The 55,056-nt window shown below is 70.2% G+C and carries 52 protein-coding genes and 3 tRNA genes (2 of these 55 cut by a window edge); 22 read left to right on the top strand and 33 right to left on the bottom strand.

Annotated elements, in window-relative coordinates; genetic code table 11:
- The 4 genes from JIN95_RS15700 to JIN95_RS15685 all read left to right on the top strand — a co-directional run.
- Positions 1-48, top strand: the end of a protein-coding gene (locus tag JIN95_RS15700) for a hypothetical protein (RefSeq protein ID WP_095635576.1). 255 nt of this gene lie to the left of the window's left edge; only the last 48 of its 303 coding nucleotides appear in the window; its start codon lies off the left edge, out of view; it ends in the stop codon at positions 46-48.
- A gap of 93 nt (positions 49-141) precedes the next feature.
- Positions 142-1,362, top strand: a complete 1,221-nt coding sequence (locus JIN95_RS15695; protein WP_200532066.1) for a hypothetical protein — start codon at positions 142-144, stop codon at positions 1,360-1,362.
- Positions 1,363-1,469: 107 nt separating this feature from the next.
- Complete coding sequence (locus JIN95_RS15690; protein WP_200532065.1) at positions 1,470-3,419, top strand: ABC transporter substrate-binding protein; 1,950 nt, start codon at positions 1,470-1,472, stop codon at positions 3,417-3,419.
- Positions 3,416-4,276, top strand: a complete 861-nt coding sequence (locus tag JIN95_RS15685; RefSeq protein ID WP_095635579.1) for a phosphatase PAP2 family protein — start codon at positions 3,416-3,418, stop codon at positions 4,274-4,276. Before JIN95_RS15690 ends, JIN95_RS15685 begins: the two co-directional genes overlap by 4 nt.
- Before the next feature lie 27 nt (positions 4,277-4,303).
- Here the strand turns inward: JIN95_RS15685 and JIN95_RS15680 are convergent, their stop codons facing one another.
- Positions 4,304-4,960 carry a DsbA family protein gene (locus tag JIN95_RS15680; RefSeq protein ID WP_200532064.1) on the bottom strand — a complete coding sequence of 219 codons (657 nt, stop codon included), beginning with the start codon at positions 4,958-4,960 and terminating at the stop codon, positions 4,304-4,306.
- Between the two features lie 85 nt (positions 4,961-5,045).
- On the opposite strand from JIN95_RS15680, the gene thiD reads away from it, so the two are divergent.
- Positions 5,046-5,903, top strand: a complete 858-nt coding sequence (gene thiD, locus JIN95_RS15675) for a bifunctional hydroxymethylpyrimidine kinase/phosphomethylpyrimidine kinase (protein ID WP_200532063.1) — start codon at positions 5,046-5,048, stop codon at positions 5,901-5,903.
- A 16-nt stretch (positions 5,904-5,919) separates the two neighbouring features.
- Here thiD and JIN95_RS15670 read toward each other — a convergent pair whose 3' ends face one another.
- The 9 genes from JIN95_RS15670 to JIN95_RS15630 form a co-directional block, all read right to left on the bottom strand.
- Positions 5,920-6,717 (bottom strand): ZIP family metal transporter, encoded by a 798-nt coding sequence (locus JIN95_RS15670; protein WP_200532062.1) that lies wholly within the window; start codon positions 6,715-6,717, stop codon positions 5,920-5,922.
- 45 nt (positions 6,718-6,762) lie between these two features.
- Positions 6,763-6,921, bottom strand: coding sequence for a hypothetical protein (locus JIN95_RS15665; protein ID WP_158224017.1), 159 nt, complete (start codon positions 6,919-6,921; stop codon positions 6,763-6,765).
- 8 nt (positions 6,922-6,929) lie between these two features.
- A complete protein-coding gene (locus JIN95_RS15660) occupies positions 6,930-7,478 on the bottom strand; it encodes a hypothetical protein (protein ID WP_200532061.1) in 549 nt (182 codons plus the stop codon).
- Positions 7,478-8,509 carry a signal peptidase I gene (locus JIN95_RS15655; protein WP_200532060.1) on the bottom strand — a complete coding sequence of 344 codons (1,032 nt, stop codon included), beginning with the start codon at positions 8,507-8,509 and terminating at the stop codon, positions 7,478-7,480. The genes JIN95_RS15660 and JIN95_RS15655 overlap by 1 nt, the downstream gene beginning before the upstream one ends.
- Positions 8,509-9,543: a hypothetical protein gene (locus JIN95_RS15650; RefSeq protein ID WP_200532059.1), complete on the bottom strand. Its 1,035-nt coding sequence runs from the start codon at positions 9,541-9,543 to the stop codon at positions 8,509-8,511. Before JIN95_RS15650 ends, JIN95_RS15655 begins: the two co-directional genes overlap by 1 nt.
- A complete protein-coding gene (locus tag JIN95_RS15645) occupies positions 9,540-10,379 on the bottom strand; it encodes a hypothetical protein (RefSeq protein WP_234699225.1) in 840 nt (279 codons plus the stop codon). The genes JIN95_RS15650 and JIN95_RS15645 overlap by 4 nt, the downstream gene beginning before the upstream one ends.
- A 177-nt stretch (positions 10,380-10,556) precedes the next feature.
- Positions 10,557-12,272: a vWA domain-containing protein gene (locus JIN95_RS15640; protein ID WP_200532058.1), complete on the bottom strand. Its 1,716-nt coding sequence runs from the start codon at positions 12,270-12,272 to the stop codon at positions 10,557-10,559.
- Between the two features lie 118 nt (positions 12,273-12,390).
- On the bottom strand, positions 12,391-13,725 hold the full coding sequence (locus JIN95_RS15635; protein WP_200532057.1) for a SipW-dependent-type signal peptide-containing protein: 1,335 nt from the start codon (positions 13,723-13,725) through the stop codon (positions 12,391-12,393).
- A gap of 133 nt (positions 13,726-13,858) precedes the next feature.
- A complete protein-coding gene (locus JIN95_RS15630) occupies positions 13,859-15,388 on the bottom strand; it encodes a VWA domain-containing protein (protein ID WP_200532056.1) in 1,530 nt (509 codons plus the stop codon).
- A gap of 456 nt (positions 15,389-15,844) precedes the next feature.
- Between JIN95_RS15630 and JIN95_RS15625 the strand changes: the two genes are divergently transcribed.
- A complete protein-coding gene (locus tag JIN95_RS15625; protein ID WP_200532055.1) occupies positions 15,845-16,408 on the top strand; it encodes a hypothetical protein in 564 nt (187 codons plus the stop codon).
- A gap of 415 nt (positions 16,409-16,823) precedes the next feature.
- Here the strand turns inward: JIN95_RS15625 and JIN95_RS15620 are convergent, their stop codons facing one another.
- Positions 16,824-17,762, bottom strand: coding sequence for a hypothetical protein (locus JIN95_RS15620; protein ID WP_200532054.1), 939 nt, complete (start codon positions 17,760-17,762; stop codon positions 16,824-16,826).
- 319 nt (positions 17,763-18,081) lie between these two features.
- Between JIN95_RS15620 and JIN95_RS15615 the strand changes: the two genes are divergently transcribed.
- The 4 genes from JIN95_RS15615 to azf all read left to right on the top strand — a co-directional run bounded on the left by JIN95_RS15615 (position 18,082) and on the right by azf (position 22,962).
- Positions 18,082-18,636, top strand: coding sequence for a hypothetical protein (locus JIN95_RS15615; RefSeq protein WP_095635591.1), 555 nt, complete (start codon positions 18,082-18,084; stop codon positions 18,634-18,636).
- Positions 18,637-18,701: 65 nt separating this feature from the next.
- Complete coding sequence (mutS, locus tag JIN95_RS15610; protein WP_200532053.1) at positions 18,702-21,563, top strand: DNA mismatch repair protein MutS; 2,862 nt, start codon at positions 18,702-18,704, stop codon at positions 21,561-21,563.
- A 61-nt stretch (positions 21,564-21,624) separates the two neighbouring features.
- Complete coding sequence (sepF, locus tag JIN95_RS15605; protein WP_004048756.1) at positions 21,625-21,975, top strand: cell division protein SepF; 351 nt, start codon at positions 21,625-21,627, stop codon at positions 21,973-21,975.
- Positions 21,976-22,074: 99 nt separating this feature from the next.
- Positions 22,075-22,962, top strand: a complete 888-nt coding sequence (azf, locus tag JIN95_RS15600) for an NAD-dependent glucose-6-phosphate dehydrogenase Azf (protein WP_095635593.1) — start codon at positions 22,075-22,077, stop codon at positions 22,960-22,962.
- A 591-nt stretch (positions 22,963-23,553) separates the two neighbouring features.
- On the opposite strand, the gene JIN95_RS15595 is transcribed toward azf, so the two are convergent.
- From JIN95_RS15595 to JIN95_RS15555, 9 genes are all read right to left on the bottom strand, one after another.
- Positions 23,554-24,207: a 30S ribosomal protein S7 gene (locus JIN95_RS15595; RefSeq protein WP_095635594.1), complete on the bottom strand. Its 654-nt coding sequence runs from the start codon at positions 24,205-24,207 to the stop codon at positions 23,554-23,556.
- Complete coding sequence (locus JIN95_RS15590) at positions 24,204-24,632, bottom strand: 30S ribosomal protein S12 (RefSeq protein WP_004048726.1); 429 nt, start codon at positions 24,630-24,632, stop codon at positions 24,204-24,206. The genes JIN95_RS15595 and JIN95_RS15590 overlap by 4 nt, the downstream gene beginning before the upstream one ends.
- A 225-nt stretch (positions 24,633-24,857) precedes the next feature.
- Positions 24,858-25,670 (bottom strand): hypothetical protein, encoded by an 813-nt coding sequence (locus tag JIN95_RS15585; protein ID WP_200532052.1) that lies wholly within the window; start codon positions 25,668-25,670, stop codon positions 24,858-24,860.
- A 45-nt stretch (positions 25,671-25,715) separates the two neighbouring features.
- A complete protein-coding gene (locus JIN95_RS15580; protein WP_095635596.1) occupies positions 25,716-26,135 on the bottom strand; it encodes a NusA-like transcription termination signal-binding factor in 420 nt (139 codons plus the stop codon).
- On the bottom strand, positions 26,135-27,349 hold the full coding sequence (gene rpoA2, locus JIN95_RS15575) for a DNA-directed RNA polymerase subunit A'' (protein ID WP_095635597.1): 1,215 nt from the start codon (positions 27,347-27,349) through the stop codon (positions 26,135-26,137). Before rpoA2 ends, JIN95_RS15580 begins: the two co-directional genes overlap by 1 nt.
- Positions 27,342-30,263, bottom strand: coding sequence for a DNA-directed RNA polymerase subunit A' (locus JIN95_RS15570; RefSeq protein ID WP_095635598.1), 2,922 nt, complete (start codon positions 30,261-30,263; stop codon positions 27,342-27,344). The genes rpoA2 and JIN95_RS15570 overlap by 8 nt, the downstream gene beginning before the upstream one ends.
- Before the next feature lie 6 nt (positions 30,264-30,269).
- Positions 30,270-32,099: a DNA-directed RNA polymerase subunit B gene (gene rpoB / locus JIN95_RS15565; RefSeq protein WP_095635599.1), complete on the bottom strand. Its 1,830-nt coding sequence runs from the start codon at positions 32,097-32,099 to the stop codon at positions 30,270-30,272.
- A 1-nt stretch (position 32,100) separates the two neighbouring features.
- On the bottom strand, positions 32,101-33,666 hold the full coding sequence (locus JIN95_RS15560; RefSeq protein ID WP_099255832.1) for a DNA-directed RNA polymerase subunit B'': 1,566 nt from the start codon (positions 33,664-33,666) through the stop codon (positions 32,101-32,103).
- A complete protein-coding gene (locus tag JIN95_RS15555) occupies positions 33,663-33,890 on the bottom strand; it encodes a DNA-directed RNA polymerase subunit H (RefSeq protein WP_095635601.1) in 228 nt (75 codons plus the stop codon). Before JIN95_RS15555 ends, JIN95_RS15560 begins: the two co-directional genes overlap by 4 nt.
- A 303-nt stretch (positions 33,891-34,193) precedes the next feature.
- Here JIN95_RS15555 and JIN95_RS15550 point away from each other — a divergent pair.
- A tRNA-Asp gene (locus tag JIN95_RS15550) sits at positions 34,194-34,266 on the top strand.
- A 29-nt stretch (positions 34,267-34,295) separates the two neighbouring features.
- Positions 34,296-34,368, top strand: a tRNA-Asp gene (locus JIN95_RS15545).
- Positions 34,369-34,613: 245 nt separating this feature from the next.
- On the opposite strand, the gene JIN95_RS15540 is transcribed toward JIN95_RS15545, so the two are convergent.
- The 4 genes from JIN95_RS15540 to JIN95_RS15525 form a co-directional block, all read right to left on the bottom strand.
- Positions 34,614-35,618 (bottom strand): histone deacetylase, encoded by a 1,005-nt coding sequence (locus tag JIN95_RS15540; RefSeq protein ID WP_095635602.1) that lies wholly within the window; start codon positions 35,616-35,618, stop codon positions 34,614-34,616.
- On the bottom strand, positions 35,619-36,050 hold the full coding sequence (locus JIN95_RS15535; protein WP_095635603.1) for a histone: 432 nt from the start codon (positions 36,048-36,050) through the stop codon (positions 35,619-35,621).
- Between the two features lie 161 nt (positions 36,051-36,211).
- Positions 36,212-37,723: a single-stranded DNA binding protein gene (locus tag JIN95_RS15530; RefSeq protein WP_200532051.1), complete on the bottom strand. Its 1,512-nt coding sequence runs from the start codon at positions 37,721-37,723 to the stop codon at positions 36,212-36,214.
- A 185-nt stretch (positions 37,724-37,908) separates the two neighbouring features.
- Positions 37,909-38,469, bottom strand: a complete 561-nt coding sequence (locus JIN95_RS15525) for a hypothetical protein (protein WP_200532050.1) — start codon at positions 38,467-38,469, stop codon at positions 37,909-37,911.
- Positions 38,470-38,601: 132 nt separating this feature from the next.
- Here JIN95_RS15525 and JIN95_RS15520 point away from each other — a divergent pair.
- Positions 38,602-38,674, top strand: a tRNA-Arg gene (locus JIN95_RS15520).
- A gap of 162 nt (positions 38,675-38,836) precedes the next feature.
- Here the strand turns inward: JIN95_RS15520 and JIN95_RS15515 are convergent.
- Positions 38,837-40,678, bottom strand: a complete 1,842-nt coding sequence (locus JIN95_RS15515) for a cation:proton antiporter (protein ID WP_095635606.1) — start codon at positions 40,676-40,678, stop codon at positions 38,837-38,839.
- 449 nt (positions 40,679-41,127) lie between these two features.
- On the opposite strand from JIN95_RS15515, the gene JIN95_RS15510 reads away from it, so the two are divergent.
- From JIN95_RS15510 to JIN95_RS15500, 3 genes are all read left to right on the top strand, one after another.
- Positions 41,128-41,394, top strand: a complete 267-nt coding sequence (locus JIN95_RS15510; RefSeq protein ID WP_200532049.1) for a hypothetical protein — start codon at positions 41,128-41,130, stop codon at positions 41,392-41,394.
- A 94-nt stretch (positions 41,395-41,488) separates the two neighbouring features.
- On the top strand, positions 41,489-41,779 hold the full coding sequence (locus tag JIN95_RS15505) for a hypothetical protein (RefSeq protein ID WP_095635608.1): 291 nt from the start codon (positions 41,489-41,491) through the stop codon (positions 41,777-41,779).
- A gap of 149 nt (positions 41,780-41,928) precedes the next feature.
- Positions 41,929-42,636, top strand: a complete 708-nt coding sequence (locus tag JIN95_RS15500; RefSeq protein WP_200532048.1) for a DUF309 domain-containing protein — start codon at positions 41,929-41,931, stop codon at positions 42,634-42,636.
- Between the two features lie 171 nt (positions 42,637-42,807).
- On the opposite strand, the gene JIN95_RS15495 is transcribed toward JIN95_RS15500, so the two are convergent.
- Positions 42,808-44,793: an aconitate hydratase gene (locus tag JIN95_RS15495; RefSeq protein WP_200532047.1), complete on the bottom strand. Its 1,986-nt coding sequence runs from the start codon at positions 44,791-44,793 to the stop codon at positions 42,808-42,810.
- Between the two features lie 266 nt (positions 44,794-45,059).
- Here JIN95_RS15495 and JIN95_RS15490 point away from each other — a divergent pair, with 266 nt between their 5' ends.
- The gene (locus JIN95_RS15490; protein ID WP_200532046.1) at positions 45,060-45,533 is read left to right on the top strand and encodes a deoxyuridine 5'-triphosphate nucleotidohydrolase; all 474 of its coding nucleotides are present in this window, start codon (positions 45,060-45,062) and stop codon (positions 45,531-45,533) included.
- A gap of 68 nt (positions 45,534-45,601) precedes the next feature.
- On the opposite strand, the gene JIN95_RS15485 is transcribed toward JIN95_RS15490, so the two are convergent.
- The 4 genes from JIN95_RS15485 to JIN95_RS15470 all read right to left on the bottom strand — a co-directional run bounded on the left by JIN95_RS15485 (position 45,602) and on the right by JIN95_RS15470 (position 49,447).
- Complete coding sequence (locus JIN95_RS15485) at positions 45,602-45,976, bottom strand: tautomerase (protein ID WP_200532045.1); 375 nt, start codon at positions 45,974-45,976, stop codon at positions 45,602-45,604.
- Positions 45,977-46,311: 335 nt separating this feature from the next.
- On the bottom strand, positions 46,312-47,688 hold the full coding sequence (locus JIN95_RS15480; protein ID WP_200532044.1) for an LLM class flavin-dependent oxidoreductase: 1,377 nt from the start codon (positions 47,686-47,688) through the stop codon (positions 46,312-46,314).
- Positions 47,689-47,825: 137 nt separating this feature from the next.
- Positions 47,826-48,233, bottom strand: a complete 408-nt coding sequence (locus JIN95_RS15475; RefSeq protein ID WP_200532043.1) for a CBS domain-containing protein — start codon at positions 48,231-48,233, stop codon at positions 47,826-47,828.
- 257 nt (positions 48,234-48,490) lie between these two features.
- A complete protein-coding gene (locus JIN95_RS15470; protein WP_200532042.1) occupies positions 48,491-49,447 on the bottom strand; it encodes a DUF5787 family protein in 957 nt (318 codons plus the stop codon).
- 192 nt (positions 49,448-49,639) lie between these two features.
- Here JIN95_RS15470 and JIN95_RS15465 point away from each other — a divergent pair, with 192 nt between their 5' ends.
- The 3 genes from JIN95_RS15465 (at position 49,640) to JIN95_RS15455 (ending at position 51,537) form a co-directional block, all read left to right on the top strand.
- Positions 49,640-50,023, top strand: a complete 384-nt coding sequence (locus JIN95_RS15465; protein WP_095635616.1) for a hypothetical protein — start codon at positions 49,640-49,642, stop codon at positions 50,021-50,023.
- On the top strand, positions 50,020-50,610 hold the full coding sequence (locus tag JIN95_RS15460; RefSeq protein WP_095635617.1) for an NUDIX hydrolase: 591 nt from the start codon (positions 50,020-50,022) through the stop codon (positions 50,608-50,610). Before JIN95_RS15465 ends, JIN95_RS15460 begins: the two co-directional genes overlap by 4 nt.
- Before the next feature lie 93 nt (positions 50,611-50,703).
- Entirely contained in the window at positions 50,704-51,537 is an 834-nt protein-coding gene (locus tag JIN95_RS15455; protein ID WP_200532041.1) for an NAD+ synthase, read from the top strand.
- Between the two features lie 49 nt (positions 51,538-51,586).
- Here the strand turns inward: JIN95_RS15455 and JIN95_RS15450 are convergent, their stop codons facing one another.
- Together JIN95_RS15450 and JIN95_RS15445 are read right to left on the bottom strand one after the other, a co-directional pair.
- Positions 51,587-51,736: a hypothetical protein gene (locus JIN95_RS15450; RefSeq protein WP_200532040.1), complete on the bottom strand. Its 150-nt coding sequence runs from the start codon at positions 51,734-51,736 to the stop codon at positions 51,587-51,589.
- A 298-nt stretch (positions 51,737-52,034) separates the two neighbouring features.
- The gene (locus tag JIN95_RS15445) at positions 52,035-53,132 is read right to left on the bottom strand and encodes an anthranilate phosphoribosyltransferase (protein WP_200532039.1); all 1,098 of its coding nucleotides are present in this window, start codon (positions 53,130-53,132) and stop codon (positions 52,035-52,037) included.
- Between the two features lie 339 nt (positions 53,133-53,471).
- On the opposite strand from JIN95_RS15445, the gene JIN95_RS15440 reads away from it, so the two are divergent.
- Positions 53,472-53,630, top strand: a complete 159-nt coding sequence (locus tag JIN95_RS15440; RefSeq protein WP_198951483.1) for a hypothetical protein — start codon at positions 53,472-53,474, stop codon at positions 53,628-53,630.
- 72 nt (positions 53,631-53,702) lie between these two features.
- Positions 53,703-54,761: an Lrp/AsnC family transcriptional regulator gene (locus tag JIN95_RS15435; protein WP_200532038.1), complete on the top strand. Its 1,059-nt coding sequence runs from the start codon at positions 53,703-53,705 to the stop codon at positions 54,759-54,761.
- A 29-nt stretch (positions 54,762-54,790) separates the two neighbouring features.
- Here the strand turns inward: JIN95_RS15435 and JIN95_RS15430 are convergent, their stop codons facing one another.
- Positions 54,791-55,056 carry the 3' portion of a bacteriorhodopsin gene (locus tag JIN95_RS15430; protein WP_200532037.1) on the bottom strand. Its footprint extends 517 nt past the window's final position, so only the last 266 of its 783 coding nucleotides appear in the window; the start codon falls outside the window, past its right edge; its stop codon occupies positions 54,791-54,793.

Below are 55,056 nucleotides of genomic sequence, written 5' to 3'. Positions count from 1 at the left end.
GAGGGGTGCGCGGAGGACGTGCGGGAGGGGTTCGTCGAGACCTGGTGAGCGGGGAGCCGGGGACCGGATGAACCCCAGAAGACGCGACGGACCCCGGGATCCACCCAAAGGCGTTTCTCTCCCGGCGTCTTCAGCCCACCCATGAAACGGACGGCGGTCGTCGTCGCGCTCCTCGTCGCGGTCGGCGTCGGGCTCGCGGCCTCCGGCTTCTTCGCCGGGGCGGGCGACGAGGCGCCGCCGCCGACCGTCGAGGAGCCGGCGCCCTCGGGGGTCGAGGAGGCGTCGCTCGTCGAGGTCGCGGGCGAGTACCGGCTCTGGCCGTACACGAGCCGGAGCACCGATCCGGCGGGCCGGACGCTCGCGATCAACGTCCTCTTCCACGCCGACGCGGAGACGACGCGCGCGGCGATCGAGGGGCGGTCCGGGGCGGACTGGGAGGAGACCGAGGAGGCGGAGGCGGCGGCGACGACCGCCAGCGACGCCGAGCAGGTGGGGGCGATCGTCGAGCGCGACTGGGCGGACGCGCACAGCTCCGACCGCTACAGCTACGTGGAGGGGCCGGACGGCGGCGTCTGGCTGGAGGAGACGTTCGAGCTCCACGACGGCGCGTACCTCGGCGTGCGCGACCACCTCCGCGCGTACGAGTCGCCGGACGGCGCCTACACCGCGGTGCAGGCCCACGAGGAGTACTACGACTGGTTCCGGCTCCGCCACACGGTGCCGGGCATCGACGCCCCCGCCGTCAGGCTGGAAGACGAGTTCATCCGCGGCGGGGTCGACGCCGAGGTCAGCCGCGAGTACCGCGGCATCGAGGGCGGGTGGAGCGACGGCTGGGTCTCGGTGATCGAGCTGGCGGCGCTGGCGACGCTGTCCGGCGCGCTGCTCCGGCGCCGGACCCGGGCCGCGGCGGTCGAGCTCGCGGGTCGGGCCCGGCGGGAGGCGGGGCGACACGCGGACGCCGCGCTGCTCGGCGCCGCGCTCGCGGCCGTCATCGTCGGCGTCCGGGTCGCTGGCGTCGCGCTGGAGACCGCGTATCCGGGGGTTGGTCCGAAGCTCATCGCCGCCCCGCTGTACCTCGCCATCGCGGTCGGGATCCCGGGGCTGGTCGTCGCGCGGGCCCCCGATTCGGAGCCGAGCGCGGCGCTGCTCGGGGTCGTTGTCGGGCTGGGCGCGGGGTTCGTGATCGACTTCGCCGCGCTCGGCGTGGCGGTGCCGCCCGACCTCCTCGTCCACCGGGTCGCCCTCCTCGCCGCGATCGGCGTCGTCGCGCTGGGACGGGCCGCCGGCGACCGCCCGGTGCTCGCGGCGGGGCTGGCCGCGTGGGCGGTCGGGCTGGCGCTCCCGCTCGCAGACGTGATCTGAGCGGCTCGCGGGGGTGAGTCGACCGAATTAACGGAGATACGGGAGTTCGATCCGACGGCGACACCACAGAAGAGATATACGCGAGGGGCGAAAGAGTCGACGAACGCATGACGCGGCAGATCAGCCGGCGGGAGACGCTCGCGGGGGTCGGAGTCGCGGCCCTGAGCGCCGGCTGTCTCGGCCGCACGCGGAACATCGCGGGCCGCGACCGGTCCTCGCAGCTGACCCTGGAGATCAACGCCCCGCCCGCCGACAGGGACCCCAACGCGATCCGGATCGCGAGACACCTCGCTGAGAACCTGAACGCGGTCGGGATCGACGCCCGGATCAACACCCTCGGGCACACCGACCTCCGGCGGAAGGTGCTCATCAACCACAACTTCGACGTGTACGTCGGGCAGTTCCGGGAGGCGGAGCCGTTCGACCCGGACGCGATGTACGCGTTCACCCACTCGCGGTTCGTCGCCGAGGCGGGGTGGCAGAACCCGTTCGGGTTCACCGACATCAACGGCGTCGACGACCTGCTCGCGAGCCAGCGCCGCGCCGAGGGCGACGAGCGACGCGAGGCGGCCGCGGACCTCCAGCGGGCCCTCGCCGAGCTGCAGCCGTTCACCGTCGTGGCGTTCCCCGACCCGCTCACGGCGGTCCGCGAGGACCGCTTCGAGAACTGGACGAACCGCCAGCCGCTGTCGGTCGGCGGGCTGCTGGGCTTGGAGCGCGTCGGCGCGGCGGGCGGCGACGCGGACGGGAGCGAGACCGGGAACGAAACCGCCGACGGCGACGCCAACGAGACGATCGACGGCAACGAGACCGACGAGGACCTGATCGACGACAACCCGCTCACGGACGATGAGACGGACGACGGCGACACCCTCCGGCTCGTGACGACCGACGAGCGCATCACGCAGAACTGGAACCCGATCGCCGCCGAGTACCGGCGCTACGGCACGTTCACCTCCCTGCTGTACGACCGGCTCGCGCTGGTCGACGGCGGGGAGGCGATCCCCTGGCTCGCCGCCGACTGGGAGCGGACCGGCGACGCGGGGATCGAGGTCTCGCTGCGGGACGCCGACTGGCACGACGGGGAGCCCGTGACCGCCGAAGACGTCGCGTTCACCTACGAGTTCCTCCGGGACACCGCGATGGGGGGCACCGAGTCGCCGGTGCCGACGCCGACGTTCCGCGGTCGGGTCTCCGCCGTCGAGGCGGCGACCGCCGTCGACGACCGGACGGTCCGGCTGACGCTCGACGGCGTCAACGACGCGGTCGGCGTGCGCGCGCTCCAGGTCCCGATCCTGCCGAAGCACGTCTGGGAGGAGCGGACCGACGTGGCGACGATCGCCGGCATCGAGTTCGACGCGGAGACGACCGAGGCCGTGGTGACGAACAACGAGGACCCGGTCGGGAGCGGCCCGGTGCGCTTCGCCGAGGCGACCCCGGAGGAGTCGGTCGCCTTCGAGCGCAACCCGGACCACTTCCTCGTGCGCGACGCGGGCGGCGGATCGACCGACGGCGCGGACGCCGACGAGACGGACCCGCTGGCGGGGATCCCCGAGCGGTTCCGCGGGAAGCCGGCGTTCGGCCGGCTGGAGATCGAGGTGATGGGCTCGGACATCGCCGCGGTGCAGGCGGTCGGCGACGGGCTCGCGGACGCGACCGTCTCGAACCTCGGCCCCGACTCAGTCCCGCGGATCGGGCGGGAGGCCGACGCGCGGCTCGTGACGGGGGAGTCCGGCGGGTTCTACCACGTCGGGTACAACGCCCGGCGGGCGCCGCTGTCGAACCCGCGGTTCCGTGGGGTCCTCGCGTCGCTGATCGACAAGCGGACCCTCGTCGACGTCGCGTTCGACGGGTACGCCGAGCCCGCCGCCTCGCCGCTCGCCGCCACCCCGGAGTGGGTGCCGTCGGACCTCCGGTGGGGGGACCGGGAAGCGGACCCCACCCACCCGTTCGTCGGCGAGTCCGGATCGCTGGACGCCGAGACGGCCCGCGAGCGGCTCCGCGAGGCCGGGTACCGATTCGACGACGAGGGGCGGCTGCTCGCGCCGAGCACATGAGCCAGCTCCTGTCGGTCGCGGGGTCGCTCGCGCTGTGGGTGGGTTCCGCCCTCCTCGTCGCGGGCGTCGCCATCATCGGCCCGCGGCGGCTGTACGCGCTCTGGAACGACCTGCGCGAGCGACTGTGGGAGATCCGGCGGCCCCTCGCGGCGCTGGTGGTGGTGCTGCTGGCGAGCGCGATCGGTCGGAGCTCGCTCCAGACGGTCTCCGAGCTGTTCGGGCTCCAGCTGACGTGGGCCATCTACGCGCTGGAGGGGAACTTCGTCGCGTGGGTGCAGGCGACGTTCGCCTCGCCGCGGCTGACGATGTACTTCTCCGCGATATACGTGTACGGGTACGTGTTCCTCCTCTCGTTCCCGTTCTTCGCGTACCTCGCCCTGCCGCGGACGACGACGGTGAAACGGCTGATCGTCGCGTACGCGCTCAACTACGCGATCGGCCTCGTGATCTACACGATCGTGTTCGCGCACGGCCCGCGCAACGTCATGCCCGAAATGGTCACGTCGCTGCTTTTCACCCACAACCCGGCGTTCATGGCGCTGACCGGGGAGGTGAACGAGCCCGCGAACGTCTTCCCCTCGCTGCACACGTCGCTGTCGGTGACCGTCGGGACGTTCGCGGTCCTGACCCGCCGCGAGTACCCGCTGTGGACGCCGATCGCCGCGTGGCTCGCGATCAGCGTGGTGATCGCGACGATGTACCTCGGGATCCACTGGCTCACGGACGTGATCGGCGGGACCGCGCTCGCGCTCGGCGCGGTGTACCTGTCGTATCGGCTCGTCGACGAGGAGGGGGAGGGCGACGGGTCCGGTGTCGTCGGCGACGGGGGCGACGGCGACCGAGACGCCGAGAAATGAGGCGCGTCGCGGTCGAAACCGGCGGTATTACCCTTCGACGAGCCGCTGGATCTGTTCCGGCGGCACCGCGCCGCGCGCGGCGTGGCCGTCGTACGCGAACGTCGGGACGCCGGTGACCCCGCGCTCGCTCGCCGCGGTGAACAGGTCGGTGACGCGGTCGCGGAGGTCGTCGTCGTCGAGCGCCTCGTCGACGACCGCGGGGTCGATCCCGTCCACGTCCTCCGCGATGTCGGCGAGCACGTCGCGGTCGCCGATGTCGCGGCCGTCCTGCCACAGCGCCGCGAAGACGGCCTCGTCGAACGCGAGCCACGCGTCGGGCGCGGTCTCTCGCACGTGCACCGAGACGATCTGCGCCGGGAGCGAGTCCACGTCGGTCCGGAGCTCCTGTGCCATGTCGGCGTCGTACTCCTCCTGGAGCCGCCGGACGTTCTCGCGCGCCTGCTCGTAGTAGGCCTCGTCTTTCCCGTCGTCCGCGTCGTGGTCGATCTCGCCGTCCGGACCGCGCTTGCCCGCCCGGAGGTCGAAGGGGTGCCAGTCGATCTCGAGCGGCTCATCGCGCGTCTCCTGATACCGCGCGAGCGACTGCCGGCCGAGGTAGCAGAACGGACAGACGTAGTCGGAGTAGATCGTGATCGACTCGGACTGGTCGGCGTCCGGTTCGTCCGCGGCGTCGGTGTTCGACATACCGCCGATTCGGCCGCGAGGGGCAAAGGCCGTTCGGCGGCGGCGATCGCCACGGTTTAAGATAACCGAGTGGTACCATTTAGATATGGCATCCGCGCGAGACCCCGTGTCACCGCCCGTCGCGCTCGCGATCGCCGGCAGCGACGCCGGCGGCGGGGCGGGGATACAGGCCGACCTGAAGGCGATGACCGCGCACGGCGTCTTCGGCACCTCGGTCGCAACGGCGACGACCGCCCAGAACACCCGGGGCGTCCGCGACGTGCACGCGGTGCCCCCGGCGCACGTCGCGAGCCAGTGCGACGCCGTCTTCGACGACTTCGACGTGGGGGCGGTCAAGACCGGCATGCTCGCCACGGCCGAGACGGTCGAGACGGTGACGGGGCTGCTCGCGGCGGTCGACGCCCCGGTCGTCGTCGACCCGGTGATGGTCGCGGCCAGCGGCGACCGCCTGCTGTCGCCCGAGGCGGAGGCGGCGTACGACGGCCTGATCGAGGCGGCGACGCTCGTCACGCCCAACGCCGACGAGGCAGCGGTGCTGGTCGACGGCCCCGTCGAGACGCCGGCCGACGCCGAGCGCGCGGGCCGGGAGCTGGTCGCCGCGGGCGCCGACGCCGCGCTCGTGAAAGGGGGGCACATCGGCGACGGCGAGACAGTGACCGACACGCTGGTGGTCGAGAGCGAAGGGGGAGGCGACGGCGGATCGGACGGCTCCGGTTCGGCGACCGCCCTCCGTTTCGAGAACCCCCGCGTCGCGACCGACGCGACCCACGGCTCCGGCTGCGCGCTGTCAAGCGCGATCGCCGCGCGGCTGGCGCGCGGCGAGCCCCTCCGCGAGGCGGTCGCCGCCGCGGTCGACGGGATGGGGCCCGCGATCCGGCGCGGCTACGACGTGGGCGAGGGACCCGGCGCGGTGAACCCGACCGCGCTCGACGGGGGCGCGTAACGACTCCGGTTCCGATCTACACGAAGTTGAGCGGGACCATCAGCAGCGCGCCGAGCGCGATCCCGCCGGCGAGCACGGGCTTCCCGCCGCGAGGGAGGTCCCGTCCGGTGTCGAGCGCCTCGGGGACGAACTCGGAGAGCACGAGGTAGATCATCGCGCCCGCCGCGAAGCCGAAGCCGTACGGGAGGAACTCGCGGGCGTAGCGGACGAACGCGAACGCGGCGACCGCGCCGATCGGCTGCGGGAGGCTGGAGAACACCGCCCACCACACCATCTTCCACTTCGAGACGCCCATCGCCCGCAGGGGGATGGAGATCGCGGTCCCCTCGGGGATGTTGTGGATTGAGATCGCGACCGTCATGAACACCGCTAGGAGCGGCACCGTGAACCCGAGCAGCTGGGTCCCGCCCTCCAGTCCGAGGTCCGCGAAGGAGACGCCGACCGCGATCCCCTCCGGGAAGCTGTGGACCGTCAGCACGCCGAGGATCAGGACGAGCTTCTTGAAGTCGGCCTCCTCGTACTCCTTCGGGTCGATCTCGGCGTCCATCAGCACGTCGTGCGCGAGGACGACGAGAACCACGCCGGCGGCCATGCCGATCGCGATCTCCGCGGGCGTCCCCTCGGCGAGCCCCTCGTCGACGAGCCCGAACAGCGACGCCGCCAGCATGATCCCGGAGGCGAACCCCCACAGCGCCACGTTGCCGCGGTCGCTGATCGTCTCGAAGAAGAAGAAGGGGAGCGCGCCGACACCCGTCGCCAGCGCCGTGATCAGCCCCGCGACGAAGACGAACGCGAACGCGTCGAGCGCGACCATACGGTCTGCGGTTCGGCCGGCCGGCACTAAACAATCGCGGACGCGCTACGCGATCCCGCGGGCGGTTCCGACGAGCAGGGCGAACAGGAGCAGCACGGCCAGCGACAGCAACACCGCGAGCTTGGCTCCGAGCCGACAGGGGCGATCGGACGGCTCCGTGACGCGCTTCTCCGCCGGCCCTCGCGGCCTGATCGAGGAGGTCACGTCGCCTCTCACCCGCGGATCGCGGCGGCGGCGACGGACCGACGGACGTCGGCACCCGGCGCCTCGGAGTCGCTATCACCGAGCGACGGCGCGCCTCCGGCGGTCGCGTTTCCCGCGTGGACCGGCTCGTTCGGTCCCGGAGCGCCCGCGGCAGACGCGTTCCCAGTCGGTGTAGACGCGTTCCCGGACGGTTCCGACGCGTTCCCGGACGGTTCCGACGCGTTCTCGCTCGGGGGCGAACCGCTCTCGGGCGGGACCGACTCGTTTTGCGGCGCCGGCGACGAGACGTTCCCCGGTGGCGACGAGCCGTTCCCGGGCGGTTCGGCGTCGCTTGTCCCGTTCGCGATCGGCGCGGTCGCGGCGGCCGGGCCGTCGCTCGGCGGGGGCTCGGGTGCGACGAGGTCGTCGGTCGGAGTGAGTTCCTCGGCGGCCTCGAACGCCACCGTCACGTTGCCGCTCGACGTGAGCACGGCGACGGTGAGCCCCCCGCCGAACGCGACGCCCCACACCAACACGGCGAGGGCGACGGCGCCGACGACCCCGCGGTTCACGGCCATCAGTCCACCTCCCCGCCGCCGTCCGGCTGCGCCGGCGGCGTCCCGGGTGCCTCGGCGACCACGGCCGGCGGATGGTCGGGGGGCGACTCGGGCTCCTCGACCGGAGCCGAGGGCTCCCGACCCGTCTCGTCTGTACCGTCGCAGTCGTCCGGTTCCGGAGGCGATCCGCCGCGATCGGAGACGCCGCGGTCGAGGACGCCGCGGTCGAGGACGCCGCTGGCCGGGACCCACGCCGCGAGGGCGCCGAGCAGAAGCGTCGATGCCCCCACCGCGACCGCGACCGCGACGGCGGTGCGGAGCTGGAACGCGACGACGACGGCGTAGGGGGCGAACGCCGCGAGCACCGCGGCCGCCCCGCCGACCGCGTCGACGGAGACACCGCCGGAGTCGGCCCCGCCGGACGCGACGGCTCCGTCGGCGGGAACGCGGTCGGCGGGCGGAGCATCGGTCGCTGGGGGCTCCGCGGCGGGCGGAGCATCGGTCGCCGAGGGCGGCGAGGCCGGGGACTCCGAGCCGTCGCGGCCGCGGACGATCGACCAGACCTCCGTGACCGCGAGCAGGCCGAACGGGAGCAGCACCAGCGCCGCGAAGCCGGCCCGCGTGCCGGCGAACTGAACCACGTATCCGATGTACGGGATCGTGAGCGTCACCGCGCCGACGAGGTTCGCCGCGGGCACGAGCCCGGGATCCGGCCCCTCGTTGGCGTCGCCCTGCGTCTCGAAGGCGAGGGAATCGCCCTCGTCGACGACGCCGATCACCCGGTGGGTCACCGGCACGTCGCTCGTGCCGCGAGCGAACGTGATCACGTCGCCCTCGGCGATCGACGCCGGGTCGCGCTCGGCCACGATCACCACGTCGCCCGGCGCGATCGCGGGGGTCATGCTCGGCGTGAGCACGACGAAGCTCTCGTCCGCGCCGACGAGCTCCGGGGCCGCGAACACCGCGAACGGCGCGACGAGCGCGATCAGCAGGACGATGCCCAGTACGTTCGCCGCGCGTTTCGTCCGCCGTGATGTGAGTGGGTTTGTCATCAGTTCTCCTCCGAGCCGCAGACCGGCTCGCCGTCCGTGGTCGTCACCGCGACGACCTCGAAGGCGCCGTAGACGTCGCCGGGGGCGAGCGCGACCGAACAGCTGGTGTGGATCCTGACGCCGTCGGTGGCGTCGCTCGGATCCCCGTCGATCGCGGCGTCGACGTAGACGTTCGGGCCGAGCCAGTTCGGGTCGCCGTTCGTCGGCGAGTCGCTCCCCTCGAGGACGAACGTCTCGTTCGGCCCGACCTCGCCGGCGAAGATCACGGTCCCGCCGGTTCCCTTCCCGCCGGCGCCGCCCCCGACGGCCGCCGCGGCCACGGATGCCTCCTCGTCGCCGAGGTACCGCAGCGTGAGCGAACCGATCGTGACGCCGTTCTCGTCCTCGCAGGGGACACACTCTGGGCCCTCACAGGCCCGTCCGGCGAAGGGGTTCGACCCCGCCGCGTCGGCCTCGGAGACGTGGCGACACTGCTCGGCGTGCAGCCGGAACGTCAGATCGGTCGCCGCCCCGGCGACCCCGTCCGGCGCGTCGACCGGGAGGCGCCAGAACACCTCGACCGTCACCGCGCCGGTGGGATCGAGACACCCCTCCGCGAGACGACCGCCGGCGACGTGGTCGCGAGCGGCGTCGGCGAGGGGACGGTAGCCGCCCGTCACCGACTCCCCGTCGACGACGAGTTCGACTTCGAGGGCGTTCGCGAGGGCGTCGTCGACGGCCGGACAGTCCGTCGCGAGCCAGACCCGGACGGGGTTCGCGCGCACGCCCACGTCGAACGCCTCGCGGCCCGACTCCCCGCGGTCGATCCCGGAGACGCCGAGGGAGACGGTCCCGCCGGCCGGCGCTCCGTCGACCGTCAGTTCCACCTCGCCGGCGCCGAAACCGTTGCTCGCGAACGTCTCGCGGTCCGTGAGGTACGCCCCCGTTCCGAGGCCGCTCGCCGTTCCCACGGCGCCGACGCCGCCGATACCGGCGAGCAGGCGGCGTCGGCTCAGTCCGCTCGGCCGGCCCGTCTCGCTCGGGTCGCGGGTCATCGGCCGCCTCCGGTGTGGGTGTCGTCGGCGCCGGTCCCGTCGGTACCGGTTCCGTCGGCGCCGGTCCCGTCCCCGTCGACGGCCTCGAACTCGAAGGGGTTCCCCTCGGACCCGCAGTCGTCCGCGGCGAACGCCACGTCGAAGTCGACCGATCCCCCCTGTCCGGCGTTGCCGCCCGCGGCGTCGAAGGCCCACGAGAACACCAGACACCGGCGCTCGGCGGCCGTGAGACAGCCGTTGTCGAAGAGGCCGGGGTTGAGCTCGACGCCGGACGCGAGCGCAGAGCCGTCGAACGAGGCGAGCGTCCCGGACGCGATCGACTCGCCGTAGCCGGCGAAGTCGCCCTCGGCGCCGGCGCAGCCCCCGATTCCGAGCAGCCCGGTGTCGTACCGAACGTCGAGGGTGATGCGCTCCGCGAGCGCGGCGCTCGCGGCGTCTCCGTCGTCGAAGTCCGGGACGAGACGGAGCCACACCCGGACGCCGTCCGGGGCCGTGTTCGCGGGGTCGTCGAGCCGGAGCCCGACGCTCGCGGTCCCGCTGTCCCCCGGGAGCGCGTTGGCGACGTCGACGATGCGGATCCCGGCCGCCTCGACGTCGTCCTCCGAATCGGTCGGGCTCGATCCGACGACGACCCCGTTTTCGGTGCGCCGCCACCCGACGAGCAGGTTCCACGGGGTGTCCGACTGCGCGAGCGTGTAGTCGGAGTATTCGCCCCAGCTGTCGGTTCCCGTCGGTCGTCCGGAGGCGGCCCCGAGGGTCGCGAAGCCGAGGGCTCCGGCGCCCGCGAGCGCCTCCCGCCGCGTGAGTGTCGATTCTGTCGGTCCTTTGCGTGTCATGTGCGTCTTCGCGGCTCCGAACGGCCGTGTCGTCGATGTGCTTCCCACGTCGTCTCGGCCCGTATGTATGGGCGCCCTACCCGGCCGGTTCGCCGAGCGTACCCCGCGGTTCGGTGTCCCTACTCGAGCGTTCCCGGGAGGGATCGCCGGGGGAATCGCGGTCGCCCGAGCGTGCGATCAGGCCGCGATATCCGGGCCGGAGCCGTCGTTGTGCCGCTCCTGTTCGGTGTAGAACCCGAGATCGAAGCCGAGCGTGTCGCCCTGGATCTCGTTGCCCACGTCGAACGGGAGCTCCCACGAGAGCGCGATGCAGTGCATCACGCCGTCGCCGCGGAACGCCTCGCGGTCGGCGTCGTCCGCCGGGTCCGCGAACTCGTCGTAGATCGTCGAGCGGTTGCCGTCGAGCGGGATACCGTTGCCGTCGGCGAGCGCGTCGAGGACGTTGCCGAGGCTGTCCTCCATGATGACCTTCTCCGCGACCGTCTGCGCGGCGAGGTTTCCGAACACCGTCGGGATGTTGAGCGGGTCGTCGACGTCGTTGAAGAACACCGGATCGCCGCCGGATCCGCCCGCCGGGCCGGCCATCGCCTGGAGCACGCTGGCGCTCCCGTTCACGTTGATCGTGTACACGTCGGTGGCGGGCGCCGGCGACGCCGCGCGGGCGTCGGCCGCCGCGCTCGCGGGCGGCGCGTACTGCGTGCTGCCGTCGCCGTTGAACGACTCCCCGTCCGAGAGGACGATGTTCCGCTTCTCGGCGTTGGAGCGGCCGTTGTTCGCGAGCTCGGTCTGGGCGTCGTCGAGGCCCTCGCTGATGTAGGTCCCCGTCGCGATCCCGTTTGCGTTCGAGTACGGGTCGGGGTCCCCGTCGCCGTCGAAGGGCGTCGAGCCCGCCCCGCCGCTCACGACGTTCGCGAGCTTCTGCCGGAGGTCCGACAGCGCGGTGTCGACTGCTGAGAGGTTGGTCGTCAACGGTTCGAGGATACCCGTGCGCGGCACCGAGTCGTCGCTCCCCTCGCCGTCGAAGTAGGCGACGCCGACCTGAACGTCGGCGCCCTGCGTCTGGAGGTAATCGACGAACTGTCGGGTGCCGAGTTCGACAAGGTCGATCTTCGTCGTCTCGCCGTAGGTAGTTCCGTCGACGGTGATGTCGTCGTCGCTGATCACGCCGCCGTACTGGTCGTACAGCATCGATCCCGAGAAGTCGAGCGTGAGCATGATGTCGACCGGCTCCGCGCCGTCGTGGACGTTGTCGCAGTCCTCGTCGTACCAGAGCTTCGCGTCGATCGCGTCCGCGAGGTCCGGGAGGTTGTCCGCGTCCACCAGCGACTCGGGCTCGGTGAACGCGCCGCCGTCCTCGGTGAGGTTGCCGGCCTGCATCCAGATGTAGCCGGGGTTGTCACAGAGGTGCAGCGAGAAGGTTATCTCGCCGGAATCGCCGGGTTTCACGTCCGTGAACTGCACCAGCGTCTCCATCTCCTCGCCGGTGACCGGGTCGATTCCGAAGTCCGCCTCCTCGGTCGGCGGAATCGTCTCGCAGTCCAGCACCGGGATGTTCGCCCCGTTGCTGTCCTCGTCCTCCTCGTCCGGGAAGTCGCTGTACCGGAGCACTTCCTCGGTCTCCGGGTCGAGGATCGACTGCTCGCCGTCGCCGTCGTGGTCCGGGTGCGCGCTGACGAAGGTCTGGCCCTCGCCGAAGTCGTACGTCTGTTGCCAGTCGACCAGGAGGTCGAGCTGCCCCGCAGTGAGCGTGTTGCCCTCGAACGACTCGGTGTCGTTGAAGTACGCCGTGGTGCCGAGCCCCGCTCCCGCGGAGGCCACGCCGACCGCCCCGAGGCCGGCCAGGAGCGTCCGCCGCGAGAGTCCGATCGTGTCGATTGCGTCTTTTTCGGTCATGAGTGTGATTCCCCGAGGGGAGGTCCCACCGACGGGATCGAACCGTCGTCTCGGCCGCCCGCGCGGGTCCGAAGTGGGAGGCGGTCACGCCGCCCGAGGCGGCGGAGTCGTCAGCGCGTCAGTCGCTGAACTCGACCGCGTCGGCGCTGTTGTAGAAGTCCGGACCCATCGACGGATCGTCGTTGACCTTCGCGACCGGACCCTCGCCGCCGGTGCTGCCGTACGCGAGCAGCCGGAACGTCGAGTCGATCTGACTGTTCGGGATCCCGAACACGATCGTGTTCCCGACCTTCGCCGCGGAGAAGCCGGCCGGAAGCGACTGCGCGGGACCGTAGCTTCCGCCGGTGTTCTCAACGTAGCCGAACGGATCGTCCGGGAACGCCGCGTTCGGCTGCCAGATGACTTGCCAGTCGTGGGTGCCGTCCGCGTCGGCGTCGACGGCGACCGGGAGGTTCGTGCTGGAGTAGTCGCCCGCGTCGAGGAAGTCGACGCCGTCGCCGTCGTCCACGAACGCGAAGCTCAGGACGGTCTGATTCTCGCCGAACGAGACGCTGGTGTAGACGCTTCCGTCGGTGGGGGTTCCGAGCGTCTGTCCCTTCCAGTCGTTGTCGTACTGGGTGACGACGGTCTCGTCGACGCAGGGGTTGTTCGTCCCGTCGTTGTGGCGCGACTGCTCCGCGTAGAACTCGAAGTCGAAGGCGACGGAGTCGGTCTGGATCTCGTTGCCGACGCCAGTTGGAACGACCCACTCGAAACAGACGCACTGCTCGGCGACGTTCGGTTCCTCGTCGTCGAACGCCGACTCGACGCCCTCGAACGGTTCGCGACCGTCGAGGGGAGCGTCCGCGTCGCCGTCGCCGGACAGGGGCACGCCCGCCTGCAGCGCCAGCATGACCTCCGCCAGCGATCCGGAGACGATCTCCTCGCCGACGGCCATTCCGCCCTCGCCGTCGTCGGTGCAGTACGACACCGTGACCTGCATCGCGTCGGCGAGCTCGCCCGCGCCCTCGCCGGGGTCGCCGCCCGTCGCGTCGGCGTCCGTCTCGGGCTCGGTCTGGCCGTTCTCGTCGTTCGCCGTCACTTCGCCGCACATCCACATGTACGCGGGATTGTCGACGATCGAGAAGCAGAACTCGCCCTCCCCGGAGTCGCCGGGCTTGAGGTCGGAGACCTCGATGCTGAGGGGCTCACCGTCCTCCTCGCCGCCCACGACGTTGCCGTCGACGTAGGTTCCGGGGTCGGTAGACCAGCTCCCGTAGCTCCCCTGGTCCTCGGAGTAGTCGACGTGGACGAACAGGTCCAGCTCGCCCGCGGTGAGCGCGTTGTCCTCGAAGGTCTCCGTGTCGTTGAAGTACGCCGTGGTTCCGAGTCCCGCGCCCGCGGAGGCGACGCCGACCGCCCCGAGTCCGACCAGCATCTTGCGCCGCGAGAGTCCGATTGTGTCGTCGTTCATTGTGTATCATCCCCTGAGGGGAACTCCCGTCGGCGGTCGCGAACCGCCGCGTCGGCCGCCCGAAGGCGCCGAACCGGGAACCGGACGAGGTCGCGTCCGGGGGTGAGCGGGCGTCCCGCTCGGAGTCGCGCGCCTACTGCGACGCGTTGCCGGTGCTGTTGCTGGTCGGGACCGTCCCGTTGAACGTCACGTCCGGCTCGTCGTTGTGCCGCGACTGCTCGGCGTAGAAGCCGAGGTCGAAGGCGACGGAGTCGGTCTGGACCTCGTTGCCCACGTCGGTCGGCAGGCACCACTCGAAGCCGATACACTGGGTGAGGCCGCCGTCGAAGGGGTCCCGCGCCTCGGTGGCGCGGTTGCCGTCGAGCGCGATTCCGGCTTCCAGCTCCGCCATCGCGTCCGCGAGCGAGCCCTCGAAGATGATCGACTCCCCGAGCAGCGACTCGCCGATCAGGCCGAACGCCTGCTCGAGCGCGCCCTCGTCGCTCGCGAAGAAGACGTAGTCCTCGTCGGGGTCGCTGGCGATGGCGTTGAGCGTCGAGACCTCCGCGCCGCCGACGCCGAGCGCGTAGATCGTGGTCCCGTCTCCCTTCGCCGCGGCCGCGGCTCCCGACGGGGACGTCCCCGCGTTGTTGGACCCGTCGGTCAACACGACCATCGTCGGCGACTCGCCCTCGTCGCAGTTCTCGAGGTCGCCCTGAGCGGTCTCGATCCCCTCGCCGATGGCGGTGTTGCTCCCGTCGGCGGGGAGATCGTCGATCGTGTCGAGCACGGTCTGTAAGTCGTCGGTCAGGGGCTGGACGACCTGCGCGCCGCTGCTGTAGCCGGCCGCGCTGAAGAACGTCACGCCGACCCTGCTGCCGGTGGGGCCGTCCTGCAGGATGCTCTCCGCGAGCGTCTTCGCGCCCTCGATCGCCTGCGTGTTGCGCGCGCCGGACATCGAGCCGGACGCGTCGAGGACGATCTGCACGCAGAGCGGACCGCCGCTTTCCCCTCCGGGCTCGTAGACGTTGTCGCAGTCCTCGTCGTACCACATCGTCACGTCGATGGCGTCGGCGAGTTCTCCCTGACCGCTGATCGGGCCGTCGCTGTCGTCGCCGAGCGCGTTGCTCTCGCCGTCGGCTCCCGCCTCCGGCTCTGAGACGGTGTTTTCGTCGTCCGCCGTCAGCTCGCCGTTCATCCACACCCACGACGGGTTGTCACAGATGTGGAGGCTGATCGTCACCTCGCCGCAGTCGCCCGGCTTCACGTCGTCGAGGACGAACACCGGGATCTCGTCGCCGTTGACCAGGTCCACGTCGGGCGCACAGAAGTCGCGCTCCTGGACCACGTCGGGCCACTCGCCCTCGTCGATGTTCGGGACCTCGCCGACGAGGTAGACGCCATCGTCCTCCTCGACGACGTCGAAGGGCTCGCCGGGGCCCTCGTCGCTGTACCAGCCGTTGATCTCGTCGATGCGCCCGGTCCCGCCCGCGTACGTGGCGCGGTAGTCGAGCTTCAAGTCGAGCTCGCCCGCGGTGAGCGTGTTGCCCTCGAACGTCTCCGTGTCGTTGAAGTACGCCGTGGTACCGAGTCCCGCGCCCGCGGAGGCCACGCCGACCGCCCCGAGGCCGGCGAGCAGCTTGCGCCGCGAGAGTCCGATGGTGTCGGTTGTGTCCGGATTCATGGTTGCTCCCCCGACTCGCCCCCGCCCACGATCGGGCAGCCGAATCGGTTACTCCCCCCTCCGAGAGACACCCACGTAGTTACGCGCAGCCACGTCACCGTCGAACCAGGGGTTCGATCCGGTAGAACGGACGGTTCACACGGTCAAACGCCGCGTTCGACGAACGGTCCGTCGTCCCTACTCGGGGCGAAACCGGCGGCAGGGATCCCGTACTTCACACGAGATCGCCGGTACGGGGGCCGTGCCGCACCGCCGGACGGACCGACGTCGATCGGGACGGAATCGCGTCGTCGATCGCGTCGCAGGGTACCGATTTGGCGACGCGGTTCTCCGGTCCGGGACGACGCCGGACGGGGGCCTGCGCGAGCGTAGCGAGCGCATACATATACCCCGGACGGAAGATGTAGGGCCAACGACCGATCTCCGCGTGACGCGGCGCGTCGGCGGCTCACACCCATGAAACTCCGAACAGACCTCCTTCCGGCCGAACAGGTGTACACGATCCTCGCCAACGAGCGCCGCCGGCGCGCCCTCGAACAGCTCGGGAGCGTCGGCGGCGCCGTGACGGTCCACGAGCTGTCGGCGCTGGTCGCGGGCCGCGAGACCGGCGAGAGCCCGCCGCCGAAGCGCTGTCGCGAGAGCGTGTACACGTCGCTCGTGCAGACGCACCTTCCGAAGCTGGAGGAGCTCGGCGTGATCGAGTACGACCGGGAGACCCAGACGATCGAGGTGTCCCGCCACGCGCGGGACGTGGCGCTGTACACCGAGGTGGTCGCGAGCGCCGGCGTCACGTGGTCGGAGCTGTACCGCGCGCTCGGCGTCGCCTCGCTGACGGTCGTCCTCGCGGCGCTGCTCGGCGTCCCCCTCGTCTCCGCGGCCGATCCGGTCCTGCTGACGAGCCTCGCGCTCGCGCTGTTCGCCGCCGCGAGCGCCTACCAGCTGTGGATCAACCGCTTCTCCGTGCTCCGGCAGCTCCGGGCCGGACGGAACCGCGCCTTCCGTCTGCGACGACGCCGCTGAGGCGGCGCGGCCGAGGTGAACTCCGGGGTTTGCGGTTCGTCGGCGACGACCGAGGACAGATTGACGTTTATAAATGAACGACCGTGCGGCGGCGCGCGCCGGCGAGCGGCCGACAGGCCGCGAGCCGCACGCGCGAGGGAGGTCGGCGGCGGCCGCGATGCGGTGCGGTTCCGCGGCCGCCGCCGACCGAGGCTGGGGAGGGGTGAGGCTGCGGTGCGGTTGCGGTCAGGGTGGGACTCAAAGGGGCAGCCGCGAGGACGCCACAGGCGACGCAAGCACCGCAGGGAGCGAACGAAGTGAGCGACCGAGGCGCGCAGCGAGCGTGTGGCGTCCTCGCGGCTGGGGCTTTGGAGGTGTTCACTGCCGATCCGCCGACAGTCGCTTAAAAGCGAGCGGCTGGGGCTTCGGAAGCGTCCTACCGCTCGCTCGCCAGCGACGGCGGGAGGTCGATCTCGAACAGCCGCGCGTCGCACGCGGTACACCGACCGGCGACGACCTCGTAGCTCGAACAGCACGACTCGACGACCCGCTCTTCCAGCTGCACCGGTCCGTCACAGGTGGGGCAACGCTCGACGAACAGTCGGAGCGCGCCGAGCACGCCGCTCCGCGAGGCGAGCGGGAGCGACGCCCAATCGTCGAGGGTCGCCGTCAACGCGCGGTCGGCGGCGACGTCGGCGAGGAACGCCGACCGGGACTCCCAGTGGCCGATGCGCTCGTCGGCGGCGTGCGCGAACGCCGCGTCGCCGCGCCAGCGGAGCGAGAGGTCGTCCCCCTCCTCGTCGAGCCCGGTGAGCCGCGCGAGGGCGGCCACGTCCGCGGGGGCGGCGGGACGCGTGCCGTCGGGGGCGAGCCCTGCGGGCGAATCGTCGTCGCGATCCGCGTCCGCGGTTCCCCCCGCGTCGCCGAATCCCGCGTCGCCGAACCCCGCGTCGGCCGCGTCGCGCAGCGCGGCGAGGTGCGTCCGCCACGCCGACTCGAACGCCGGCGCGAACGCGAGGTCGCTCCCGTCCGCCGTCTCGACCACCACGTCGGCCGACAGGAGGTACGACTCCGCGTCGATCACCGGCGGCGGCCCGGTATCGCGGCCCTTCCCGAACAGCCGCAGGACGCGCTCCGGGAGGTGCCGCTTCGTGAGTTCGGGCGTGCCGGGCACGAGGTAGCCGCGCAGCCAGACCGCCGCGAGCGCCGCGACGAAGACCAGCGCGCCGAGTTCGACCGCGACCAGCGCGCCGACCGCGGCCGATCCGGCCGCGGCGATCGCGACGTTGACGACCGTACAGGGGAGACAGCGGTTCTCGCCGGTGTACTCCGGTCGCCGAAGCCGATCGAGACGGGTGTCGTGTGATGCCGTCATGCCCGCCGTTGGCGGTGAGAGGGCCTATGTATGCGCGGCCTACCGCCCCGTTCAGGGGCCGGGAGCGAGAGCGAAGGCGAGACTGAGATCGCGCCGATCGCGGACGGGCGAACTGCGATCGCAGATTCAAGAACATTATAATAACGCCCCAAAGAGCGAGTATAGACACGATCAGGCAGCTCATATTCGCGTTTTCAGGGCCATACATATCGTTTCCCGAGAGCACCGAGGAACCAACCCTTCAATCAAGAATGTGATAATAGATAGAGATATGTGGGTTGGTTTCGATGGGGAATGTGATTCAGCACGTGACTGAGCCATGACACCACAACTCATAGGAGGGGCGGAATCGACGACCGGCGAGGCCGACGGAGCCTCGCGGGACGAGGTGTTTACCGCGCTCAGCAACCGGCGGCGGCGGAACGTGATCACGTACCTGAAACAGCACGGCGACGACGCGCGGGTCAGGGACATCGCCGAGCAGCTGGCGGCGTGGGAGAACGATCTCGAGATCCCGGAGGTGACGTACAAACAGCGCAAGCGGGTGTACACCGCGCTCCACCAGTCGCACCTGCCGAAGCTGGCCGACGGCGGGTTCATCGACTACGAACCGGACCGCGGGATCGTGTCGTTGACCGAGGAGAGCCGTCAGCTCGAGGTGTACCTCGAAGTGGTCTCCGGAAACGAGATCCTGTGGGGAGAGTACTACGTCGGGCTCGCGGTCGTCTGCGGGCTGCTCGGCGGCGCGGCGTGGATCGGGACGGCTCCGTTCGCGTCGGTCTCCGGATACGCGTACGCGGTCCTGTTCGCGGGGCTTTTCGGCGTCTCGGGACTCGTTCACCGGGCGTCGACGCGCCGGAACCGGGTGGGGTAGCGCGTCGCCGTTGCGGCCGGCCGCACCCGCAGGGTTTTAGCCGCCCACGGCGGGAGTACGGGTATATGGCAACGGGGATCGTCGGGGAGTTCCTCGATCTCAAGGCGGAGACCGACGCGGACGTCCTCGCGATGCAGTGCGGCGACTTCTACGAATTCTTCGCGGACGACGCCGAGCTCGTCGCCGACGAGCTGGACCTCACCGTCTCACAGAAGTCCTCGCACGGGTCGTCGTACCCGATGGCGGGCGTGCCGCTCTCCGAGCTGACCCCCTACGTGAAGGCGCTCGTCGAGCGCGGCTACCGCGTCGCCGTCGCGGACCAGTACGAGACGGACGACGGCCACGCCCGCGAGATCACCCGCGTCGTCACGCCCGGGACCCTGCTGGAGACCGCGGACGACGACGCGCGGTACCTCGCGGCGGTCGTCCGCGGGGGAGAGGGCGGCGGACGGGCCGGAGGCGCGTCGGGGGGCGCTCCCGCCGCGAGCGGGGCGGGAGCCGAGGGCGACGCCGACGGCCCCTACGGGCTCGCGCTCGCCGACGTGACCACCGGGCGGTTCCTCGTCACCGAGGTCGAGACCCTCGGCGACCTGCGCGCGGAGCTGTACCGGTTCGACCCCGCGGAGGTGCTCCCGGGGCCGGCAGTCCGGAACGACGACCGACTGCTCGGGGCGGTCCGCGAGGACCTGTCGGGCTCCGTCTCCCTGTTCGACGCGGAGGCGTTCGCGCCGGGGCGCGCGACGCACGCGGTCCGCGAGCAGTTCGGTCGGGAGACGGCCGACAGCGTCGGCATCGACTCCGAGCTGGCGCTGCGCGCGGGCGGCGCCGTCCTCGGCTACGTCGAGGAGACCGGCGCGGGCGTGCTCGCGTCGATCACCCGGCTCACCGCCTACGGCGACGACGACCACGTCGCCGTCGACGCGACGACCCAGCGCAACCTCGAGCTCACCGAGACGATGCGGGGCGAGACCGACGGCTCGCTGTTCGAGACGGTCGACCACACCGTCACGGCCGCCGGCGGCCGGCTCCTCCGCGAGTGGATCACGCGCCCGCGGCGGGACCGCGAGGAGCTCCGCCGGCGGCTCGACGCGGTGGGGGCGCTGGCGTCGGCGGCGCTCGCCCGCGACCGCCTGCGGGAGACGCTCGGCGACGGGTACGACCTCGAACGGCTGGCCGCGCGAGCGACGAGCGGGAGCGCGGGCGCGCGGGAGCTGCTCTCGGTGCGGGACTCGCTCGCCCTAGTGCCCGCGCTCGCCGACGCCGTCTCCGGGACCGCGCTCGCCGACTCCCCGGTCGCCGCGGTGCTGGAGCGGATCGACCGCGGGCGCGCCGCCGCCCTCCACGACGAGCTCGCGGACGCGCTGGCGGAGGACCCGCCGAAGACGAAGACGCAGGGCGGGCTCCTCCGGAAGGGGTACGACGGCGAGCTCGACGACCTGATCGAACGCCACGAGGAGGCCGAGGAGTGGCTCGACACGCTCGCGGAACGGGAGAAGCGGCAGTACGGGCTGAGCCACGTCACCGTCGACCGCAACAAGACGGACGGCTACTACATCCAGGTCGGCAAGTCCGCGGCCGACGGGGTCCCCGAGCACTACCGCGAGATCAAGACGCTGAAGAACTCGAAGCGGTTCGTCACCGACGAGTTAGAGGAGCGAGAGCGGGAGGTGCTCCGGCTGGAGGAGGCCCGCGGCGAGCTGGAGTACGAGCTGTTCGAGGAGCTCCGCGAGCGCGTCGCCGACGACGCCGAACTCCTGCAGGACGTGGGGCGGGCGGTCGCGGAGATCGACGCGCTCGCGTCGCTGGCGACCCACGCCGCCGGCAACGACTGGACGCGGCCCGACCTGACCGACGAGCGTCGGCTCGACGTGGAGGCCGGGCGCCACCCAGTCGTCGAGCGGACGACCGACTTCGTGCCGAACGACCTCCGGCTCGACGGAGAGCGCGGCTTCCTGATCGTCACCGGCCCGAACATGAGCGGGAAGTCGACGTACATGCGGCAGGCGGCGCTGATCCAGCTGCTCGCGCAGGCGGGGTCGTTCGTCCCCGCGCGGGCGGCGACGGTCGGGCTCGTCGACGGGATCTACACGCGCGTCGGCGCGCTCGACGAGCTGGCGCAGGGGCGCTCGACGTTCATGGTGGAGATGCAGGAGCTGTCGAACATCCTCCACTCGGCGACCGCCGACTCGCTCGTCATCCTCGACGAGGTCGGCCGCGGCACCGCCACCTACGACGGGATCTCGATCGCGTGGGCCGCGACCGAGTACCTCCACAACGAGGTGCGCGCGCGCACCCTCTTTGCCACCCACTACCACGAGCTGACGACGCTGGCGGACCACCTCCCGCGCGTCGAGAACGTCCACGTCGCCGTCGACGAGCGCGACGGGGAGGTGACGTTCCTCCGGACCGTGCGCGACGGCCCGACGAACCGGTCGTACGGGGTCCACGTCGCCGACCTCGCGGGCGTGCCGGCGCCGGTGGTCTCCCGCGCCGACGCGGTGCTCGACCGGCTCCGCGAGGAGAAGGCGATCGAGGCGAGGGGCGGATCGCGGGGCGACGCGCAGGGCGGAGAGGCGGGAAGCGAGGGGACGGGCGCCGCCGGCGACACGAAACAGGTCGTCTTCGACCTCTCGTCCGGGTCGTTCTCGGAAGGCGGCGACGCCGGAGCGGCCGGAGCGGCCGAGGCGGACGCCTCCGATCCCGAGCGAGGCCGGAACGGGACGGGTCGGGCGTCCGCCGACATCGAGGGGACCGCCGAGTCTCCCGGGCGCGCAGAGACCACCGAGGCCGCGGCGGCCGACCGACTTGACCCCGAGACCCGGGCCGTGATCGAGGAGCTGGCCGACGTCGACGTCGCGGCGACCGCGCCGGTGGAGCTGTTGTCGCGGGTCCAGGAGTGGCAGGAGCGGCTCGACGAGACCCGCTGACGACCGGCTCGCGGATGCGTCTGACGTAAGAACTAATGTCTAACCTCGTCGTGTGGTGTGTATGGGCATTATGAGCAAGATCCTCGGCGGCGGCGGGAACCGCTCCGTCGACGACTACGTCGAGCTCGACCTCGACGACTTCGCCGAGGCACATGCGGACACGGGCATGCAGGTACACATCGCGGAGATCGGCGACCAGGGCGACGTGATCCCGATCAAAGACGCCGTCTACGACGGCGACTTCGTCATCGCGGACATCACCCGCCACTCCACGTCGGACCGGACGATCGAACACATCATCGACGAGCTGCGGCAGGTCGCCCAGGAGGTCGACGGCGACATCGTCCAGAAGGGCGACGACCAGATCGTCGTCACGCCCACGGGCGTCTCGATCTCCCGCGAGAAGCTGTAGGGCGCTGACGACCAGCGATCCGGGGGTCGACGCCGGAGATGCAGCGCATCGCGGCCGAACCGTGCATTATATGCCCGTCTCGCGCCCATGCACGACCGAATGGACGAGCCGGTCCTCCTGACGGGCGCCGGCGGACGGGTGGGGCAGGCCATCCTCCGCGGCATCGGCGACGACTACGAGTGGCGACTCCTCGACAGGGAGCCGCTCCCGGCGGCGAAGGTGCCCGACGGGGTCACCGACGCCGACCGGTTCGTCGCCGACATCACCGACGATCGGGCGGTCCGTGAGGCGATGGACGGGGTCGGCGCCGTGATCCACCTCGCGGGCGACCCCCGGAAGACGGCGCCGTGGGACTCGGTGATTCGGAACAACATCGACGGGACCCAGGTCGTGATGCGGGCCGCCGTCGACGCCGGCGTCGAGAAGTTCGCGTTCGCCTCGTCGAACCACGCCGTCGGCGGCTACGAGACCGAGGACCGCACGCCGGAGCTGTACCGGACCGACGACGACTACCGGCTCGACGGCAGCGAGCTCCCCCGCCCCGGGAACCTCTACGGCGTCTCGAAGGCGGCCGGGGAGTCGCTCGGGCGCTTCCACCACGACGAACACGGGATGAGCGTCGTCTGCGTCCGCATCGGGAACCTCACGAAGGACCACCCGCCGCGGGAGTACGAGCGCGGGCAGGCGATGTGGCTCTCGCACCGCGACTGCGCGCACCTGTTCGACCGGTGTCTGCAGGCCGACTACGGCTACGAGATCGTCTACGGCATCTCGAACAACGACCGGCGCTACTACTCGATCGAGCGCGCCCGCGAGGCGCTCGGCTACGACCCGGCCGACAACTCCGCCGACTACACCTTCGAGGGGGAGCCGAAAGGCGAGGCCGGAGGCGACGACGAGGACGGCGAAACCGCCGAGGGCGACCGCGACGGTCCGGCCGAACCCAACTTCCCGACGGATCCCGACACGCCCACCGACGGCGCGTGAAGCGGGCGGTTGCTGACGGCGCTTCGTGATCGATTGCGGGAGTGGGTATAGCAAATTGGCTGATCGGTTGTTTATAAGTGAGTTTGTGATGTTGCTGTCGGCTGTTTATAAGTGATCGATGTATTTGCGGTGAAGACCTGCAAAGCCCCAGTCGCTGCGGGGGGCGCACGCTCGCTGCGCGCCTCGCTCAGTCGCTGTCGCTCCTTCACTGCGGTGCTTAGCGTCGCCTAAGCGGCCCTCGCGACTACCCCTTTGAGTCCCACCCGACCGCAGACCGCAGCCTCACGCCTCCCCAGCCTCGTCGCTGGCGCCTTATAAGGCGCCAGCGACTCCCTCGCGCGTGCTCCTCGGCCGCGAAGCGGCCTCGGAGGCACGCGCCACCGCACCGTTTTTATAAGTAGTCGTCGACGCCGCTCACAGCTGTTTAAATACCGTCTCGCCCCTACCGATCTGCAATACTCACTCCCGCTATCGATCGCCGTCGCGGGTCGACCCGCACGCCTCAACGCCGACCGGCGCCGCCGCTCCGCGCGGCGGGTCGAAACGGAAAACCGCGAAAACGCGTCCCGTCGGTCCGAGTCGGAACCGGCGTTAGCGGGCCGCGGCGGCGACGCGCTCGCGCTCCTCCTTCTGCGAGATGGAGTAGGAGCGCTCGGCGTCGTAGTCCGCGGCCGTGACGAGCTCGTTGGCGAGCGCCTCGGCGGCGGAGGTCGTCGACTTGTACGTCGCGTTGGCGACGCCGTCGGAGATGAACAAAAGCGCCTGATCGACGCGGCGCTGGGGCGCGACGTCGACCGCCTTCGGGACGGAGATCCCGCCGTACTTCAGGCGGACGGTCTCCTCGCGGGGCGCAGCGTTCTCGACGGCCGTCACGAGGATCTGGACCGGGTTCTCCTCGGTCCGCTCGTGGATGATGTCGAAGGCGTCGCGGACGATCCGCGTCGCCTGCTGTTTCTTGCCCGTGTTCTCCTCGGTCTGCATCAGGCGGTTGATCAGCCGCTCGACCAGAGAGATCTCGGACTTCTTGAACTGCTTGGACGCGTGGCGACCCATCGTGTGGGCGATGGGCGTCACGGTCATGTAGCGCTTCGTCGAGGGATCCTCGTAGGCGATCTCGGTGACGTCCCAGACGCCGAACAGCTTGGCGTTCTCGTTGGCGGCCTCGCTGGACGCGGGCGCGTCCGGGTCCGGCTCGTCGGCGGCGACGTCCGCGTCGGACGGCGCCTCGGTCTCCTCACCGCTCATCTGACGGGCTTCTCCGCGTTTCCGCGAACCAGTTCGATCATGGAGACGCCGTTGACCTTCTCGACCTTGTAGTTGACGCCGGAGAGGTCGCCCATCGCGCGACCCTTCGCCCCACCGATCCCGGCGATCGTGACCTCGTCGTGCTCGTCGATGAACGAGATGGCGCCGTCACCGGGACAGAACGCGGTGACCTGCTTCCCGTTCTTGATGAGCTGAACGCGGACGCACTTTCGGATCGCCGAGTTCGGCTGCTTTGCCTCGATCCCGACCTTCTCCAGCACGATCCCGCGGGCCTGCGGGGCGCCCTCGAGGGGGTCGGACTTCTTCTTGAGCCCGCGCTCTCGCCGAGCGTACTCGGAGTCGGACCAGCGGCGCTTCTGCCGGTCCTGTTTGAGCTTACGGGCCGCGTATTTGCCGTTCGCCATCGTACGTCTACTTCCGAACGGAGCTACTTAAGCGTCGTCTTTCGACGCGGAGAAACGCCCTCAGATCGCTCGAACGGTACCTCTCGTCCGTTCTGAGAGTGTTTTGCGGGACCGAGCGATCGAAAACGACGGGCGCTCTCGTCGGCTTACCGGCTCAACGGAAGCGAGCGCCCGTCGTTTCGACTGGAAGCGAGTCGCGCTCGCGGCCGAGAGCGCGTCCCCGAGTCAGGCGCTCGTCTCCTCGCGCGCCGCCTCGACCCACTCCGGTTCCGCCACCGTCGCGCCGAGGTCGCGGTAGTCGATGTCGACGTCGACGGTCGCCTCCTGCCCGTCGTGGGGGCCCGCCCACGACTGTTCGAGCCGCGGCACCACGCCGGACTCGTACACGTGGACGGTCGCCGACGCCGTCTCGACCGTCTCGGGGACGTTCCGGTCGCCCTCGAAGGCGTCCGCGGTGAACCGCGCCGTCCGCTCGCCGCCCACCTCGCCCTCGCCGTCGCTCGTCGGGTTCCACAGGTTCAGCCCTTCGTACTCCGTCTCGCCGCCCTCCGTCTCTCCCTCGACGCGGATCCCCGTCACCACCTCCGAGCGCATTGCCGACTCGAGGTCGTCGGCGGATCGGTCGACCGCCTGTCTCCCGTACTGCGTCTCGTCGCCGACCCGCTGGCGGACCAGCGCGTCGCCGTCGGCGACGTACAACTCCGACACGTCGGTCTCCTCGGTCTCGGTCAGCTCCTGTCGCACGTACTGTCGCCCGTTCTCGAGGTCGTACGCCGACTCGTACTCCTGTGAGGGGAGCCACGGGCTCGGCTCCGCGTCGCCGTCGTGGCTCGTCTCCGCGGTCGAGAACAGCGTGGCGCCGCCCGCCTCGACGATCGCCTCGACGTGGCGCTCCGAGAGGACCGCCACGTCGAGGCCGTCCTCGTCGCGCCAGTCGGCCTCGGGAAACGGGCGATCGGGGCCGCCGCCGCCGAGACAGCCGGCGAGTCCGATAGCGGCTCCGGTTCCGGCGCCGACGAGGAAGCGTCTCCGGTCCATGTCGCGACAAGCGAGCGCGTCGGCAAAAGGGCGTGGGTTCCGACCTCAGGTCAGCTGGATGTCGTCGATGTCGAAGTGGCGCTCCGCCAGGGTCCGCGCCGTCTCGATGTTGGCGCCCTCCGCGCCGATGGCGACGCCGCGATCCGCCTCCGGCACCTCGACGTACGCCACCCGGTCGTTCTGCTCCGAGATGGTGACGGCGTTGACCGCCGCCGGCGAGAGCGCGCTCGCGACGAACGCCTCCGCCGTGTCCGCGTCCTCGACCAAGTCGACGGACTTGCCGAGCCGGCGCTCCGCCTCCTCGACGGTCTCGCCGGCCTGTCCGATCGCGGCGGCCATCTCGCCGGCCGGCACGAGGAACACGAGCCGGTCGCTCTCCACGAGGCAGTCCTTCGGCGCGACCCCGGTCAGCTCGTCGAAGCGACCGATGTAGCGCCGGGCCTCGTCGGAGAGCTCGACGTACATTAGTCGTCGCCCACGACGCGCGACCCCATCCGGAGGTCGACGTCGCCGGTGCCGAGCGAGATCGGTTTGCCGGCGATCACGTTCTCGATGACGCCGTCGAGCTCGTCGTACTCGCCGTGGATCGCGGCGTCGAGCAGGTGGTTGACCGTCACCTCGAACGCCGCGCGCGCGAGCACGGAGTCCTTCGAGCCCGAGATGCCGTGGCGACCGATCGACTCGATCTCGCCGTTGTTCGTCATGATGTCGGCCACCAGCATGAGGTGGCGGACGTTCACGTCGTCGAGCCCCTGCTCTTCGAGCGTGTTCTTCGTCTCGTCGATGATCGTCTCGCGGGCCGCCTCAACCCCGAGGTTGCGGTAGATCTCGTGGATGTTGTTACACGTCGTGCGCGAGGCGTCGACGCCCTCGATGTCGAGGGTGTCGCCGAACGCCGACCCCTCGGTGTAGAGGACGAACTCCTCCTCGCCGTCGATCTCCTCTTTGCGGATGACGACGCGTTCGATCTCCTCGATCCCCTTGAACACGATCTCGCGGAGCCGCTCGACGAGCTGGAGCAGCTCGCGGTAGCTCGGCTCGTTCGGCCCGAACTCCACGACGGTCCCCGACTGCCGGGTGTTGACGCCGAGCGAGTCCTCGATCGTCTCGGCGATGATCGCAGCGACCTCCGACGGGTCCGAGTGGGTCGGCCACCGTTCGAGGAGGGTGTCGTCGTTCAGGTCGATCCGCACCAGCATGTCCGCGACGTTCGTCGACACGTCGCCGAGCGCGAGGATGCGCGTCGCCTCGATCGACCAGACGACCTCGTGGGCCTTCTGTCGGTCCGTGGCGTACTCGCCCTCGAGGTGGACCGTCATCATCGGCGTGTCCGGCGTCTTCCGGGCGTCCACCAGCTCGATGAGCCGGGGGAGCCCCTGCGTCACGTCGATCTCCGCGACGCCGGCGTAGTGGAACGTGTTCATCGTCATCTGCGTCCCGGGCTCGCCGATCGACTGCGCGGAGACGGTGCCGACCGGGTCCAGCGGGTCCACGCGCGTCTCGATGTACCGGTTCTCGACGCCGGTCGCGATGTCGGTGGCCTGCTCGACGGTGACCTCGCCCGCCTCCTCGGCCTTCCGGTCGATCGCCTCGTACACCTCGTCTTTGAGGCGGGCGGGAAGCTCCGTGGCCTCCACGACCGCCTCGATGTCGTCGGTGACGTGGTCGTACTCAGTCATCCGACTCCACCCCCGAGGCCTTGTTCAGGCCCGGCCCTGAGTGCTCCGAGAGGTTCGTCGGCGGCGCGCGCTCGCCGAGGAAGCGGTCCTTCTCGTCGTCGGACTCGAACTCGGCGTCGACGACGCGGTCGACGATGTCGTCGACGTCGATGCCGTCACCCTCGCCGGAGGAGACCTTGACCGGCGAGGTGCCGTCCTCACCGAACTCGAACTGGACGATCCGGCCCGAGGTGTCCCGGACCGTGCCGTCGTACTGCGCCTCCAGCTCGGAGAGCGCGTTGATGAGCCGGCGCTGGAGGTAGCCGGACTTGGAGGTCCGGACCGCCGTGTCGACCAGCCCCTCGCGGCCGCCCATCGCGTGGAAGAAGAACTCCTCGGGCGTGAGCCCGCCGCGGTAGGAGTTCTCCACGAAGCCGTGCGCCTCCGCGGACAGGTCGTTCTCCCGGTAGTGAGAGAGCGTCCGGTCCTCGTAGCCCCGGTTGATCCGCTCGCCGCGGACCGCCTGCTGGCCGACGGAGCCGGCCATCTGCGTGAGGTTCAGCATCGACCCACGCGCGCCGGAGCGGGCCATCACGACCGCCGGGTTGTCGTCGCCGAAGTGCTGGTCGGCGATCTCGCCGGCCGAGTCGCGGGCCTTCCCGAGCGTCTGCATGATCTTCATCTCCAGCGTCTCGTCGACGCCGCGGCCGGGGAGCGACTCCAGCTCGCCGGCCTCGTAGGTCGAGATGAGCTCCTGGACGCGGTCGTACGCGCTCTGGATCGCGTCGTCGACCTGCTCTTCGGCCTCCGGCGGGATCGACTCGTCGTCGATCCCGATCGAGAACCCGAAGTGCATGATCGCGCGCATCGCCAGCGACGCGATCTCGTTGATGAACACGCGCGAGCGCGTCTCGCCGTACTCCTTCGTGAGGGTGTCGACAACCTCGCCGCCGAACGCGCCGACGGCGTCCTCGTCGATCGTCCCCTCGACCAGCTGGCCGTTCTCGATGAGGACGCTGTCGCCCGTCGACGAGGTGAAGTCCAGCGAGAGGTCGTCGGGGAGCAGCTCCGAGAACAGCGTGCGGCCGGTCCAGTACTCGCGGCCGTCGTCGTCGACGCCGTCCGCCTCGGGCAGCTCGTCGACGCGGGTCGCGCGCAGCAGGTCCAGCGCCTGCGTCTCCGTGAACTCGGGGTTCGAGTGCGTGAGCAAGTACGTCCCGGAGATGTGGTCCTGGATGGCGCCGATGATGTTCCCGCCGAACCGCGGCGAGAGGATCTGCTCTTGGACGCGCATGAGGACGCGCGCCTCGGCGCGGGCCTCCTCGTTCTGGAGCGCGTGCATGTTCATCTCGTCGCCGTCGAAGTCGGCGTTGTACGGCGGACAGACGACGGTGTTGAGCCGGAACGTCTTGTACGGCATCACCACGACCTCGTGGGCCATGATGGACATCCGGTGCAGCGAGGGCTGCCGGTTGAAGATCACGATGTCGCCGTCGACGAGGTGGCGGTTGACCTCCCAGTCGGCCTCGACCTTCTCGGCGAGCTCCTCGCAGTTCTTCTCGGTCACCTTCAGGCGGCGACCGTCGGGGCGGCGCACGTAGTTCGCGCCGGGGTGGGCCTCGGGCCCATTCCGGACGTACTGCCGCGCCTCCTCGACGTTGCGCTCGGTGACGTTGAGCGTCTGGGTCATCTCCTTGGCGACCCGGTCCGGGACGCCGACCTCGTTCAGCGAGAGCGTCGGGTCGGGCGAGATGACGGTCCGGGCGGAGAAGTTCACGCGTTTGCCCGACAGGGAGCCGCGGAAGCGACCCTCCTTCCCCTTCAGCCGCTGGCTGAGGGTCTTGAGGGGGCGGCCGGAGCGGTGGCGCGCCGGCGGCGTCCCGCTGATCTCGTTGTCGACGAAGGTGGTGACGTGGTACTGGAGCAGCTCCCAGAGGTCCTCGATGATCAGCTGCGGGGCGCCCGCCTCGCGGTTCTCCATGAACCGCTGGTTGATCCGGATGATGTCGACCAGCTTGTGCGTGAGGTCGTCCTCGGAGCGCTGGCCGTTGTCCAGCGTGATGGAGGGGCGCGTGGTGACCGGCGGGACCGGGAGGACCGTCAGGATCATCCACTCCGGTCGGGAGTGCTCGGAGTCGATGCCGAGCACCTCCAGGTCCTCGTCCGGGATGTCCTCGAACCAGTCGCGGATGTCCGAGGGCATCAGCTTGTTCATGTCCTCCTCGGTGAGGTCCACGTCGAGGGCCTTCTCGATGGCGCGGCGGTCCTCCTTGCGCGGGCGGAACTCGCCGGCCATGATCTCGTTGATCCGGTCTAAGGCGATGTCGGTCTTCTCGGCGAGCTCCTGCGGCGAGGTGCCCGGGTCGTCCTCCTCCTCGTCGGGCTGCATCGCGGCCGCGATGCGCTCGGAGTAGTCGCCCGAGAGCACGTCCTGAACCTCGTAGTACGTGGTCGGCTTCTCGTGTTTGATGTCCGCCTGCGGCTCGCCGCAGAACGGGCAGGTCGACGCCTTCCGGGCCTGCCGGACGGCGGCCTTGAGCACGTCGTGTTCGTCGTCGCCGAGCTCCTGCGCCCGCTCGTAGCGGTCGCGGAACTCGTCGCGCTGCGCCTCGTCTAAGGCGAGCTTCCCGCACTCGCGGCAGGTCGACCGGAGCAGCCGCCGGATGAGCTTCGTGAAGCCCACGTGGATGACGGGCGCGGCCAGCTCGATGTGACCGAAGTGGCCGTTACAGGAGCCGGAGTGGGAGCCGCAGGTACGACACTCCAGGCCGGGGTCGATGACGCCGAGCCGCGGGTCCATCAGCCCCATGTCGATCGGGTAGCCGTCGTCGTCGTACGTGTCGGCCGTGATCACCTTCGTCGCGGACATGTCCCGGTACGTCTCCGGGTCCATGAGGCCGAAGTCGATGCCGCCGAGCACTTTCGGTGTTTGCATTGACATTTAAATCGCGTCCTCCAGTTCGAGTTTCGGTCGGATTCCGAGGGCGATCATCTCGTCGAGCAGCAGCTTGAACGCGTAGCTGACCTCCAGCTCGTGGATGTCGTCCTCGTCGCCCGTGACGGGGTCGTACACCCGGCGCTGCTCGCGGTCCTCGACGGCGACGAGCCCGGTCTCCGCGGAGACGTGGACCGTCTCCGCGTCGGAGGACTCCAAGAGCCGCTCGTTGAGCACCATCGACGCGCCGTGGCCGATGATCGTGTCGCGCTCCATCTCCCCGACGCGCAGGCCGCCCTCGCGGGCGCGCCCCTCGGTCGGCTGGCGCGTGAGCACCTGCACTGGACCGCGCGAGCGGGCGTGGAGCTTGTTCGACACCATGTGGTACAGCTTGTGGTAGAAGATCGTCCCGACGAAGATCTCCGCCTCGATCTTCTCGCCGGTGACGCCGGAGTACATGACCTCCTTGCCGGAGGACTTGAAGCCGTGCTCCTCTAAGCCGCCGCGGAGCTCCTCCTCGTCTTCGCCCTGGAACGGCGTGCCGTCGACCCGCGAGCCGCGCAGCGAGCCGACCTTGCCGCCGAGCATCTCCAGCACGTGACCCACCGTCATCCGCGACGGGAGCGCGTGCGGGTTCATCACGAGGTCGGGGACGACCCCCTCCTCGGTGAACGGCATGTCCTCCTGGGGCGCGAGGTGGCCCACGACGCCCTTCTGGCCGTGTCGGGACGCGAACTTGTCGCCCAGCTCGGGGACGCGCTGGTCGCGCACCTTCACCTTCGAGAGCTTGGAGCCGTCCTCGCCCTCCATCAGCGTCACCGTGTCGACGACGCCCGACTCGCCCGAGCGCATCGTCACCGAGGTCTCACGGCGCTTCTGCGGGGAGAGCCCGCCCATGTCGTCGGGCTCCTCCAAGAAGCGCGGCGGACTGGTCTTGCCGAGCAGCACCGAGGACTCGTCCACCTTCGTCTCGGGGTTGACGAGGCCGTCCTCGTCGAGGTGGGTGTACGCGTCCTCGCCGCGCGCGCCGCGCACGTCCTGTTCGGGGATCTCGAAGCGGTCCTCCTGCCCGCCGGGGTACCGCCGCTCCTCGCCCTCGTAGGTCCGGAAGAAGTGCGAGCGGGTGAGCGCGCGGTCGACGGAGCCCTGGTTCATCACCAGCGCGTCCTCGATGTTGAACCCCTCGTAGGACATCACGGCGACGACGAAGTTCTGCGCCGCCGGCCGCTTGTCGAAGCTGATCTGGTCGGACGTCTGCGTCTTCACCATCGCCAGCTGCGGGTAATGCAGCAGGTGCTGACGCGTGTCCGGCCGGATCCGGTAGTTGGCCGAGGGGAGCCCGAGCGACTGCTTCATCATCCCCGCGCCCATGGTAATTCGCGGGCTCGCGTTGTGCTCGGGGTACGGGATCATCCCCGCGCCGATACCGAACACGAGCTGCGGGTCGATCTCGAGGTGCGTGTGGTCCTCGGTCACGTCCCCCTCGTCGACCGCGACGAGGATGTCCTCCTCCTCCTCGGCGTCGATGAACTCGACGTAGCCGCGCTCGACGAGGTCCTCGAACTCGACCTCGCCGCGTTCGAGGGCCTCGACCTCCTCGTCGCCCAGCAGGGGCTCGCCGTTCTCGACGACGATCAGCGGGCGGCGGGCGCGCCCCGCGTCCGCGTTGACGATCACTTCCTGGGTCCGGTCTTTGACCGAGACGTTCACCATCTCCGAGACGTCGCCGCGCCGGCGGGCCTCGCGGATCTGTTCGGCGAGGGCCTCGGGGTCCGGATGGGTCCCGACGAGGCTCCCGTTGACGTACACCTTCGCTTCGCGTTCTGCCTGAGCCATATTAGTCGTCCGCCGTCTGTCGTTCGACGCCCTCGATGCCGGGGATCCCCTCGACACCCATCGACGCCAGTTCTCGTTTCAGCCCCTGTTCGTCGTCTACGGTCTGTGACAGCTCCATCGCCTGCGCGAAGTTCTTCACGAGCCCGCAGTTCGGTCCCTCCGGGGTCTCGGAGGGACAGATGCGACCCCACTGGGTCGCGTGGAGGTCCCGCGCCTTGAAGTGCGGCTGCGAGCGCGACAGCGGCGAGCGCAGGCGCCGGAGGTGCGAGAGCACGCCCATGTAGTCGGTCCGGTCGACGAGCTGGGAGACGCCCGAGCGGCCGCCCACCCAGTTCCCCGTCGCGATCGGGTGTTCGAGCCGCTCGGTCAGCACGTCGGATCGGACGACCGTGTTGACGGTGAGCTCGCGGTTCCGCATGTTCGCGCGCTCGAGCTGGTACTTCACGTCGCGCGCCAGCTTGTTCAGCGCGGTCCGGAACAGGTCGCGCATCAGGTCGCCGGAGACCTTCAGGCGCTTGTTCGCGTAGTGGTCCTTGTCGTCGGCCTCGCGGCGGTCTAAGGCGAGCTCGAAGCACGCCTCGGCCATCCGGCAGAGGTAGTACGCCTTGTTGATCCGCACGTCCTCTTCCTCGACGCCCTCCTCGTGGAGGTGCGGGAGGAGGTAGCGGTCGATGACGTAGTTCGCCCGCTTGAGCTGGTAGTTCTTCCCCTGGCCGGAGGCGACGCGCTCACCGAGGGTCTCGATGGCCTCCTCGGTGGTCTGTACGTCGGCCTCCTCCAGATTCTCCAGCATGAACTTCACGATCTCGGGGTCGTCCGAGACGCGGTGGACGATCTCCTCGTCGGACTCCAGTCCGAGCGCGCGGACGAGGGTCACGAAGTCGATCGAGCCCGAGACGGACGGGAACGACACTTCGAGCAGCCCCTCGCGGTTGCGCTCGCAGAGCACCAGCGCGCGGTAGCCGCGGCGCTGAGAGAACGTCTTCGCGACCTGGATCTCGTCGCCGTACTTCGAGTCGTACTCGGCGAGGATCTTGTTCGGCGCGAGGTCCTCCGAGGTCATCAGCACGCGCTCGGAGCCGTTGACGATGAAGTAGCCGCCGGGGTCGACGGGGTCCTCGCCGATGTCGATGAGCTCCTCGTCGGAGAAGCCGGCCATGTTACACTTGTCCGAGCCGACCATGATCGGCATCCGGCCGACCTTGGTCTCGGTCGTGTCGACGACCTGCTCGGGCTCCTCCTCGCCGCCGCGCACGATGGACATCTCCATGAACACGGGCGCCGAGTAGGTGATGTTCCGGAGGCGGGCCTCCTGGGGGTACAGCAGTTCCTCGGAGCCGTCGGCCTCGCGGACGCGCGGGGTGACCATCCGCACGTCACCGAGCTCGACGTAGACGGGTTCCTGGCCCTCCTTGTCGCCGATGTCGGTCTCGATCGTCTCCTTCTCGTCGACGACCTCCTGCATCCCGCGGTCCAGGAAGTTGTTGAACGATCGGAAGTGGTGTTCGGCGAGCCGTTCGTCCGAGAAATACTCGCGTGACACCACGCGTCGGTCTTGCCTGTTCATGAGACGACTAATCGGTACACGACCGCTTCCTCGGTCGTGCGAGAGTTTCGAGTGATCTTCACCACGTCACCGACCTCGGCCTCGTCGGGGAGCGCGGGATCTGTGCGTTTGATCTTCGGTAGGTTCGTCCGTTTCACGTCGTACTCCGCCAGAACCTCGTCGACCTCTTCGGGTTCGAGGAGGACGTGATCCGGGACGAGTTCGTGTTGGCTTACGTCTACCATGGGTGGTGGTTATTGAGAGAAGCTATCACGAGATACTACAGATCGCTATATGCGCCAACGGCATAAGGCTTGCCAAGCGGCTCCGCCGCGCACGGCTCACGGCGACGGGGGCGTGCGATACCCTAACTCACGCGGGTATCACACAAAAGGGTACCGCCGCGATCGACTTGGACGCGACCGATCCGGCTGCGATCGGCCTTGGCACGACCAACCGCGCCGCCGTCGGTCCCTGTCACCGGTCACCATCGTCGGCGGGGATGACAAGCCTTATTTGCCAGACAGGGGTACGAATGACTGCGACAAGCCCGGATGGTGTAGTGGCCCATCATACGACCCTGTCACGGTCGTGACGCGGGTTCAAATCCCGCTCCGGGCGTCCCGACGCTTCGGGGTCTGTCGCTGTTTGCCCGGATGGTGTAGTGGCCCATCATACGACCCTGTCACGGTCGTGACGCGGGTTCAAATCCCGCTCCGGGCGTTCCTGTCGACGCCGACTACGAGCGAGGAGCGTCAGCGACGAGCGAGTCCGGCGTCGACGAACCCAGACAAGGGATTTGAACCAGAGAGTGGAGCGAGTGAAACGAGCGGAACGACTGAGGTTCAAATCCCGCTCCGGGCGTTTTCGTTCTTACCGATCAACGAGCGGTGAGCATCGCGAACCGCGGGCCCGGCGTCGACGAAACCCTCAAAAACCGACTCCCGGGCGTCGATCGCGGTTCCGTTCTACAGATCGAGGAGCTCCCGCAGCTCCGCGACCAGCGACTCCGTCTCGTCGTCGGGGTCATCGTCGTCGCCGACGGGAGTGCGCCCGTCGAACGTCTCGTGGACCATCGAGACGCCTTCGGCCAGCGTGTCGAGCCCGTATCCGCCCTCGAGCACGTAGGCGTTCGCGGCGCCGACCTCGTCGGTGACCGACCGGATCCGGTCGGTCATCAGCGCGTACCCCTCCGAGGAGACGCGCATCCGCGAGATGGGGTCGTGGCGGTGGGCGTCGAACCCGGCCGAGACGATCACGAGGTCGGGGTCGAACCGTTCGATCGCTGGCGCGACCGCCTCGTCGATGGCGTAGAGGTAGTCGGCGTCGCCCGCGCCGGCCGCGAGCGGGAGGTTCACCGTCGTCCCTTCGCCCTCGTCGCGGCCGGTCTCGTCGAGCGCGCCCGTGTCGGGGTAGAGCCCCTCCTCGTGGATCGACGCGTAGAGCACGTCGCCGCGCTCGTAGAACACGTCCTGGGTGCCGTTCCCGTGGTGCACGTCCCAGTCGAAGATCGCGACCCGGTCCGCGGCGCCCTCGTCGAGGACGGTCTGGGTCGCGACGGCGGCGTTGTTGAAGAAGCAGAACCCCATGGCGTCGTCGGGCACCGCGTGGTGGCCCGGCGGCCGGCCGAGCGCGAAGGGGGTGTCGCGGCCGTCGTCGCCGTCGAGCGCGGAGCGAGCCGCCCACTGGGCGAGCCCCGCCGAGGTGAGCGCGGCGTCCCACGTCCCCTCGCTCGCGACGGTGTCTGGGTCCCAGTTCCCGCCGCCGTCGTCGACGAACGCCTCCAGCTCGTCGACGTACTCCGCGTCGTGGACCGCGACGACCTCCTCGCGCGTCGCTGGGTCCGCCTCGGCGTACTCGACGCCGTGCCGCTTCGCCAGCCCGCGGCGGATCGCGCGCAGCCGGTCCGGGTTCTCCGGGTGCCGTTCGCCGGTGTCGTGTTCGAGACACCGCTCGCTGTAGCCGAAGCGCATCTACTCGAACAGCGCGAAGTACGTCTCGATGTCCTCGGCCTGTACGGTCCGTCTGTCGGCGTGGCGCGCGAGCGTCGCAGCCGCGCTCGCGACGTTGTCGGCGTAGTCCTCCAAGATGTCGGCCAGCGCGATCCGCGCGTCGACGCCCACGCGGTACCGGTCGTCGATCCGGAGCCGCGCGATCCGGTCGATGGGGGCGACCGGCAGGGTGAGATCCTCGCGGCTGATCACCTGTTCGACGCCGAAATCGGACGCCATCAGCGTCTTCCGTCCGTCCTCGGTTGCCCGTTCGGCCGCGTCGATCGCCAGCTCCGCGCCGTGCGCTTGGATCCGGCGAGCCAACTCCTCGGCGGCGTCCGCGCTCACGCGGAGGTCCCCGGCGTTCCGCCGGATGATCCCGTCGACCGGCGCGAACGGCAACTCGACACTCATACACACAGTCGCGTCCGGTCGCCGTAAAACGTTTCCGTTACCCGCTCTCCGCCGCCGAGCGACTGCGTCGGCGCTACTCCGTCGCTCCCGTCGGCGGCCGCCGTCCCCGCGTTGACCGTCGCTCCGTCGCCGGCTGTTCCGCGCGCCGCGCGCCCGCCCGATCAGAACACGTCGTCGGCGTCGATCGTCCCGTCTCGCTCGGGTCCGCGCACCGTGACCTCCTCGCCGAGGCGGAGGCTCGCGTCGGTCTCGACGCTCTTCGTGCGCTGGCCGTCGTCCAGCACGACGGGATCGCCGGTCTGGACGACCGTCCCGGTGAACTCGACGTCCTCGGTCGACCGCTCCGCCGTCGCGGCCGCGGCGCCGCCGGCGCCCCCGCTCTCGCCGCCGGTCCCGCCGGTTCCGTCGCCGTCGGCGGTCTCGCCCGCGACGGCCTCGGCGGCCGCCTTCTGCCCGTCCTCGGCGAAGGCGCCGAGTCCGGTCTCGTTCCCGCCGCGGTCGTCGCTCCCGGAGTCGGAAGCGCCGGCTCCGCGGGCGCCGTCCGCGCCCCCGCCGGCCGCGTCGCTCCCCTCCTCAAGGACGGTGACCGTCGAGCGCCAGTTCGCGGAGGCCTCGAGGTCGTCCTGCCAGCCGTCCTGGATCTCCACGTCGGTGAAGACGACGCGGTCGGCCAGTTCGATCTCGCGATCGGCCTTGTCGCCCCACAGCGCGACGCGGATCTCGCCGGTGTCGTCTTTGATCCGGACGTTCCGGACCTGCCCCTCGGAGCCGTCGTCGCGGTCGAACGTGCGCTTCGGGTCGGTCTCGATGACGCCCCCGCCGATGTCGACGGTCTCGCCGATCTCCAGGTCCGCGATGTCGGCGGTCTCCGGGACGTACTCCACGTCCTCGTCGACGCGCTCGACGGTGCCGCGGTCGCCGACGTGGAGCTCCAAGTCGCCGTCGCGCTCGCGGACGTAGCCGTCGCCGACCTCGACGACCTCGCCGGCCTCGAACTCCTCGGCGAGGTCGGCCTTGCCGTCCCACAGCGTCACGCGCACGCGACCCGTCTCGTCGCCGACGGTGAGGTTGGCGACCCGCCCCTCGGAGCCGTCGTCGCGGTCGAACGTCCGGATCGCGTCCGTGTCGAGCACCTGTCCGACGAGGTCCACGTCGGAGGCGCCGAGCGAGAGGTCCTCCACCCGGTAGGTGTCGAGCACCTGCACGTCGACCTCGGCGTCCTCGTCCGGCTCGACCTTGTCCGCGCTCACCTCGAGGCCGCTGTACCCCTCCTTCGGGCGGCCCATGACGCGGAGCACCTGGCCGACCTCGAGCTCCTCTTCGGCCGCCGCGGCCATGTCGTCCCACAGCGCGACCCGCACGGAGCCGGAGGCGTCCGCCACGTCGACGTTGCAGACGCGGCCCTCCTCGGCGTCCTCGTCGTCGCGCTCGAACGTGCGGACGTCGCCGATGGCGGTCACCTTCCCGAGGAACTTCACCTCGTTCATCCCCGGTTCGATGTCGGCGATCGTGTCGGCCTCCTCGTCGCGCAGCTCGTGGGCGATCAGCATCGCGGCCGTCTCCTCGTCGGCGAGCCCGCCCATCTGCTCGACCTTATCCTCGACGGCCGCCTCGAACTCCTCGAACTCGACGTCGGTGTCGAGATCCTCGTAGACGTCCTCTATCACTCCCATACGCGTACCACCTCGGTTGTCGAGTCCGCGGATAAGCGTTGTCCTTGCGGGGGTCTCGCGGTCGAATCGGGGCGCTCGCTCCGCGGGCCCCGCGGCGTCGCCGGCGCGGGTCGGTGCGTCGTCATACCCGTCCATCGGTCCCGTCGGTACAAAAGGTGTGCAATCCGGGCCGCCCCGTCTCCCTCCTACGCGTCGTCCGGCCGATCGGTCGCGACCGTCTCGCGGCCCCCCGCGTCGTCGTGGACCACCGCCACGGTCTCGGGGACCCCGCCGTCGAACCGCGCCTCCAGCTCGTAGCCGACCGCCGTCAGCGACTGGGTGCACAGCCGGTCCGGCGCGGACCGGTCGACCGCGGCGACGACCACGCGGAACGCGCCGTCGTCGTCGACGGCCGCGTCCGCGATCTCCGCCCCGTGACATCCCGTCTCCCCGACGACCGTCCCCGCCACCGCGACCTCGTCGGGCGCGAATCCGATCGCGGCCTCGCCGCCGGCCGATCCAGTGTCTTCCGACGGGTCGGACTCGACCTCAACGAGGTCGGTCGACAGGAGGTCGGGGTCGGCGGCGGTTTCCGGCACGCTCCCGTCCGTCCCCTCGCCCGCGGTGGTGTTGCCACCGTCGGCGTCGGCGGCGTCGGCCCCTGACTCGGCGTCCGCCCCGCCCGCCCCGCCCGGCGATCCGCCGGCACCGACACAACCCGCGACGGAGAGCGCCGCGGCCGCCGCAAGGAGGGAACGCCTGTTCATACCGGGCCAGAGGGGCGCAACGGAGATAAACGGGTACCCATTGCCGGCCCCCGACCGCGCCGCATGCGACCGTTCGCCACGCGTCCCGCGGACCGTAACCGTCTTAAGTACTAGCGCGGTACGTGTATTTGAGTCCTGATAGGGTAGTGGACTATCCTCTTGGCTTGCGGAGCCAGGGACCGGAGTTCAAATCTCCGTCAGGACGCTCACTTTGCGGCTGACTCACTTCGTTCGTCAGCCGCTGCGTTCGCGCCCTGACGTGCCCTGCGCTCGCTTCGCTCCGCAGGACTCCGTCAGGACGGTTTTGGACACGTCGAACGGCGAATCCTGTGAGCCGCGTCCACATCGACGACCGCGGGGCCCGCCGTCAGTCGTGCGGATGGAACCGCTCCATCGCGCGCTTGACGGCGTCCGTGTCGCCGATGAAGGTGACGTGGTCGCCGTACTCCAGCACGCTGTCCGCCGACGGCACGTGATTCTCGCCGTCGCGGCTGACGACGGCGACGAAGGTGCCGTCGGGGATCTCCGCGTTGAGGTCGCGGATCGTCTTCCCGGCGAGGTCCTCCGCGGTCACCTCGACCTCCTGTACGTCGTGGCTGTCGCCGAGTTCGTTCATCCAGTGGGTGATCGCCGGACGCTCGATCTCGTCGTCGATGGCGACGGCGGTGGCCGTCGGCGAGTCGATGCCCTTGACGCCGAGACTCTCGAACGCGTCGACGTTGTCCGGCTCGTTCACCCGGGAGTACACCGATTCGACATCGAACTTCGTGATCGCGAGCTGGCACGCGAGGAGGTTGATGTCGTCGTCGCCGGTCACCGTGATCACCCGCTTGGCGTCCTCGATACCGGCGCCCCGCAGCGCCTCCGTGTCGCTGCCGTCGCCCTCGTACACGGTGAACCCGTCCGAGCGCGCGCGTTCGATCTCTTCGTCGTCGATCTCGACGATGACGACGTACTCGCCCCGCCGCTCCAGCCGTGTGGCGAGCGCCCGGCCGACCCGACCGCCGCCGATGATTATCGTGCGCATTGGTGACACTCCGAGAACGTCGCCGATCTGCCGCGCCAGCCCGGCCTCGATCGCGACCGTCGCGAAGATGACGGCGAACACCGTCCCGACCAGCAGCTCGCCCGCCTCGACGCTGCCCGCCAGCTCCAGCTCGATCGCGAACAGCGTGGCCACGCTCGCGGGGATGATCCCGCGCGGGCCGACGCCTGCGATGAACAGCCGCTCCGGCCACGTGAACCGCTCGACGCCGGCGGTGGCGATGATCGCTCCGAGCGGCCGGAGCACGAGCATGATCACCAAGACGAGCCCGACGGCGCCGACGCCGAGCGCCGCGATCGCCTCGATGTCGATCAGCGCGGCCAGCGAGATGAACACGAACGAGAGGACGACGAGCGTCGTGTTCTCCGCGAACCGTTCGATCTCCTCTCTGTTGTCGATGTCGAGGTTGCCGAGGATGATCCCGCTCGTCGCAGCCGCCGCGATCCCCGCCTCGGCGGCGACCGCCTCGGCGGCCGCGAACGCCCCCACCGCCGCCGCCAGCACGAGGAACTGCGACGCCTGCACGTCGCGCTCGGGGACGAACTCGCTGTTCAACAGGTAGTAGATAACCACCGTCGCGAGCACCCCGGCGCCCACGCCGACGCCGAGCCGCTGGAGGAACGAGAGCAGGGTCGCGGGGACGCCGAGGTCGTCGAGCAGCAGCGTCTCGAAGATCACCACGGCGACGATCGCGGCGGTCACGTCGTTGATGATCCCCTCGGTCTCCAGCGCGGTGGCGACGTGGTCCCTGACGCGGACGACGTTGAGAATCGGCGTGATCACGGTCGGCCCCGTCGCCACGAGCAGCGCCCCGATGAGCAGCGCGATCTCCCAGCTGGCCCCTTCGAGGAACCGCACCGCGGCCGCCGTCCCGAGGAACATCACGAGGGCGCTGACCGTCACCAGCCGGAGGGAGACGGTCGACGCGCCCCGGATCCGATCGATCCGCAGGGCGAACGCCCCCTCGAAGACGATGATCGCGACGCTGAGCCCGACGATGATCTCGAGCCCGCCTCCGAACGTCTCGAGGGTCACGAGCCCCAGCACCTCCGGCCCCAACACGACGCCGATGAGGAGGTAGAAGATGACGCTCGGCACCTTCAGACGGTGAGCGATCAGTTGGACGACGAGTCCCGACACGAGGATCGCCGCGATGACCGGCAACAGGCTGGACACGTCTACCGAACGTACGACCGCCGCCCTTCTTAGTGTACTGGTGGCCGGAGCCGTCCCGCGTTGTTCGCACGCGATAACTGAAGAGAATATTCTCGCGCCGACGAATCACGCCATTGATTCGCACACACGAGCAACTATTAACTCGGTTCCACCTGTTGGTCAATCTACACCCGCGCGGATCCCTCCGCCGGGTGCCCCACCCATGACCGTCCGCGACACCATCCCGGCGCTCGCCCCCCTCTGGAGCGTCGGGAAGCGGGGTCGCGGAACGGTCGTCGCTCGCTTCGACGCCGTCGCCGCGTAAACCCCGACGCGGGGGCGGTCGGCTTCGCCCGTCGGAGCGAGCGCCGTCTTCTCTCCCCCCCTTCCGACAGTTGGACCCGGTAGCTCAAGCGGCAGAGCCTCGGGGTGAGGAATCGACTCCCTCCCGGGTCCGTATGGCAGTCCAACCCTGCCACCGCGCGACCGACGTCGCGCTCCGGCTGGCGGTTCCCCGCGACGCCGCGGGCGACCTCCACGCCGGGGTTCGCGACAAGCTCGCCGGCCGCGACGGCGTCGACGTCGAACGCGTCGACGTTGTCGCCCTCCGGCCGCGCCTCAACGACCTCACGGTTGAGGTCGACGCCTCGCTCCGGCTCGCGCCGGACGCCGAGGTCGACGACCTCACCGAGATCGTCGGGGTCCACGAGGCGCGTCCCCGGTAGCGGACGCCGGCCGCTCTCGGTCTCCGCGGTCCCCGACCGACGCACCGACTCCGACCGCGGCGCGAGGACTCGCGCCACCAACACAGGACACACGATGACACGAGATTCACCCTCCAGACGCACGAGACACCCCGACCTCTACACCGGTCCGGCGCCCGCCGACCGCGCGCCCTCGTGGCGCGCGACGGCCGCGCTCGCCGCCGTGCCGGTCCTGACGCTGGCGGTCGCCGCGTTCCCGACCGCGGCCGCGTTCGCCGCGGCCGCCGTCGCCGGCGCGGTCGCCGGTGTCGCCCTCCAGCGTCGGTACCCGGACGCGCTCGACCGCGTCGTCGACCGCGCGCGGTCGGCGCCCGGCGACGGTCCGGCCGGCGCCGCCGACGGCTGATCGCGACGAACCACCGATCCCGCTGACGCTCGCCCTCCAACCTTCGCCTCCCGCTGACGCTTCCCTTCCCGTTCCGCCCGCCCTTCCGATCCCGGCGCTCACCGCGGGCATCCTCATCGCTTATCCGTCGGAGTCCCCGACGGACGGATATGACCGACCGCGACCGCGGGCCCGGCGTCGGGGCGGCCGCCGACGGAGACGTCCAGCCGGCCGCCGACGGAGCCACCCCCGGCGACGCCGATCCGCCGGTCTCCGCCGCGCTCCGTGCCGGCGCCGCGCTGTTCAACGAGGGACACGTCCTCGCGGCGCACGACCCGTGGGAGGCGGCGTGGCTCCCGCTCGCCGAGGGCCCCGACGAGCGCCTCCTCCACGGGCTGATCGCGACCGCCGCGGCGACTCATCACGCCGGCGCCCGCAACTGGTCCGGGGCGGTCGGTTGCGCCGAGAACGCGGTCGAGTACCTCGACGGAGTCGGGGCGGCGCCGCGCGGGGTCGACGTCGCCCCCGTCCGCGACTGGTGTCGCCGGCTCGCGACCGATCCCGAGACAATCGAGCGCGCGGCCCCGCCGACGCTCCGGATCGGGGGCGCGGCGCCGCGGTTCGGCGACCTCGACCTGGCGGCCGCGCGCCTCGCGGCGCCGGCGCTGGCCGGCGCGGTCGCCCCCGGCGACGAGGAGACGTTCGAGGCCGCGGCGGTGCTCGCGCACGCGGAGCGCGGCACCGGCCGGACGACGTTCGCGGAGCTTTTGTTCGCGTTCCTCCGCACGCCGGAGGCCCGTCCGCAGGTGGCCGCGCGGCTCGCTGACCACGTGGAACTGGCGGAGCGGAAGCGGCGCGACGTCGACGACCTGTTCTGATCGGACCGCGGTGATCGATGTCGGGAGTGAGTGTCGCAGGATGGCGAGGGAAAGACGGTATTTAAACATCGAGAGCCGCGTCACGACGCCGATCCGCACAGCCGCCGCTCGAAGGACGGACGCGTCGAAAAATGTGGAAAACGGACCGGTGAGTCTCGCTAGACAGCGCGCTCAGTCGTCGGCCGGCGCCGCGCCGGAGCCGCCGTCGGCGTGCTGCTGTTTGACCCACGAGAGCTTGCCGCCGGCCGCGAGGATGTCGCGCTCGCGCTCGGAGGCGTCGAGGTCGGCGGTGAACTCCCACTCGCCGTTGACGCTCACGGTGAACTCTTCCTGCCCGGAGCGGACGCCCGCGGGCACGTCGTCGACGATCTCGAGGTCGTCGCCCTGGTCGATCTTCTCGTACGTCTCCGCGTCGATCGCGAGCGGGACGATACCGAAGTTGAAGAGGTTCGCCTTGTGGATGCGGGCGAAGCTCTGGGCGAAGACCGCCTCGATGCCGAGGTACATCGGACAGAGGGCGGCGTGCTCGCGCGAGGAGCCCTGACCGTAGTTCTCGCCGGCCACGAGGACGCCGCCGTCGGCGTCGAGGGCGCGCTGCGCGAACGTGTCGTCGACGCGCGAGAGCGTGAACTCGGAGAGCTTCTCGATGTTCGAGCGGAACTTCAGGATGTCCGCCGTCGCCGGGATGATGTGGTCGGTGGTGATGTTGTCCTCCATCTTGAGGAGGGCCTCGCCGCCGTCCACGTCGATCCCGTCTTTGAGCGGCACGTCGCCGATGTTCGGGCCCTTGACGAGGCCGTCGTCGATCGCCTCGTCGGGCGAGATGATGTCGGAGTCGTCCTCGCCCATGCCGGGGCCGTACTTCGTCCCCATCTCCAGGCCGGGCGCCTCGAGGTCGCCGAGGTCGTCGGCGAGGTCGCGCGGGTCGACGATCTCGCCGGTGATGGCCGCCGCGGTGGCGACCTCGGGCGAGCAGAGGAAGACGGAGTCGTCCTCGATGCCGGAGCGACCCTCGAAGTTGCGGTTGAAGGTGCGCAGCGAGACGGAGTCGGAGGCGGGCACGTGACCGATACCGATACACGCACCGCAGGTCGCCTCAGAGAAGTTGACGCCGGCCGCCATCATCTCGGCGGTCCAGCCCTCGCGGGCCAGCATCTCGGAGGCCTGCTTGGAGCCGGGCGCGACGATCATCTCGGTGCTCTTCGAGACCTCGCGTCCCTCAAGCATCTTCGCGCTGGGGAGGATGTCCTCGTAGGCGCCGTTGGTACAGGAGCCGATGATGACCTGCTCGACGTCGGTGCCCTCGTACTCGCTGACGGGGGCGACGTTGTCGGGCATCGACGGCGCGGCCACGAGCGGCTCGAGCTCGTCGAGGTCGACCTCGATCGTCTCGGCGTACTCCGCGTCCTCGTCGGGCTGGAGGTCGACGTACTCGTCTTCGCGGTCCTGGCGCGCGAGCCAGTCTTTGGTCTTCTCGTCGGTCGCGAAGATCGACGACGTGGCGCCGAGCTCGGTCCCGAGGTTCGTGATCGTGGTCCGCTCGGGGATCGAGAGGTTCTCGGCGCCGGGGCCGGTGTACTCGAAGATCTTGCCGACGCCGCCCTTGACGGTCAGCTCGCCGAGCAGGTGGAGCGCGATGTCCTTGGCGGTCGCCCACTCGGGGAGCTCGCCTTCGAGGTGGACGTTGACGACCTCGGGCATCTCGACGTAGTAGGGGCCGCCACCCATCGCGACGGCGATGTCGAGCCCGCCGGCGCCGATCGCGAGCTGGCCGAGCCCGCCGGGGGTCGGCGTGTGCGAGTCGGAGCCGAGCAGCGTCTTGCCGGGCGCCGCGAAGTTCTCCTTGTGGACCTGGTGGCAGATCCCGTTGCCGGGCCGGGAGAAGTACGCGCCGTACGTGCCGGCCGCGGAGCGGAGGAACCGGTGGTCGTCGGTGTTCTTGAAGTCGAACTGGTACGTCTGGTGGTCGCAGTACTGCGCGGCGAGCTCCGTCTGGACCTCGTCCATCTCCAGCGCCTCGAACTGGAGCCACACCATCGTCCCCGTCGTGTCCTGCGTCAGCACCTGGTCGATCTCGATGCCGATCTCCTCGCCGGGCGTCAGCTCGCCCTCGACGAGATGGTCATCGAGGATTTTCTCCGTAATCGTCTGTCCCATATCATCCGAAGGTGGCTCTCCCGAGGATATAAAACCCGCGAGTTTTCTGCAAGATCGACCGTGTTAGATCGGTCGAACCGGCGGATTTTGCGGGCAGACGAGACTGGTATCATCCCCCATGACAGGAATAGACGTAACGAGTGTATAAGGCCGATAAAGGCCTATACCTCCCGAATTCTGAGGTTTCAGCGATCCTGCCGATCTGAGCGATCGGCGCCGCGATCGCGGGCGACACCGTTTAGTCTCGCCCGCGGGTCCGGTCGAGCATGTTCGACTCGGGAGCGAGGGTCGCGGCGGCGCTCGAAGGAGGCGACGCCGACCTCGACGACGAGCAGCGACAGCCGAACGGGGTCGACCTCACGGTCGGCGCCGTCTTCGAGCAGACGGAGCCGGGCGCGGTCCGCCGCGACGGGAAGCGAGTGGGGGAGCGCGAGGAGCTCGACCCGGAGGACGGCGCGTACCGGCTGGACGCGGGGACGTACGTGGTCCGGTACGGCGAGCCAGTGCGGATCCCGGACGAGCGGATCGGGTTCGTGCTCCCGCGGTCGACGCTGCTGCGGAACTCCTGTACCCTCGACACCGCGGTCTGGGACGCGGGCTACGAGGGGGTCGGCGAGGGGCGGCTCGACGTGGGCCACCCGATCGAGATCGAGCCCGGCGCGCGGATCGCCCAGCTGGTCCTCGCGCGGGCGGACCACGACGGGACCTACGACGGGACGTACCAGGGCGAGCGGCTCTGAGGCGAGCGGCGGCCGCGATCGCGGCGAAGGCTGCCGGGACCTGCGACTCCGAGGAGCCGTCGCTCCCGTCACTCGCCCGTCCAGTCGCCGCCGACCCGGTCGATTCCCATCATGTCCGCGCCCGCGTGCTCGGTGAACACGACCTTCGCGTTCGGCTCCGGGACGCCGAACTCCGCGACCGCGTGCTCCATCACGGCGAGCGCGAACGCGCGCTTGTACTCGAACGGGCGCCCCTCCCTGATCTCGGCGTCGAGGAACAGCAGGGGTCCGTCGACGGCGCGACCGAGGGTCATCGCCGAACGGTCCAGCTCCGAGACCGTCACCGCGACGTGCCCGGCGGTCGTCTCCATCTCCTCGACGTACCGGTCGGTGACGAACGCGGCGAACGACTCGCGCTCGGCCGGCGAGAGCGACAGGCTCGTCGAGAACTGTAAGAGCGGCATACGCGGGGGTCGACGCCGAGGCTCTTGGACGTGTCGGCGAGACGGGCGCGTCGCTACGGTCAGCGGGACACACCGGCGGCGAGACACACGGGCGGCAAGCGACACCGCCGAAAGAGACCGGCCGCTCTCGCAATCAAAGGAACGAACGGCACGCCCGTGCCGGGAAAAGGTGGCACGAGCGTGTCGTTCAGTAGGTCCCCGCTGACGCTTCGGCCCTCCAAGCGAAGCGTCACCTGAGACAAGCGGGGGAATCCACTTAAGCGTGCCGGGGGCGGCAGCGTTGTCGCCTTAGCGGCCCGGGAGATCGCCGCGAGGACGGGGGGAACCGCCCTCGGTCACTGCTTCGCCGGGTGGTCTTCGCGGAGCCGGGACTGGCCCGTCCCGAGGAGCCGCTCGCGGAGGGTGCCGTCGCCGCGCGGCGCGTCCCCCGCGTCGTCCGGATCGGGGACGAGCCCGCGCTCGCGCAGCTCGGGGACGACGAGGTCGACGAAGTCCGTCAGCGAGTCGGGGCGGACGACCTCCTTCACGTTGAAGCCGTGGACGCCGACCTCCTCGTGCCAGTACGCCAGCTCGTCGGCGACCTGCTCCGGGGTGCCGACGATCTTCGGGGAGGTGGTGCCGAGCCCGCAGAACTCCGCGACCTCGCGGACGGTCCATTCGCGGTCCGGCTGGGCCTTCGTGAACGCGTTCATCGTCCCCTGAATCGCGTCGGTCTCGATGTGTTCGACCTTCTGGTCGGGGTCCAGCTCCGAGAGGTCCATGTCGAGGAACCCGGAGAGGAGCGCGAGCGTCGCCTCGACGTCGACGTGGCTCTTGTACGCCTCGTGTTTCCGTTCGGCGGCCGCCTCCGTCTCGCCGACGATCGGCACGACGCCGATGAAGAAGCGGAGGCTCTCGGGGTCCCGCCCGTGGTCAGCCGCCCGCGACTTCACGTCCGTCATGTACTCACGGACGCCCTCCTCGGTGGGCTGGCTGGCGAAGACGCCCTCCGCGTTCGCAGCCGCGAACTCGCGCCCGCGGTCCGACGAGCCCGCCTGATAGATCACGGGCGTGCGCTGTGGCGAGGGCTCGCAGCCGTGGGGGCCGGGCACCGAGAAGTGCTCGCCCTCGTGGTCGATCGCGGAGACCTTCTCGGGGTCGGTGTACCGGCCCGCCTCGCGGTCGACCTCGACGGCATCCTCCTCCCACGACTCCTCCCAGAGCTTGTAACAGACGTCGAGGAACTCGTCGGCCCGATCGTAGCGGGTCTGTTTGTCCACCCGCTCCGAGAGCCCGAGGTTCTCGGCGGCCGACTCCAGGTAGGAGGTGACGACGTTGAGCGCGACGCGCCCGTCGGTGAGGTGGTCGAGCGTGGAGAACTCCCGCGCGAGCTGGTAGGGGTGGGTGTAGGTCGTCGAGCGCGTCACGGCGAAGCCGAGGTCGTCGGTGACCTCCGCCATCGCGGGGACGACGAGCTGCGGGTCGCTCGCGGGCGTCTGGACCGCCTTCTCGACGGCCGTCTCGCGGTCGTCGCCGTACACGTCGTAGATCCCGCGCACGTCGGCGAAGAACACCGCGTCGAAGCCCCCGCGCTCGGCGGTGCGCGCGACCTCGGTCCAGTACTCGCGGTCGGTGTACTCCGGCGAGCGGTCGCCGGGGTAGGTCCACGACCCGGGCGAGACGTGCTCGACCGAGGCCATGGTGAAGAGGTTGAGGTGCAGGTGATCGGACATAGCGTGCGGTACGCGATCCGCGGGTAATACCCCACAGAAAGGGGCGGCACTTGTCGGCGTCGCGGACGCGGCACTCGAGGAAGCGACAGTCGGTGACGCCGCGGTCCGAGACGGACAGAACGGAAGGGGCGACCGAGCTACGCCGACTTCGCCTCCGGCGAGGAGACGTAGGCGGCGAAGTCGGAGGTGGTGATGATCCCGATCGGCTCGTCGCCGTCGACGACGGGGACGTGGTGGATCCCGTGTTCGACCATCGTCGCGGCCACCGCCGAGACGGAGTCCTGCGCGCTCGCCGTGATCGGGTCGCGGCTCATGTAGCGCTCGACCGTGGTCTCGGCCTTCGGCTGGCTCTTCGCGACGATGTCGACGAAGTCGGTCGTGGTGAGGATGCCGACCAAGGCGCCGTCGTCGTCGACGACCAGCGCCGAGCTGATGTCGTTGTCGAGCAGCACGGCCGCCGCGTCCTCGACCAGCGTGTCCGGCGTCACCGTGTGCAGGTCGCTCGTCATCAGCCGCGCGACGAACACGTCTTCGATCTCGTCCATACCTACACGTTCCGCCGTCGACGTATAAAGCGTTGCCACGCGGATCCGGTGGTCGGCGGGGTTGGGGGTGGGGACGGTGGTGGGGGGTAGGGACGGTGAAGGTAGGGGCGAGGGTGGAGGTAGGGACGAGGGTAGGGATTAGGGACGAGGGTAGGGATTAGGGACGGTGAAGGTAGGGGCGAGGGTGGAGGTAGGGACGAGGGTAGGGATTAGGGACGAGGGTAGGGATTAGGGACGGTGAAGGTAGGGGCGAGCGCTCACAGGAACCGCGAGAGCCCGGACTGACGCCGCGGGCCGGCTCCCGCGGGGTCGGCCACCCACGCGGTCCGTGCGTCGCGGAGGCCGTCCCGATCTGTGGCGGGCGGCTCCGCGGGCTCGTACGCGTCGCAGGCCGCGCCGCAGTCGCGGCCGGGGTCGACGACCCGGTCGAACCGCTCGCAGTACGGGCGCCCGTCGGCGGTCGTCGTCGCGTGCGCGCAGGCCGGCGGGTCCGGGCGCCACCCCTTCCCGTAGGCGCGCTCGGCGATCCGGCGGCGCTTCCGCGCCTTCGCCGCGGGGTCGACGAGCGCCACGTCGGTCCGGAGCCCGCGCTCCTCGCGGATCTCGACGCCGGGCGCGCCGGGATCGAGGGGCGTCGGCTCCCGGACGACCTCGCGGTCGCCAGAATCGGGGTCGAACCGCCAGACGCCGATCGACTCCGGGATCCGGTTGAGGTGCGCGCGGGTGACGTACGAGGCGGTCGCGAGCACGACCTCGTCGAACAGTCCCAGCGCGGCGTCGTACCGCAGCTGGGCCGACAGGTCGCCGGGCGTGCCGAGGTCCGGCTTGTTCTCGATCGCTGTCAGCGAGCCGACCCAGTCGTCGGGGTACCGGGCGGTCGCGCGCACGACCGGGCGCCCGTCGCGGCGCTCGCGTTCGAGGTAGCCGACCTCGGCCGCGCGCTCGGCGACCGCCTCGGCGCGGTCCGGGGGGAGGTCGAACGCCTCCGCGAGGGGGACCGCCTCGCCCGGGCCGACGGCGGCCTCGATCGCGGGGTCCGGGATCCGGGCGGGCGAGATCGCTGCGCGCCGGTCGAACGCCGGCCCGGGGGTCAGCACGCAGACGTCGACGATCCGGCCGCCCGGGTTCTCGATCCCCGCCCCGAGCTGGCGGGCGACGACGCGGTCCGGGGATTCGAGCGCGGCACACAGCGCCAGCTCGAACCGGAACTCCATGGGCGAGCGTGGGCCGCGGGCGAGTAAAGCGCGTCGGCCGCAGCGGGGTCGCGGGCGGGACGTGGCGAGGTCGAGGACGGGACGTGGCGAGGTCGAGGACGGGACGTGGCGAGGTCGAGGACGGGACGTGGCGGGAGAGGCGGTGACCGCCGCGGTCGAAACCGGTATTCCCCGGCGGCGCCAACGCGGACCATGCGCCGGGTCACCCGGAACCTCCTCGTCGCCATCGCCCTGGTCGCCGTCGCCCTGCTCGCGTTGGGGGCGCTCCCGAGCTACCTCGGGAGCGGCGACCCGTACTACCTCACCGCCGAGCCGATCGAGACGAACGAGACCGCGGCCGACGTGAACAACGTCTCCGACCGGCGGTACCCGTTCCTCACGAGCGCCCTCGCGAGCGACGACGGGCGGTCCGACCCGTACCTGGCTGACTCGTACGGGATCAAGGAGTGGTTCACCCACACCCCGTTCGACGAGGTGGACGCCCTCACTCGGCAGGTGCCGGAGGCCGCGACCGACGACGGGGTCCGCGTCCGCCGGGACGGGCGGGTCTACCACGTGGAGGTGGTTCGGCCGTGAGCGACGACCTTCGCGACCTGCCGGCCTTCGACGACGGCCGCAACCACTCGCTGCCCGGCGAGCCGGAGTGGCCGGTCCGGGAGGTCGTCGTCGAGTACGACGAGGGGTGGTTCGTCGGCGGCTACGACCGCGTCGAGCAGCCCGACGGGACCGAGAAGAAGTACTACTGGGCGGAGCTGTCGCCCGCGACGGTCGTGGTCGCGGTCGCCGACGACCGGGTGCTGTTCGTCGAGCAGTACCGCCCGACCGTGCGGAACACCCAGCTGGAGCTCCCCGCTGGGATCGTCGAGGCCGGCGAGTCGTACACCGAGGCGGGGGCCCGCGAGCTCGCCGAGGAGACCGGGTTCGAGCCGTCGTCGACCGCGCTGCTCCAGGAGGTGTGGTGCTCGACGGGCGTGTTGCGCCACAAGCGCGGCTACGTGTTCGCGGAGGGGTTAGAGCCGGTCGACGTCGACCACGACAGCAACGAGTTCCTCGTCCCGCGGTCGGTGCCGATCGACGAGGCGCTGGCGATCGCCCGGGAGGCGCCGACGAACGACGCGACGCTGGAGGGACTGCTGTTGGCCGAACACGAGGGGCTGCTGTAGGCCGAACACGAGCGACTCCGGCGGAACCCGACGCGCGTCCAGTTCCCCGCGCCGACGGGGAGGTATTAGTCGCCTCGGTCCTAGGCTCTCCCCATGAGCCGGACCTCGGACCAGTCGGTGTTGCTGTCGGACGACCCCCCGCTCGACCTCCTCCTCTCGGACGAGGAGCTGGAGGCAACCCGCGAGCGCATCGTTTCCTTCATCGCCGACCTCGTCGACGGCGCGGGCGCCGAGGGCGCCGTCTTGGGGCTCTCCGGCGGAATCGACTCGACGCTGACCGCCTACCTCGCCGTCGAGGCGCTCGGCGAGGACGGGCTCCACGGGATCACGATGCCCGCGGAGGTGAACGACCCGGACGTGATGAGCGACGCCGAGCGCGTCGCCCACGATCTCGGGATCGAGTACGACGTGGTCGAGATCCAGCCGATCGCGGAGTCGTTCTTCTCGGCGTTCCCCGAGGCCGAAGACGACCGCACGGCGGCGGGCAACGTCTACGTCCGGACCCGCGCGGTGCTGAACTACTTCGTCGCCAACGCCGAGAACCGGGTCGTGTTGGGGACCGGAAACCGCGCGGAGGCGATGACGGGCTACTTCACGAAGTACGGCGACCAGGCGGTCGACTGCAACCCCATCGGGAACCTGTACAAACAGCAGGTGCGCCAGCTGGCCGCCCACGTCGGGGTCCCGCGTGACCTCGTGATGCAGGAACCGACCGCGGGCATGTGGGAGGGACAGACCGACGCCGCGGAGATGGGACTCGACTACGACACCGTCGACGCGATCCTGGCGGTCCACGTCGACGGCGGGCTCTCCCGGGCGGCGACGGTTCGCGAACTCAACGTGCCCGAGGAGGCCGTCGACCGCGTGGTCGAGTTGTACGAGCGCAGCGCTCACAAGCGCTCGATGCCGCCCGCGCCCGAGCGGTAGGCGGCGGGCGGAAGCGGACGGTAGGGCCGAACGAACCGGTCAGCGGGAGTTACGCGTTCTGCGACCGTTCCTTCGCGACCTCCGCGATCCCGGCGTTCGCCGAGCAGTTCGGACACGCGTGTATCCGACCGCGGGGGTCCGCGAACACGCGGGCGAACCGTTCGGAGACGTGCGCCTCGCAGTGTTCACACGTGGGCATGGTGGGGAGCGGTATCGTGGATCATGTTCGGTACACCTTCACTTGGCGCCACGGCCTCAAGACCCCTTTGCGAATTCTCTCCCAAATTCGACCCAGATCCGGCGGTTCGGGCGGTGAAAGCGGGACGAAAGAGAGATGAGCGTGAAGAGAAAGCAGGGTGAAATCGGGATGAAAGCGGGCTGAAAGCGAACCGAAAGCGCCGGTAGCGGTCACGGAACGCGACCGAACGGCGAGTCGAAAAAACGGCGGGCGGAAAGTGGCGAACGAAAAGCGGCGAGAGACGAGACCGACGCCGCGGTCAGAACGCGCGGAGCGCTTCGAGGACCTCGTGCGCGGAGCCGTCGTCGATGGCCTCGCGGGCCAGTTCCAGGCCCTCCTCGATCGAGTCGGCGTCCTCGCCGGCGTAGATCCGCAGCGCGGCGTTGACCGCGACCGCGTCGGCGAAGGGGCCGTCGCGCTCGCCGGCCAGCACCGCCTCGGTGATCGCGGCCGACTCGGCCGCGACGTCGTCGACCGCGAGGTCGTCCTCCTCGAGGTCCATCCCGTACTCCGCGGTCTCGATCTCGAAGTCGGTGAAGGAGGCGCCCTCGGAGCCCGCCGCGTCGTCCGCGTCGTCGCCCGCGTCCCACTCGGCGACCTTGGTGTAGCCGGGGCGCACGTCGTCGTACCCCTCCATCCCCTGGAACATGAGCACGCGGTCGAGGTCGTGGAACTCGCTTGCGACGAACGTGTCGACCACCTTCTTCGCGAACGCGAGGTGGTAGAAGGAGCCGAGGTGCGTGGAGGCGCCGGCGGGGTTCGCCAGCGTCTCGATCGTGTTGACGAACGTGCGGACGCCCATCATGTCCCGACGCTCCCAGAGGTCGTCGACCGCGGGGTTAAAGGCGGGCTGGTAGTAGAAGCCGAAGCCGGTCTCGTCGACCATGTCGGCGGAGTCGGCGGGCGTCAGCTCGGTGTGGACGCCCAGCTCGTCTAAGACGTGCTTGTAGGCGTCCTGCTTCTGCGTGGGCACGCGGTCGCCGGAGTGGACGACGACGGGAGTACCCGCGGCCGCCGCGACGGCGCCCGCCGCGACGCCGAGGATCGCTGACCGCCCCTTCCCGTCGTAGTTGGCGCCGCAGTCGACGGGGTCGGCGTCGGGCTCGGCGTACTCGACGCGGTCGCACATCACGTCGACGTACGCGCCCAGCTCCTCGGGCGTGTTCCGCTTCCAGCGGTTGGCGAGCCAGAACGCCCCGAGCGTCGTCGGGTCCGGCTCGTCCGCGAGAACCCGCTCGAACGCCTCGGTCGCCTGTGCGCGCGTGAGGTCGTCGGCCGACTTGTGGCCGGAGCCGCAGACCTCGGTCATCAGCCGCTTAAGGGGCCAGTCGCCGAACTCCTGAGTCGCCTGAGCCATACGCTCCGTTCGGCCTTCCCGACGAAAAGTCCCCCGCTCGCCTCCCGAACGCTGGGAACCGAAGAGCCCCCGCGTCGGCGGGGACGCGTGACCCGTCGCCGCCTCGGACGAGGGACCCGTCGCCGCCTCGATCGCAGTGCGCGCGAGCGACGAGCCCGGTGATTCGGGGGCGATCGCACCCGTTCCGTGGTACTTGGTCGCATAGTATAAACAGACAGATGTCTATTTCTAACTCAATAAAAGCCCAGAACAGCCAACTATATCGCTACTAGATTCTGTAATACACCTTGAAAGCCGTTAGAGTTATATGATCGTCCATCTAGAGAACAGTTGTTCCCGATGACGTCCAAATCCGTCGCCACCGCGCTCACGCTGTATCGCGCCCGCACGCTGACGCTCGAACAGGCCGCGACCGTCGGCGGCTGCTCGACGACGCAGCTCGAGGAGAGCGCCCGGGCGTTCGCCCCGGCCCCGGGCGAGGCCCCCGCTGACGACTGATCGGTCCCGAACCCCCGTCCCCGTCGAACCGCCTCCGAAACCCGTAGATACCTCGACGCCTTACCTCTGGCAATGAGTCTGGACGCCGACTGGCGGGCCGACCTCGACGCTGTCGACGCGGCCCTCATCGACGAGTACCAGAGCGGCTTCCCCGTCGAGCCGCGCCCCTTCGAGCGGGTGGCCCGCGAGATCGCGGCCGAGACGGGCGTCGAGGTCGACGCCGACGAGGTCCTCGACCGCGTGCGCGACCTCCGGGAGCGCGGCGTGTTCCGGCGGTTCGGGGCCGTCCTCAACCCGCCCGTCATCGGGTCGTCGACGCTGGCGGCGGTGCGCGCGCCCGAGGACCGCTTCGACGAGGTCGCCGAGGTCATCAACGGCTACCGGCAGGTGAACCACAACTACCGCCGCGACCACGAGTGGAACCAGTGGTTCGTCGTCACGGCGGGCTCGCGGGAGACGCGCGACGCGATCCTCGCGGAGATCGAGGAGCGGACCGGCTGCGAGGTGCTGAACCTCCCGATGCTCACGGACTATTACATCGATCTGGAGTTCCCCGTCGTCAACGGCGACCGGTTCGCGCGGGAATCGCTGGAGGGGACGGCGGTCTCCGCCACCCGCATCTCCGAGAGCGCCCGGGGCGATCTCACGCCGCTCGAGGGCGACCTCCTCTTGGCGATCCAGGACGGCTTCCCGCTGTCTCCGACCCCCTACGCCGACGTGGCCGAGGAGATCGACGCCCCCCTCGACGACGTGCTCGCGGCGGTCGAGCGCCTCCTCGCGGACGGCTGCATCAAGCGCATCGGCTGCGTCGTCAACCACGTCGTCACCGGGTTCACGAACAACTGCATGGTGGTGTGGGACGTGCCCGACGACGAGCTCGACGAGCGCGGCGAGGCCGTCGGGAGCCTCCCGTACGTCACGCTGTGTTACCACCGCCCGCGCCGGAGCGACCAGGACTGGGAGTACAACCTGTTCACCATGATCCACGGGCGCGAGGCCGAGGCGGTCGACGCGAAGATCGACGAGCTGGCGGCCGACCACCTCCCCGTCCCACACGAGCGGCTCTACTCGACCGAGACGCTCAAACAGACCGGCGCGCGGTACAAGGATCTGGTCGCGGACGGGGAGTAGAGAGAGAGAAAAAGGAGAAACGAACCGGTTCAGTCGTCGCCGAGGACGGTCGTGTGCTCCCCGTCGGCGGAGTCGGTGCCGGCGTCGAAGCCGGCGGCCTCGGACCCCGAACCGAGCCCGCGCTCGGCGCCGAGGCGGTCGAGCGCGTCCGCGCCCGCGACCGCGACGACGACGAACCCGACCTTCGAGACGATGTCGAGGTAGACGAACACGAGCATCTCCGTCGCCGGCGTCAGCAGGCCGAAGCCGGTTGGCGCGAGCAGCCACACGACCGGGTACAGCGTCCAGAGGACGA

The organism is Halorubrum sp. LN27 (assembly GCF_016635065.1).
Classification (GTDB): Archaea; Halobacteriota; Halobacteria; order Halobacteriales; family Haloferacaceae; genus Halorubrum; species Halorubrum salipaludis.
The sequence above is the reverse complement of the archived record's forward strand: the minus strand, read 5'-3'. Positions and strand labels throughout refer to the sequence as shown.

What these genes read in the sequence shown, in the direction of transcription:
- JIN95_RS15695 (WP_200532066.1), top strand. Translation starts at nt 142, where the DNA reads ATGAAACGGACGGCGGTCGTCGTCGCGCTCCTCGTCGCGGTCGGCGTC.
- JIN95_RS15690 (WP_200532065.1), top strand. Translation starts at nt 1,470, where the DNA reads ATGACGCGGCAGATCAGCCGGCGGGAGACGCTCGCGGGGGTCGGAGTC.
- JIN95_RS15685 (WP_095635579.1), top strand. Translation starts at nt 3,416, where the DNA reads ATGAGCCAGCTCCTGTCGGTCGCGGGGTCGCTCGCGCTGTGGGTGGGT.
- JIN95_RS15680 (WP_200532064.1), bottom strand. Translation starts at nt 4,960, where the DNA reads ATGTCGAACACCGACGCCGCGGACGAACCGGACGCCGACCAGTCCGAG.
- thiD (WP_200532063.1), top strand. Translation starts at nt 5,046, where the DNA reads ATGGCATCCGCGCGAGACCCCGTGTCACCGCCCGTCGCGCTCGCGATC.
- JIN95_RS15670 (WP_200532062.1), bottom strand. Translation starts at nt 6,717, where the DNA reads ATGGTCGCGCTCGACGCGTTCGCGTTCGTCTTCGTCGCGGGGCTGATC.
- JIN95_RS15660 (WP_200532061.1), bottom strand. Translation starts at nt 7,478, where the DNA reads ATGGCCGTGAACCGCGGGGTCGTCGGCGCCGTCGCCCTCGCCGTGTTG.
- JIN95_RS15655 (WP_200532060.1), bottom strand. Translation starts at nt 8,509, where the DNA reads ATGACAAACCCACTCACATCACGGCGGACGAAACGCGCGGCGAACGTA.
- JIN95_RS15650 (WP_200532059.1), bottom strand. Translation starts at nt 9,543, where the DNA reads ATGACCCGCGACCCGAGCGAGACGGGCCGGCCGAGCGGACTGAGCCGA.
- JIN95_RS15645 (WP_234699225.1), bottom strand. Translation starts at nt 10,379, where the DNA reads ATGACACGCAAAGGACCGACAGAATCGACACTCACGCGGCGGGAGGCG.
- JIN95_RS15640 (WP_200532058.1), bottom strand. Translation starts at nt 12,272, where the DNA reads ATGACCGAAAAAGACGCAATCGACACGATCGGACTCTCGCGGCGGACG.
- JIN95_RS15635 (WP_200532057.1), bottom strand. Translation starts at nt 13,725, where the DNA reads ATGAACGACGACACAATCGGACTCTCGCGGCGCAAGATGCTGGTCGGA.
- JIN95_RS15630 (WP_200532056.1), bottom strand. Translation starts at nt 15,388, where the DNA reads ATGAATCCGGACACAACCGACACCATCGGACTCTCGCGGCGCAAGCTG.
- JIN95_RS15625 (WP_200532055.1), top strand. Translation starts at nt 15,845, where the DNA reads ATGAAACTCCGAACAGACCTCCTTCCGGCCGAACAGGTGTACACGATC.
- JIN95_RS15620 (WP_200532054.1), bottom strand. Translation starts at nt 17,762, where the DNA reads ATGACGGCATCACACGACACCCGTCTCGATCGGCTTCGGCGACCGGAG.
- JIN95_RS15615 (WP_095635591.1), top strand. Translation starts at nt 18,082, where the DNA reads ATGACACCACAACTCATAGGAGGGGCGGAATCGACGACCGGCGAGGCC.
- mutS (WP_200532053.1), top strand. Translation starts at nt 18,702, where the DNA reads ATGGCAACGGGGATCGTCGGGGAGTTCCTCGATCTCAAGGCGGAGACC.
- sepF (WP_004048756.1), top strand. Translation starts at nt 21,625, where the DNA reads ATGGGCATTATGAGCAAGATCCTCGGCGGCGGCGGGAACCGCTCCGTC.
- azf (WP_095635593.1), top strand. Translation starts at nt 22,075, where the DNA reads ATGGACGAGCCGGTCCTCCTGACGGGCGCCGGCGGACGGGTGGGGCAG.
- JIN95_RS15595 (WP_095635594.1), bottom strand. Translation starts at nt 24,207, where the DNA reads ATGAGCGGTGAGGAGACCGAGGCGCCGTCCGACGCGGACGTCGCCGCC.
- JIN95_RS15590 (WP_004048726.1), bottom strand. Translation starts at nt 24,632, where the DNA reads ATGGCGAACGGCAAATACGCGGCCCGTAAGCTCAAACAGGACCGGCAG.
- JIN95_RS15585 (WP_200532052.1), bottom strand. Translation starts at nt 25,670, where the DNA reads ATGGACCGGAGACGCTTCCTCGTCGGCGCCGGAACCGGAGCCGCTATC.
- JIN95_RS15580 (WP_095635596.1), bottom strand. Translation starts at nt 26,135, where the DNA reads ATGTACGTCGAGCTCTCCGACGAGGCCCGGCGCTACATCGGTCGCTTC.
- rpoA2 (WP_095635597.1), bottom strand. Translation starts at nt 27,349, where the DNA reads ATGACTGAGTACGACCACGTCACCGACGACATCGAGGCGGTCGTGGAG.
- JIN95_RS15570 (WP_095635598.1), bottom strand. Translation starts at nt 30,263, where the DNA reads ATGCAAACACCGAAAGTGCTCGGCGGCATCGACTTCGGCCTCATGGAC.
- rpoB (WP_095635599.1), bottom strand. Translation starts at nt 32,099, where the DNA reads ATGGCTCAGGCAGAACGCGAAGCGAAGGTGTACGTCAACGGGAGCCTC.
- JIN95_RS15560 (WP_099255832.1), bottom strand. Translation starts at nt 33,666, where the DNA reads ATGAACAGGCAAGACCGACGCGTGGTGTCACGCGAGTATTTCTCGGAC.
- JIN95_RS15555 (WP_095635601.1), bottom strand. Translation starts at nt 33,890, where the DNA reads ATGGTAGACGTAAGCCAACACGAACTCGTCCCGGATCACGTCCTCCTC.
- JIN95_RS15540 (WP_095635602.1), bottom strand. Translation starts at nt 35,618, where the DNA reads ATGCGCTTCGGCTACAGCGAGCGGTGTCTCGAACACGACACCGGCGAA.
- JIN95_RS15535 (WP_095635603.1), bottom strand. Translation starts at nt 36,050, where the DNA reads ATGAGTGTCGAGTTGCCGTTCGCGCCGGTCGACGGGATCATCCGGCGG.
- JIN95_RS15530 (WP_200532051.1), bottom strand. Translation starts at nt 37,723, where the DNA reads ATGGGAGTGATAGAGGACGTCTACGAGGATCTCGACACCGACGTCGAG.
- JIN95_RS15525 (WP_200532050.1), bottom strand. Translation starts at nt 38,469, where the DNA reads ATGAACAGGCGTTCCCTCCTTGCGGCGGCCGCGGCGCTCTCCGTCGCG.
- JIN95_RS15510 (WP_200532049.1), top strand. Translation starts at nt 41,128, where the DNA reads ATGGCAGTCCAACCCTGCCACCGCGCGACCGACGTCGCGCTCCGGCTG.
- JIN95_RS15505 (WP_095635608.1), top strand. Translation starts at nt 41,489, where the DNA reads ATGACACGAGATTCACCCTCCAGACGCACGAGACACCCCGACCTCTAC.
- JIN95_RS15500 (WP_200532048.1), top strand. Translation starts at nt 41,929, where the DNA reads ATGACCGACCGCGACCGCGGGCCCGGCGTCGGGGCGGCCGCCGACGGA.
- JIN95_RS15495 (WP_200532047.1), bottom strand. Translation starts at nt 44,793, where the DNA reads ATGGGACAGACGATTACGGAGAAAATCCTCGATGACCATCTCGTCGAG.
- JIN95_RS15490 (WP_200532046.1), top strand. Translation starts at nt 45,060, where the DNA reads ATGTTCGACTCGGGAGCGAGGGTCGCGGCGGCGCTCGAAGGAGGCGAC.
- JIN95_RS15485 (WP_200532045.1), bottom strand. Translation starts at nt 45,976, where the DNA reads ATGCCGCTCTTACAGTTCTCGACGAGCCTGTCGCTCTCGCCGGCCGAG.
- JIN95_RS15480 (WP_200532044.1), bottom strand. Translation starts at nt 47,688, where the DNA reads ATGTCCGATCACCTGCACCTCAACCTCTTCACCATGGCCTCGGTCGAG.
- JIN95_RS15475 (WP_200532043.1), bottom strand. Translation starts at nt 48,233, where the DNA reads ATGGACGAGATCGAAGACGTGTTCGTCGCGCGGCTGATGACGAGCGAC.
- JIN95_RS15470 (WP_200532042.1), bottom strand. Translation starts at nt 49,447, where the DNA reads ATGGAGTTCCGGTTCGAGCTGGCGCTGTGTGCCGCGCTCGAATCCCCG.
- JIN95_RS15465 (WP_095635616.1), top strand. Translation starts at nt 49,640, where the DNA reads ATGCGCCGGGTCACCCGGAACCTCCTCGTCGCCATCGCCCTGGTCGCC.
- JIN95_RS15455 (WP_200532041.1), top strand. Translation starts at nt 50,704, where the DNA reads ATGAGCCGGACCTCGGACCAGTCGGTGTTGCTGTCGGACGACCCCCCG.
- JIN95_RS15450 (WP_200532040.1), bottom strand. Translation starts at nt 51,736, where the DNA reads ATGCCCACGTGTGAACACTGCGAGGCGCACGTCTCCGAACGGTTCGCC.
- JIN95_RS15445 (WP_200532039.1), bottom strand. Translation starts at nt 53,132, where the DNA reads ATGGCTCAGGCGACTCAGGAGTTCGGCGACTGGCCCCTTAAGCGGCTG.
- JIN95_RS15440 (WP_198951483.1), top strand. Translation starts at nt 53,472, where the DNA reads ATGACGTCCAAATCCGTCGCCACCGCGCTCACGCTGTATCGCGCCCGC.
- JIN95_RS15435 (WP_200532038.1), top strand. Translation starts at nt 53,703, where the DNA reads ATGAGTCTGGACGCCGACTGGCGGGCCGACCTCGACGCTGTCGACGCG.